We start from the raw sequence: 57109 nt of genomic DNA, 5'->3' as shown, positions 1-57109 counted from the left end.
CCTGCAGGTTCTGGTCCGAGGTGTAAGCGTGCACCGTGGTGATGTAGCCCTTCTCAATACCGAAAGCTTCGTCGAGCACCTTCGCCATCGGAGCCAGGCAGTTGGTGGTGCAGCTGGCGTTGCTGATGATGGTTTCGTCGCCGGTCAGGATGTCCTCGTTCACACCCAACACCACAGTTGGAATGTTGCCCGTAGCCGGAGCCGAAATTACCACTTTCTTGGCGCCTGCGGTGATGTGCTGGCCTGCGCCGGCTTCATCCACGAAACGGCCGGTGGATTCCAGTACCACATCGATGCCCATGTCGCCCCAGGGCAACAGCTTCGGGTCGCGCTCCGCCAGAGCGTGAATGCGCTGGCCGTTTACGGTCAGGCTTTCCTCATCATACGCTACAGTGCCATCAAAGCGGCCGTGTATAGAGTCGTACTTCAGCAGGTGCGCCAGCGTCTTGTTGTCGGTCAGGTCATTGATGGCCACCACTTCTACGTTGTCGCGGCCCAGCAACGACTTGAACGTCAGGCGGCCGATGCGGCCGAAGCCGTTGATGGCGACTTTAATTTTTGCCATGGTATAAAAGGAATGGGGTTAACGGCCCCCACGTGGGGCCTGGTGCAAACGCGGAGCGAAGGTACAGGGCCGGGGTAACTTCGCCAAATCAATTCCTGCCGGAGCACTTTATATGCCGGCGAAAATTCGCCAGCAGTGTGGCTTTCGGCCTCATATCCGGCTTTCAACTGGCTCGGCGAAAAAATTCCGGGCTGAAAATCAGTTGCTTTTACCCTTTTCCAGCACTTTTCTCTCAACAGGGTATTGCGCTCAATGTTTCGCCTCCTATCTTTGCACCATCAAAACGGAAATGGCCTCAGTATCTGGTCCGTTCGTCTAGGGGTTAGGACAGTAGATTTTCATTCTACCAACAGGGGTTCGATTCCCCTACGGACTACTCGCCTTCTGCTTTGATATTTGGTTTATGAAAACCGCTCCGGTGTATCCCAGGGCGGTTTTTTTATCCAAGCCGAACCGGCAAACGCGCCCTCGGCACCCGCAGTACCCCATTTGGTCCGTTCGTCTAGGGGTTAGGACAGTAGATTTTCATTCTACCAACAGGGGTTCGATTCCCCTACGGACTACTCGCCTTCTGCTTGACTTTGGGTTGAAAAACCGCTCCGGTACCTCCCAGAGCGGTTTTTTTCTTTTACGCAATAGCACAAGCAACGAGCCGTTAGGTAACTACCAGAACATCCGACCTTCAAAACAGCGCATTCAAGATGGATTACGAAGTCAAGCTGATTGATATTGACCAGCCCGGTATGGATGTAGCTATTACCAATCTGGTCAATTTGTCCTTCCGGGAGGTTAATCCCAAGACGCACCGGGATTTTTCCTGGCATACTATCAAGTCAGGTACTTACCACAATAATTCCGTCGTTGGCTCACCTTCCAGCTTTTACGTAGGAGCTTTCATTGATAATGAGCTGATTGGATTTACGGCGTTTAAGTCCCACGATTTTATACGGAACGGCGAAGTTCTTAATTGTTTTCATAATTGTATTGCTGTTACCTCTGAACAGCATAAAGGAAAGCGAATATTTCCTAATATCTTAAGCTTCGGCAAATCAATCCTGGAAAAAGAGGATGTCGGCTTTCTTTATGGCATCCCTAATCATAATTCCAGACCGGTTATTGAAAAGATAGGGTACAAGTACCACGGTCCTTTCCTGAAAGTAAACGTGTTTAATTTACCCGGCCTCTTTGAGTCAGCTTTCTCTAAATGGAAAGAGCAAGATTACTTATACAACGAAAACGTCTATTTCCAGAATGATTTTCAGCTCATTGATGTCAAGACAAATGAATATGGGAAGGCTCTGGTGGTTTTCGAAGATCTAGGCAATGTAATCTGGGGTAAAATCGAAAACAAGGTAGTCAAAGGCATTACCATCCGCTACTTAAGCGTAGGAGGCATGATTGTCAATAAGCCGCATTTCTTTAAAGACTCGTGCAAGAAGCTTTTTAAAAAGCATAATATTCAATTCATTCAGTTTATATTCCATAGCACTAGTATCTTTAAATCCTTATTCAACAATCCAAAACCTGCTCCGTTCGTGGAGCCATTCATGGTCCTTGATCTTAAGACTAAGATAACCGAGCATGATCAGTTTAATTTTATGCCGGCAATAAAAAACAATTTTTAACTATCTTTTATAAACACCCTTAAAGTTCCTTCTGATGAAAACTGCAGTGAAGAGCCTTTTCTACAAAGTACGGCCATACAAAATCCCGCAGCAGTACAAATTTCATTTGGGATATATATTTCATACTGAAAACGTATTTGATCAGGCTTTATTCTCAAAGTTACTATCCTTTTGCAAGGAGTATTATAGTATTACGGGCAAACGGCCGATTTGCACAGTTATGGCCGGGACCAGCCCTAAAGTAGCAGCGGGCTGTGCAGAGCATAAATGCTCGGATGAAATGCTGGCGGCACGCTACCATCAGCTGGCGTCCGTAGCTACTCTGGGCTACCATGGCCACTTTTATTTAAACCCAGCTTTATATCATCGATTTGAATCAGAAATTAGAAGCAACAACTTTATAACATCCTCCTTAGAAGCCCAATTTAGCCGCGACTTAGATTGGTTTAAAAAACACAATATCAATCACAATGGCTTATACGCCGGCGGTTGGTGGTTTATGAACTCCCAGTTGATAGAATTATTGATGAATGCAGGCTTCAAATTTGACTTCAGCTTTTCCAAGTCTCCCTTCTTTCGAAATCAATATTCTCACAGATTGATCCAGGAAAACAATATAAATACTGGCCAGCCATTCAGGATAGTTAAAGGCAATACTATTTTATATGAAGTACAAAACCTCATAGGCGCCCATACAACGGCTTTCACCGATGATTTTTACCGTGTATTGAGTGGACTGCTCACGCCTTCGCAATCAGAGGTTGTTGGCGTTTTAAATTCACATGATTATGACCTGGACTACAAGAACACGTTAATGGTTATTCGTGATGCTGCCGCGCAGAAAAATGTTCGTTTTTTTGACGCTGATGATTTATTAAGCAAATCTTATTTTAATTTCACTAAAACAGTAACGTTATAGTATTTAAATAGCGCTATAAATCTTTCACTTTCACCCTTTGTCATGAGCGACCAGAAATCAACTTGCTTTGTAATCACTTCGCTGGTAACGGGTGGCGCCGAGTTGCAGACTATCAACCATATTAATGCTTTTTGTGAAAGTAATAGCAATATCTTCCTGATTATTTTATCTAACATAACTGACGACAAACTACTGTCATCCCTTAATATCAGCAAAAACAACATATTAATCCTGGACCAGCCTTATAATACCCCTACTACCAAGGCCCTCATCAACACTCATATTTATCTACACAAAGTATACTCGTTTATAAAAACGCATAAATGCGAAGTAATTGTTGCGAATCTTCCGCTGGCTCACTTTTTCATGAGAGCAACTAAGCTATACGCCAGAGTCCGAGGGCTGAGCTTTAAACTAATAAACTATCATCGGTCTTTACAGTTTACAGCCAGCCCAATTGACTCATTACCTAAACAGTTATTTCATAAGTACAACCAGAGCTTGGCAAACAAGACTGATGATGGAAATATTTTCATTTCCAAGGCGTCACTCGATGATATGCAGGATAATTTTTCTATTAAAAGACCAATTATCATTTATGATGGGATTCAATACAAAAACGGAGATTCTTCCTTGGCGTATAACTATTTGCGTTCTATTTCAATTACACCCGATTATCTAATTGTGCTACCGGGCAGGCTACACCCGGCAAAAGGGCACCTTTTCTTCCTCGATGCTATTCATAAATTTATAACCGACAACAAGTTAGAACCCAAAGATATATTCATCATTTTCGCCGGAGGTAAAAACTTAGAAGATACGATTCGGACTGAAATTAGCGCCCGGAAATTGGATAGCTATATACATATTACGGGTATTATTGAAAACGGCCTGCTCTTGTCGCTTTTGCAAGTTGCCGATTTGGTTGCGGTTCCGTCAATCCATGAGGGGCTTGGCAACACGGCTATTGAGGCGCTAATGCAGGGCAGCCTGGTGCTGGCTTCGGATGCTGGTGGCTTACCGGAAGTAATTCAGGATTCTCGAAATGGTTTTATGTTTGAAAGAAACAATCAGGAATCCTTTTTGAGCCAGCTTCATAAGATATATTTCAACAAGCTTACTATTGACAAATCTGTATTGATTGACGACTTTATGAAGCGGTTTTTATTTGAAAGTCATATCAAGCAGCTAAAGGAATATATTTATAGCCTTTAAGAGGCTTCCAAGTTGCATCAAAACCTTTTTATATTTCAGGCGACATTTAAGGGCCTTGCAGCTACTCCAGTTGCCAAGTTGCTTGTACTAACAGGCCCCCGTCCAAAAGCACTTTAGGCGCGAGTACCGCACCTCAACCTTCTTATTGGCAGACGCTTATTTCGCGTGCCAAGTCTGTTCGTCTGCGTTTTTTGCGAAAGGATGGATAGTTTCACCACTTCCTAGCCCGTTCTCGCGTACGTTCAAGGGTCCACCATCCCGCCATGGCGTATGTCCAGAACGATTATTGTTTCCAATCGACTACCTACTAAAGTTCTTCGCACTGAAGAAAGCCTCACCTTTCAAGCCAGCGAAGGCGGCCTGGCCACCGGCCTGGGCTCTATTTATCGCCAGGAAGGCAATGTTTGGGTAGGCTGGCCGGGACTGTTCGTGGAGGATGCCAATGAAGAGGAGTACGTACGCCAGCAGCTGCACGACGACAGCATGGTGCCCGTGTTTCTGACGGAGCCCGAAATCCGGGACTTCTATGAGGGCTTCAGCAACTCCACGCTCTGGCCCACCTTCCACTACTTCTCGCAGTATGCCACCTACGAGCAAAGCCACTGGGAAGCCTACGTGGCTGTGAACGAGAAATTCTGCCAGGCCGTGCTGGCCCTGGCCGGCCCGGAAGACACCATCTGGGTGCACGACTACCAGCTGCTGCTGCTGCCGGCCCTGTTGCGGCAGGCCCGGCCCGAGGCCACTATTGGCTTCTTCCTGCACATTCCCTTCCCTTCCTACGAGCTCATTCGCGTGCTGCCCTGGCGCAAAGAGCTGCTGGAAGGCATGCTGGGGGCCGATTTGCTGGGCTTCCACACTTTTGGCTATATGCGGCACTTCTTGAGTGCCGTGTCGCAGTTGCTAGGGTTTTCCTCGCAGAACGGGCAGATTGAAACCGGGGCCCGCACGGTGCTGGTGGATGCCTTCCCGATGGGCATCGATTACGAGCGGTATGTGCAGGCGGCGGCCTCCGAAGCGGCGGTGCACCATGAGGCGGTTTACCGGGAGGCCCTGCGCCAGGTGCGTGTGATTCTGAGCATTGACCGGCTCGACTACAGCAAGGGCATAGCCCAGCGGCTGCGGGCCTTTGAGCTACTACTACAGCGCTACCCGGAGTGGCGTGAGCAGGTAAGCCTGATCATGGTGGTGGTGCCCTCGCGCGACCAGGTGGCCCAGTATGCGTCCCTCAAGGAGGAAATTGACGAGCTGGTGGGCCGCATCAATGCTCAGTACCGCACCATCAGCTGGACGCCCATTCACTATTTCTACCGCTCCTTTCCGCTGGAGGAGCTGGCTTCGCTGTACCGCCTGGCGGAGGTGGCACTAGTGACGCCCATGCGTGACGGGATGAACCTGGTGGCCAAGGAATTTATTGCCAGCAAAGCCGACCAGCACGGGGTACTGATCCTGAGCGAGCGTGCCGGGGCCGCGCGGGAGCTGTCGGATGCCCTGATCATCAACCCCACCGATACCGGCCAGCTGGCCGAGGCCATGCATGACGCCCTGGTGATGCCAGAAGACGAGCAGCAACAACGCATGAGCGCCATGCAGGCCCTGGTAAGGCAGTACAACGTGTTTGCCTGGGCCAAGCTGTTCATGGCCCGGCTGACCTACAGCAAAATGAAGCAGCACACACTGGCAACCGAAACCTTGCAGCCTGCCGTAATCGAGCAGCTGCGCGCTCAGTACCAGGGCGCCCGTCAGCGCCTGCTGCTGCTGGATTATGATGGCACGCTGGCGCCCTTCAACGCCAACCCCCAGCGGGCCAAGCCCGACCAGGAACTGCTGCTGCTGTTGCGGGCGCTGGCCGATATGCCGCAGAACCGGGTTGTCATCATCAGTGGGCGCGACCGGCAGACGCTGGAAGCCTGGCTGGGGCATCTGCCCATCGATTTTATTGCCGAGCACGGCGTCTGGCTCCGCGCCCACGGCCAGGAGTGGCAGCTCTTTCAGACCCTGAACAACGAGTGGATGCGCGACATTCGGCCCATTCTGGAGCTGTATGTAGCGCGCACGGCGGGTGCTTTTATTGAGGAGAAAGAATACTCTTTGGTGTGGCATTACCGCCGCGCTGATGCCGAGCTGGGAGCTGAGCGTGCCCGCGACCTGCTCAACCACCTCACCTTCATGACCTCGAACAGCGACCTGCAGGTGATGGAGGGCAACAAAGTCATCGAAATTAAAACGTCGGGCCTCAACAAAGGCACGGCGGCGGCGCGCTGGCTGGCCACGTACCAACCCGATTTTGCCCTGGCCATCGGCGACGACCGCACGGATGAGGATACGTTCCGGGCCATGCCGCCGGAGGCGTACACGGTGAAGGTGGGCAGCACGCCTCGCTCCCTGGCGCGGTTCAGCGTGGCCTCTACGACTGATGTGCGCCGGCTGCTGCGGAGCCTGCTGTAGCGGGTTTCCCTCTGCTGATCTTCATAAATACATAGCACAGGCCCGGTATGCTTCATTCCGGGCCTGTGCTATGTGCTGACGGGCTTGCGAGGAGCCTGGCCGGCGGCGCAAGGGCTGCTGTCATCGGCGCAATACGCTTTGTCAGGGGCGCAATGCCTTCTGTCAGGGGCGCAATAGGCATTGTCAGAGGCGCGGAAGCTTCTGTCAGTTGCGCAGAAGGCTGTGTGAAGGGCGCAGAAGACATTGTCAGAGGCGCGGAAGACTTTGACAGGTGCGCAGTTGCCTTTGACTGTTGCGCGGTGGCAGCTGACGCGCGTGGGATTGAGACGTTCGGTTTCAGATGTGGCAGGCCTTATAGGAATAGAACAATGTTGAGACGCCTACTTGCATCTCGTCGTTGAACAACAGTCGTTGGGACTGCGCGGGCGACGAGACGCAAGTAGGCGTCTCAACATTGTACTACCGCTTCTTAGCGCGTGTCCGGGATTTTGCATAAGCGCTACTCCCGTCATGCTTAGCCTGTCGAAGCATGACAATTCCCAGACACGCTCTTACAGGAAGTTGGGCTTGCTGAGCTTTTGCGCGATGCGGTAAGCGGCGTTTACGAGCCCCACGTGGCTGTAGGCCTGGGGGAAGTTGCCCCACTGGGAACCGGTTTTGGCGTCTACGTCCTCGGAAAGCAAGCCCAGGTGGTTGGTGTAGGTGGTGAGCTTTTCGAACTCCCGGATGGCTTCCTCCACGCGGCCCACGCAAGCCAGGGCCTCCACGTACCAGAAAGAGCAGATGAGGAAAGTGGTTTCGGGGGTACCGAAGTCGTCGGCGTGGCGGTAGCGGTAGAACAGGCCTTCGGGGGTTTTCAGCTCCTTTTCCAGCTCTACAAGGTGGTGGGCGGCTTTTTCGGAAGCCGGGTCGAGGTAGCCCATCAGGATGAGCTGCATGGTACTGGCATCGAGGTGGGGCGAGCCGATGGCGTTGGTGTATACCCCGCGCTCCTGGTTGAAGCACTGCTCAATCCGGTCGGTAGCGGCCTGAATGAGGCGCTCGGCACGGGCTTCCATGTCGCGGTTACCAATGGAGCGGGCCACTTTGCGGGCAGCATGGCTGCCGGCCCAGTGGAACAGGTAGGTGTAGCAGTGGTACTGAGCCAGGTTGCGGAACTCCCAGAGGCCGGCATCGGGCTGATCCATGGTTGTCTCGATGAGGTTGAGAGCTTCCAGCACCAGCTTCTCGGGGTTGGGCCGCTCGGGGTCGAGAAAGCGGCAGTCCACGTAGAGCGGCAGCAGCGCCACCAGCACCTGCCCGTACACGTCGTTCTGGATGTGGGTGTAGGCGTCGTTGCCAATGCGCACGGGCTGGTTGCCGAGGTAGCCGGCCAGGGGCAGCTCTTCCTCAATGAGGTCAGACGCCCCGCTGATGCCGTAGAGCGGCTGGTACTTGTCTTTGATCTTGGTGGAAATATTAGCGATGTAGTGGAAATACCGCTCCATCTCCTCGAAGTGGCCGATGTTGTTGAAGGCCGTGAGGATGTAGTAGGTGTCGCGCATCCAGCAATAGCGGTAGTCCCAGTTGCGGGTGCTGCCGGGCGCTTCGGGCAGGGAGGTGGTGCTGGCCGCAATGATGGCGCCGGTGTCCTCGTACTGGTGGATTTTGAGGGCCAGGGCCGAGCGAATCACCTGATCCTGGTGGAAGGCGCTGATGCTGGTGCTTTTCACCCACTTGCGCCAGTAGTCGAGGGTGCTGAGCAGGAACCGCTCGGCGGTACTTTCCAGCGGGGCTTCCAGGGGTGCGCCGTAGGTGAGCACGAGGTACTTGGTGTCGTTGAGGGCAAAGTCTTCCTCGTCGAGCACGTAGGTGAGCGGGATGTTGGTGGTGAGGCGTATTTCCTCTTCCAGGCCCAGAAAAGCAATGTGGTTGGAGCTGCGGCGGCGGTTGAGGGCCAGCTGCCCGTACTGGCCTACCGGGCGGCAGGCCACCCGCACGCGGGGTGAGCCTTCCAGCGGCTCCACCTTCCGGATAAACATGAGGGGCTTGTAGTACCGCTCGTACTGGGAAAAGCGAGGGGCAAAGTCCGTGACGCGGTAACGGCCGTCGGCGGTGGTAATTTCGGTGCAGAGCACGTTGGTGTTGGGCCGGTAGTACTGCCGCGACTCCCAGGTGCCGGTGGCGGGCTTGATGCTGAACTCGCCGCCCTTGTCGTCGTCGAGCAGGGAGCCGAAGACGAAGCTGCTGTCGAAGCGGGGCCAGCAAAGCCAGCGCACGGCGGTGTCGGTGTCAATCAAGCCAAGGAAAGCACAGTTGCCAATCAGGCCCAGATTATAGGTGTGTTTCTGCATGTGGTAGCACGTTTGGTGGCGGCTGGCCGGAGAAGGCACAGGCGGATCTACTTATCGGTTGTACTACGGGAAGGCAGCTGAGGTTCCAAGCGGGCAGGCAGGAATAGTGGGGTGAGCGGGTTTTTGGGACGTCATGCTGAGCGCAGTCGAAGCATCTTGGTAGTGTGGTAAGCCTAACGGAGCGGTAGGGATGCTTCGACTGCGCTCAGCATGACGTTCTGGAGTCTTGTCGCAGCATAACAGCAAGCTTTGAGGCACTTATCTGGTTGGTTCCTGGCTTTCAGCCGCTACCTTGCTGGCCACCGAAAACTATTCCGCGGGCTCCCGGTATCTAACCAGGCCCGAACCGGCCCTTACCCTCCTCCATGAAACTACTGTACTCCTACCTCCGCAACTACTGGGGGCTTCTGGCGCTGGCCTTGCTGCTGGCCGCCATCAACCAGGTTTTCTCCCTGCTCGACCCGTATATCTTCCGGCAGATCATTGACCGGCACGTGGTGAAAGCTGGCTCTACGGCGTTTCACGACGGCTTCGGGGCGTTTTTGCGCAGCGGGGCGGGCCTGCTGATTCTGCAGGCCATGGGCGTGGCCATGGTGTCGCGCATTGCCAAGAACTTCCAGGATTACTACGTCAACGTCATCACCCAGCGCCTGGGCGCCCAGCTGTACTCCGACGGACTGCGTCACTCGCTCGATTTGCCCTACCAGGTGTTTGAGGACCAACGCTCCGGCGAGACCCTGGGCAAGCTCCAGAAAGTGCGCACCGACGTGGAGAAGCTGATTCAGAGCTTCGTGAACGTGCTGTTTATTTCCGTGGTGGGCATCGTGTTTGTGACGTGGTACGCCATCAGCGTGTACTGGCCCATTGCGGTGGTATACTTCCTGACGATTCCGCTGCTGGGCTCGTTGAGCTTGTTTTTGAGCAAGCGCATCAAGGTGATTCAGAAAACCATTGTGGCCGAAACCACGGCCCTGGCCGGCTCTACCACCGAGAGTCTGCGCAACATTGAGCTCATCAAAAGCCTGGGGCTGGCCCAGCAGGAGACTGAGCGGCTGAACACAACCACCGACAAGATTCTGAAGCTGGAACTGAAGAAGGTGCGCTACCTCCGCTCCTTATCGTTTGTGCAGGGCACGTTCGTGAACTTGATGCGCAACGTGATTCTGCTGATGCTGCTGTATCTGGTGGTGCAGCAGGTGATTACCGTGGGTGAGTTTTTCTCGTTCTTCATCTACTCCTTCGCCATCTTCGGGCCGCTGCAGGAAATGGGCACCATCATCAACGTGTACCGCGAAACGGAAGCGTCCTTGGCCAACTACCAGCAGATTCTGAACACGCCCCGGGAAGTAAAGCCCCTGCACCCGAAAGTCATTCAGAAGCTCGAAACCCTGGCCTTCGACAACGTGCACTTCCAGCACCTCTCGGCTAGCGCCCCGGCCCTGGATGGCATTTCCTTCCAAACCAAGCTGGGCGAAACCATAGCCTTCGTGGGGCCCTCGGGCTCAGGCAAAACCACGCTGGTGAAGCTGCTGGTAGGCCTGTACCCGCCCGCCCAGGGCCAAATTCTCTACAACAACATTCCAGGCCCGGAGCTGGACCTCGACGCGCTGCGGGAGCAAATCGGCTTCGTGACCCAGGATACCCAGCTGTTTGCGGGCACCATCCGGGAGAACCTGCGCTTCGTGGCCCCGCATGCCACCGACGAGCAGTGCCTGCAGGCCCTGCACCAAGCCGCCGCCGACTCCCTGCTGGCCCGCGCCCCGCAAGGCTTGGATACCGTCATTGGCGAGGGCGGCGTGAAGGTTTCCGGGGGTGAAAAGCAGCGCCTGAGCATTGCCCGGGCCCTGTTGCGCCACCCTACCCTGCTGGTGTTCGACGAAGCCACTTCGGCCCTGGACTCCCTCACGGAAGAGGAAATCAGCCAGACGGTGCGGGAGCTTTCGGGCTCGCGCCAGCACATCACCATCCTCATTGCCCATCGCCTGAGCACCATCCTGCACGCCGACCGAATCTTTGTACTGGAGCGTGGCCACGTAGCCGAGGCCGGTCGGCACGAGGAGCTGCTGCAAAGCAAAGGCTTGTACTACGCCATGTGGCGCCAGCAGATTGGCGAGCGGCCGGCCCCCAAGGCGGCGCTGCAGCGGCCGGTAGCGGTATAGAAATATTCGGATGTGACAGGCACGAAAACAGGGTAAAAACCGTTAAGATCTTGTGAACGGGCGCCGGGAAAGCCGGGCCGCGTTGGCAGGATTCTTGACATTTCCTTCATCCAGCTACAGGATATTTTCATGACTCACCTCCGCATTTTTCGCCGCATTGCTGGCTTGTGCCTGGCAGGCGGGCTTCTGATTTCTTCGGCCGCTTCGGCCCAAACCGTTGCGCCCACCAACCGCGACGTTATCCAGGAAATTACCGACGTGGTAGGCCTAAAGCCGCGCTTTGAGCTGCGGGCCACCTCGCAGGTTGAAAACGCCGCCGCCGTGGTGTACAATGGCCACCGCTACCTGCTCTACAACCCGCAGTTTCTGGCGGCCGTGAACCGGGCCGGCCACACCGACTGGGCCGGCATCAGCATTCTGGCCCACGAAATGGGCCACCATCTCAACGGCCACACCCTGCGCCCCGGCGGTTCCCAGCCCGCCGATGAGCTGGAAGCCGATGAGTTTTCGGGCTTTGTGCTGCGTAAGATGGGCGCCAGCCTGGCCGAAGCCCAGGCCGCTATGGCCGTAGCCAGCGACGATGCCGGCTCGGCTACCCACCCCGGCCGCCGCAACCGCCTCGGCTCTATTGGGGCGGGCTGGCAGCGGGCCGATGGGCAGATTGCCGCCAGCACCCGTGCCACAGCCCCTTCGGCCAAGCCCGTAGCCCTGAACCCCCAGCCGCAAGCCATGCCGGTACGCACCGTAGCCGCCGCAACACCGGTGAGCGTAGTGGGCCGCATCACCTTCCGCAGCAACCCCGATGAGCCGTACTACCTCACCAGCCGCCTGAACGTGGTACGACTTGGTGACGACCATACCGCGCAGGTGGTGGGCCGGCTTACCCGCTCCGACAGCCAATATTTTCCTTATGTGCTGGTAGATGGACAGGAGCGGCGTCTTTACGTGAGTGCCCAGGGCGGGGTATACAACGCCCGCGGCCAGCAGGTGGGCCTGGTTTCAGACCCTTCCTAAGCTTCGATTTTCTACGTTCCCAAACGCCCGCTGCCTCACGGTAGCGGGCGTTTTGCGTGTGTGGGCCGGCTGACTTTGCGTAAACGAGCGTAGTTTTCGGACTATTTTAGTTCTTCTTCGGCACCAAAATACGCCTGAGTCATGCTGAGCGGAGCCGAAGCATCTCTACCGCTTCGTTGCAGTATCAACATTACTTATTCAACTGATTGCATGAAACCATACCCTGACCCTGAGCCTCGGACACACCCAGAATGGTGTCAAGGCCTTGGGCTTTTTTGCGTGGGGACTGGGTGCAACACAGGTAAAATACTTACCTATGAAGAGTTTTGCTTTCTGCCCGAAACAAAACTTATTAAGGTTGAAGCAGGACCATTATATGGTTTCTGGAGGCGGTACGGCGACATCTATGGAGAACCTAGAACTGTAAGAGAGTGGCTAGAGTCTATGGATTTACATATCGTAGAGCCGTTGACAGAGCAAGATGCCCGCGACTTGAACCTTTTCCTTGGGTACGACGAATTCTGGACTTGGGGCAGCGGTAAAATGGAATTCAACGATTCAACCAATAGAAAGAATACTCCTAGTAACGTGTTAGCAAATTGGTTCCGATGGCTCTTCACTCAAAGTACTGCCAAACAGTAGGAAGATACTAACCTGTAGAGATGCTTCGGCTGCGCTCAGCATGACATTCTAAGTGTCCCAGGCAGCTTTTGGCTTCGCTTAGCTTTCCCACTATGCCCACGCTTCCTTTTCTTTTGATTGATGCCTTCACCCCAACCGCGCTGGGGGGCAACCCCTGTGCCGTGGTGCTGGATACCGCGGGCCTGACTGACGCGCAGATGCAGGGTTTGGCGCGCGAGTTCAATCAGTCGGAAACGGCGTTTGTGGTTGGGTCGGCGGAAGCAGGGTTTGGGGTGCGGTTCTTCACGCCGGCCGAGGAAATTCCGCTGGCGGGTCATCCTACTATTGCTACGGTTACGGCGCTGCTGCACACGGGGCGGCTGCCGCTGCCTTCCACTGGCACTAGTCTTTCCCTGGCTTTGACCGAGGGCCCTGTTCGTATCGACGTGGTGGCACCTACGATGGAAAACCCGCAGCCGCAGGTGCTCATGACGCAACGGCGGCCGGTATTTGGGCAGGTGCATAACCCGGCCATCATAGCCCCATTATTCGGCCTTACTGTGGAAGATCTGGTGCCCGGCGCTCTTATCCAGACGGTGAGCACGGGTACCCCGCAGCTGATGCTGTTCGTGCGCAGCCACGACGCCCTTCGGCGCGCCGGGCCACCAGAGTCAGCTGCCTATGGCCGCTACCGTGCGGGTTCCGACTTTTTTAGTCCGCACGTGTTTTGCCTGGGTGGAGCTACGCCCGCGGGCCACACGTTTGCCCGCCACTTTGGTACGCCGCCTGACATCCTGGAAGACCCGGTTACGGGCTCAGCCACCGGGGGCATGGCCGCTTACCTCTGGCACTACGGGCACCTGGAGCAGCCGCACTTTGTGGCCGAGCAGGGCCATTGGCTTGGTCGGCCCGGGAAAGTAAACGTGCAAATCAGCGGCCCCCGCCACGCAATTGAGTCCGTGCAGATTGGCGGCAGTGGCGTTGTGGTAGTAGAAGGCCAGCTCACCGTTTAAGACTTGCTTATAGCGCTTTCTTGAACGATGTATCTGGTGTATAGAGACGCGTACTCGCGTCTTGCCATCTGCGTCGTCTATTATTCAACGACGAGACGCAAATATGCGTCTCTACACCGTTCATGAAACTGCTGCAATGGCGGTTCAACGGGCAAAACTGTGCAAGCTAGGCAACTTCTACGAGCAGGCAGGTGTTAATTATTGCTGAGCTAAGGCCAGAATTTTTCTTCCTGACTGCTCTGTCTTATCCCATCTATACCTGCCTGCTCTGTGCCCGAATTACCCGAAGTAGAAACCTACCGCCGCCTGCTGGATGAGTTGCTGGTGCAGCAGCGCATCGTAGCCGTGGAAGTGTTGGATGCCCACGTCTTGGCTGTGCCCGAAGAAGAGTTGCGACGCGCCGTGGTAGGCGCCACCGTGGCTGCTACGCACCGCTTGGGCAAAAACTGCTTTCTGGAACTCTCCACCGGCCAGGTGCTGGCCCTGCACTTTGGCATGACCGGGGACGTGGGCGCTTACCGCGACGAGCACGACCGGCCGCGCTTTACCCGCGTAGCGTTCCATCTGGCCGAAGGTCTGCGCGTGGCCTTTATTGACCCACGTAAGTTCGGGCGCATCCGCCTGGCCGATAGCGTGGCCGATTACCAGCGCGCCAAGAAGATAGGACCGGATGCGCTGGCCATTACCACCGAAGAGCTGCAGAAAGGCCTGGGCGAGAAGAAAACCCTTATTAAACCCGCCCTGCTCGACCAGCGCCTCACCGCCGGCCTGGGTAACTGGATTGTAGATGAGGTGTTGTTCCAGGCGCAAATTCATCCGGAGCGGATTGCCAATACACTTACGCCCAAAGAATTCAAAGCTCTGCACGCGGCTATCCAAGCTGGTGCTACTCACGGCCATTGAGCACGAGGCCGTTTACCGCCACTTTCCGGCTTCCTTTCTTATTCACGCCCGCGAGTGGGACGAGTCGGCCACGCCGGGGACGGAGGCTCACCGCTTCTGCCCCCGCCACCCCGGCATAGAAATCGGCAAGCACTACGTGGGCGGACGGGCTACCTACCACTGCCCAAGCTGCCAAAGCTTACCCGCCTGATAAGCCGCACGCACGGTTTTGCTCCTTATTCTATAATTCCTACCTCCCAGAATTCGTCGGAGTACAGAACTTCCTTACGGCCTTTAGGCCCGGGCTGGTACTCGTTTTTGCGGGACAGGTATCCGAATGCCTGGTTGTGGTTCAGGCCGTCATCATAGAACAGGTATTTTCCGAATGAATATACTTTGTACGTTCCCCCCGTTACCTCCATGCGGGCCGTATGCTGAAAATCGGCGGGCGGATACTGCAGGAAGAAAAGAGCGTACACATAAGCCAGGGGCATACGGTCCGTAATGCGCACCTGCTGAACCGGCAACGTGGCGGCGGCGGCAAAGGCATCCTTCAGGCCGGCGTTAAACTGACTGCGAATGTCTCCGCTGGCATACGTGGAGAAATAATACTGAATACCAAAAAAGCTTTCCAGCACAAACCATCCGGCCAGCACGCCCCGAATAGCCTGCCGGGAAACGGGAGCCCGAAGGCTGCTAATGATTTCGCCCAGTGCCCAACCTGCCAGCACAATACACGGCAGAAAGAAATGATTGAACCGGTTGACGTTCAGGTCGAACGCAAATGCCAGCCCCGTTGACGCCAAAAGCCAGGCCCAGAATATTCCCAGGACGGTATCGGAGGCAGAGTAGCCGCCGTTCCGGCGAAACCGGATCAGCCGGTAGCCTACTGCCAGGAAGCCAATGGCGACGGCCGGACCGATCAGTACAAACAGCAGGTTGAAGCCCGGCAGCAGGTTGTAGGCGGTGCCATCATTGAAGCCGGAGAAGGCAAAGCTCACGTTACGGTGCAGGGTATCGAGCCAGCTGGCAGAAGTAACCTGGCTGAGCCGGTCGGCAGGCAGCAGCGGCGTGGCAAAAAACAGGTGGTCGGTCCAGGGCACGTTGCGCTTCAGCAGGTAGTTTTCGCCGAAAAACAGCAGAAAAGGAAAGACTGCCACCAAAAATAGCCCCAGGGCCAGCAGCCACGCGCCCCAGCGCTGGCGGATTTGGCGGGCAAACAGCAGCCCTAGTAACCCCAGCAATACCGGTAGGACAAGCACCGTTGTGCCATAGGCATACAAGGCAGCCGCAAACGGCAGCAGGGCGGGCAGAATCCAGCGGCGCCGGGCCGTGAGCAGGGCCTTGGCTACCAACGCGCAGCCTGCCAGCATACAGAAAGGCACCAGATTACTTTCCAGTGCCCAGCGCGACAACATGAAATGCCAGGGCACCACGGCCACTACAAACACGCTGAGCAGTGCCCCGTACCGGGGCAAGGAGCGCAGGGTGGCGTAGAGCAAAGGCAGCGTGAGAATCCCCAGACTAAGGGGAATCAGCCGGGCCGAGAAAATCGACAGGCCCAACAGCTTCACTACCGGAATCGATAGATAAGCCAACAGCACATTCTGGCCGCTGCCCCAGGCAGGAAAGTAGGCGGGCCAGGCATTTCCCCACTTGTCTTTACCCGTGAGGGCCAGGGCATAGGCTTCATACGCGCTGCCGGCCTCATCTTGGTTGAACCCCGGCGGGATTTTAGGATACTGAATGATTCGGACAGCTAAGCCAATACCTAGAATGACGGCTACGACCAGATACTCTAAGAACCGGTCATTTTTAAGCCATTGTTTCCAATTCATACGCACCAGGATAGCACCCATCAAGAAGAATGGGCCCCAAACCTAGCTACAATTGTATAGATATTTACCTCGTTATGCCCATATCCCGGCTTCCAGCAGCTTACGGCCGTCACTGCTTGAGCCAAGATTTCTGGGTACCAGCCGTAGACCAATTATCCGTTAAAGGGCAACTGAACTGATTTAATGAGTTGGCCTAGGGTCAATTTCGTTGTTGCGGCGGGCGGCTTGCTGGGTGAGGCCGGTTAGCCAAGAGCGCGTCAGTTCGGTTTCAGAATCGGAGCCGCGGCGCCGCTCGTTGCCTACCACGTCGGTGGGACTAGGCAGGGTGCGGTTAACCCAGCTGAGCAGGTCGGCGGTGGTGCCGGGCAGCAGGCCGTGGAACGCAGAAAGCAGCTTGGCCGGCAGGCTGAGAATAACTTCGGCATCGCCGCGGCGGCAGGCATTCCAGATTTCGCGGCCGGCCCGGTCGGCATCCATGGAGAGGGCGGGCATGGAATCGGCGAGGCTAAACCAGGCGTACTCCCGCTCGTGCTGGCCCTTCACAATGGCGTGTCCCTGGCTACCCGTGCGCAGCAGGCCCGGGCACACGGTGGTGACCTTCACGCCGTACTGCAGCAGCTCGGCCCGGAAGCTTTCCGACAAGCCAACCAGCGCGAACTTGCTGGCGCAGTAGGGCGCCAGGTGCGGCACGGCCACCTTGCCGCCCACCGAGGCTATATTCACGATGCGACCTTCGCCGCGACGGCGCATATTGGGCAATACTGCCTGCATGGTATGGAATGGGGCCCAGAAATGCACCTGCATCGACTCCTCGTAGTCGCGCTCATCCATGTGCTCCAGTGGCCCGGCTGTGATGATGCCGGCATTGTTAATGAGCACGTCGATGGGGCCGAGCTGGTTCTGGACTTCGGCTACCAGGGTGCGTACGTCCTCGGGGCTGGTGAGGTCGCGCACCAGCGTCATGACCCTAGTACCGCCAGCCGCCAGCTCCAGGCGCGCGCGCTCCAGCTCGTCGGCGTCGCGGGCGCAGATGGCTACGTTGGCCCCCTCGGCTACGGCCTGCCGGGCCAGGATAAGGCCCAGTCCGCGCGAGCCGCCCGTGATGAGCACCACGCGACCCCGCAAGTCGTAGGAGCCGCGCCGGTTGTTCCAGACAGTGGCGGCCGTTACCAGAGCGCCCACGCCCAGGGCCGTAAACCAATTGTTTCGGGTTTCTCGCTTCATATAGGGTTGTATGGAATGGACCCGGAAAGGTTGCGCCTGAGCCTGCAGATTTCCCGCTCCTCCGGCACGTTTCCGACTGCCGGTGGCGTTATAGCGCCGCCACTTTCCGTAATTGGCATCATATTTACAGGCCCAGCCGCGGCCGCTTCTACCAGCCGTCTTTTCTCTGCTATGAACAAATCCTGTCTGCTCGCCCTGGCTTTTCTGGCGGCTCCTTCCCTGAGCATGGCGCAAAGCGCCACCGTAAAAACGAAAACCAAAACGGCCACCGGCACTACCACCAAGGCCAAAACCACCGTGGAGGCCGCGCCAGCCCCCGCCCCTCGCCCGGCCCCCACGCCCCCGGCCGATAAGGTGGAAGCCCGCGCCAACGCCCTCACCGAAAACATGCAGAATGCGCTGGGCCTGAATCCGCAGCAGGTGGAGAAAGTGCGCCAGATCAACCTTACCAGCGTGCGGGCCGTGGAAACCGCCCGCCTGCAGTACCGCCAGGATGTGCGCAAAGTATCCGCCATTGTGGATGCGGTGGGCCGCTCCCGCCTCTCGTCCCTCAAAGACGTGCTGTCGCCCCAGCAGTTCGACCGGTACCAGCGCAAGCGGGAAGAGAAAATGGGCGTACCCAGCTCCCAGGGCATCCAAGGCAACCCCGCCCCCGGCCTGCCGGGTGGGGAGTAGGTAGCGGTTTGTAGGACCGGCGCGAGCTTGTAGCTCGTGCCTTGCTTATTTGGGAGGCTGCGTCTCCGCTGTCAGAACGATGCGGAGGGCTAGCCGCTGGTGCGGCAGTGGAGTTAGAACCTCTACCCTATAGTATGTCACGAGTTACGCTACGCTAAACTCGCGCAAGACAGGAATATAATCTACCCTAGGATTACGCATGCATCACATTGCACAATCTTTTGGCGTAGATTTATAATCATTTAAATTATCAAGCTCCGATTTAATAATTTCTTTCCATTTTATTTGTTTATTTTCTATAGCACCATGATCTGTTTCTTCATCATATAGAGAGTGAAGAGCCCTTCTTTCTTGAAAAATACAATCTATTTGCGAATTTAACTCCAGACTATACTTTGTATTTATTTTATAATAATCATCGGCACATTTCCTTATTTTTCTCCCCACCAACTCCTCTATATCAAAATGAAGTTGCTCATGAGCTAGCACTTCATTATTTATTCTAGAATCGGTTTTGCTTATTTCAAACCATGATTTTGACTTTATAAAATACACTCTTACATCACAAAAGTCATTACCATCTTTTTTAGACCTACGGATAACTGTGATACTACACTTACTCCAAGCTTGTGCTTTAAACACATATTCTGGCACAGGAGGATACAATGATTGAAAATCATTTACAGTTAATATAACATTCTCTTGCCAGCATATTTTATCATTATCCACCATATAGGTGGGGGACACTGACAATAAATATACAAGTCCATATATCAGTAGTATGCTTTTCATATCTCTCCAAGTTATTTAACCTCTTCTACATGCACACGGCGCACCCACTCAGGCTGCAAAGTAAGCCCGCAAAAGCCGGCCCGCCCCAACGGAGCGGGCCAACCCCGCTAGCTACTTCGGCTGCTCCGGGCTGCTGCTTTTCCCGCCGGTATCCACCAGTTTGCGGGCTTGCTGGTAGCCGTTGTAGAGGGGGCGGTTGAGCAGCTTAAAGGCTTTCATGTCGGCATCCAGCTGGCGCACCTCGTCCATCAGGTCGTCTACCAGGTCTTCGAGGGCAGCCCCGGCCACTACCCGCTCGTTGATGGTCTGGCGGGTGGCGGGCTGGGCCTGCTGGAAGGCCGTGAGGGCGTCGCGCAGGGGCTTAAGGGTGGCGGGCTTGAGGCCCTGCTTGCTCAGCTCGGCGGCTACGTCGGTGCGGGCGGCGCTGGTGAGTACCGAGTTTACCACCGCCACGAAGGCCAGGGGCCGGAGCTTGCGCAGCTGCTTGCTGCTGAGCGTGATGGAAGCCAGCAAATCGTGGTCCTGCAAACGGGTGGCAATGCGGCTCATGGGTCCCAGCAGGGCCGGCAGCAGCTCCAGCAGCTCTTTCTTGCGGGCTTTGGCATCGGCCGTGAGGTTGTTGGTGCGCCGGGCCGTGCCGCCCCGGGCCCCGGCCACCTAGGCATAGCGGGTAGTTACTTCGGTGGCCTGGGCGGCGGCCATTTCGCTCACGGCCAGGTTGGCGGCGTGCTCGGTCACGTAGGCGGCTACGTGCTTACACATAGCTAACTGGTCTTCTCTGGGCTTATCCATACACGTATATACTAACCGCGGAACCGCTCCGCGCAGCGTGGCAACCCCTTGCTTGCCAGCCCCAAAGTATCAGGATTCCAACCGAATAGCAACCCTCCCCGACCAATCGAAAACACCTCCCGACCTTTCACAAACACGTCCCGACTAAAGCAAAACACTCTCCGACCAATCGAAAACACCCTCCGACTAAAGCGAAACACCTCCTGACCAATCAGCAACACGTCCTGACTAATTGAAAACACCTCCCGACTAACGCGAAACACGTCCCGACTGAAACGAAATGCCTCCCGAGTAATCGAAAACACCTCCTGACCGAAACGAAACAGGTTCCGATGGAAGCGTATTCAAGGAAGCAGGTTGATGTAGGGCGCGGGGCTTGTCCCCGCCCGTCGTTGAACGACTCCGGCATCCATCGTTCAACGACGGGCGGGGACAAGCCCCGCGCCCTACCGCAGTCGGTCACTCCGCCCGCTACCCGCCAAACACCTGCATGCTCAGCTTGATGATGAAGGCGCTGACCACCACCAGAAACAGGGTGCGCACGAAGCCCGTACCGTGGCGCAAGGCCAGGTGGGCCCCCAGCATCGAGCCCAGAATGTTGCTCACGGCCATAGGCAGGGCCACGGCCCACAGAATCTGGCCGGTGTAGGCGAAGTAGGCCAGCGCCGCCAGGTTGGTGGCTACGTTCACCAGCTTGGCCGAGGCTGAGGACATAATGAAGTCGTAGCCGAACAGGCCCACGAAGGCAAACAGCAGAAACGAGCCCGTGCCCGGCCCGAAAAACCCGTCGTAGAACCCAATGACCAACCCCACCAACGCCCCGTACAGTGGCTCGCGTCCAGCCGACAGCCGGGGAGCGTGCAGGGAACCGAAATCCTTGCGCCAGAAAGTGTAGAGGGCAATAACCACCAGTAGCCCCAGCACCAGCGGCGGCAGCAGCGCCTGGGGCAGCATGCTCACCACCCGCGCCCCCAGAAACGAAAACACCCCCGCTACCCCGGCTGCCGTACCCACGGCCCGCCACCGCAGGGGCACCTGCCCCGCGTAGCGCCGCAGCGCCGCCGCCGTGCCCATCAGGGAAGACACCTTACCAGTGCCAAGGATGGTGGGCACGGGCGTGCCTTTCAGTAGCAGCAGCATAGCCGGCAGCTGAATCAGCCCGCCCCCGCCCACAATGGCATCTACCAGGCCGGCCAGAAAAGCGGCCCCGCACAAAAGGGCCAGCGTAAGCGTCGTAATCATATCGGCGGCGAAGGTAAAAAGCGAAAACCTAGTTCCCCTCCTTTTTGAAGGAGGGAGGCCGCAGGCCGGGGTGGTTGGCTAGAGCTAGTTGTCATTCAACGAATTTTACCACCCCGCCCTCCGGGCACCCCTCCTTCAAATAAGGAGGGGAAGTACAACTTCCAGCGCTGGTACCGGGCTAAACTTCCGGAGGATGGGCGCGGTTGTAGCAGCTATGAATCCTGACTTTCCGACTTCCACTTCTCCCCTGCGCCTGAGCGTGCTCGACCAGTCGCCGGTGCCGCTGGGGCGCACCCCGCGCGAGGCCCTGCAGCATACCATTGAGCTGGCACAACTGGCTGATAAACTGGGCTACACCCGCTTTTGGGTATCGGAGCACCATAACACCAACACGCTGGCCGGCTCGGCCCCCGAGGTGCTGCTGGCCCGCCTCGGCGCCGAAACCAAGCGCATCCGCCTGGGCTCGGGCGGGGTGATGCTGCCCCACTACGCTGCCCTCAAAGTGGCCGAGAACTTCCGTCTGCTCGAAACGCTCTACCCCGGCCGCATTGACCTGGGCATCGGGCGCGCCCCCGGCACCGACCGTATTACGGCCCACGCCCTTAACCCCCACAACCAGTTCCGCGACGAAGACTTTGCCGAGCAGCTGATGGACCTGCGGGCCTACCTGCGCGACGACATGGTGGCCGACACCATCCACGCCAAGGTGAAAGCCGCGCCCTTCACGGATACCGTGCCCGAAATGTGGCTGCTGAGCTCTAGTGGGCAAAGCGGCCTGTTTGCGGCGCACGTGGGCGCGGCGTTTTCGTTTGCCCACTTCATCAACCCCAACGGCGGCCCCAAAATGGTGCAGGTATATAAGGAGCGGTTCCGCCCCTCGCCGGAACTGGCCGCGCCCCAAGCCAACGTAGCCACCTTCGTAGTCTGCGCCGACACCGAAAGCCACGCCCGCGCCCTGGCCGATAATCTGGCCCTGCAGATGCTAAAGCTGGAAACCGGCCAGTTCACGCCCATCGGCCCGCTGGAAACGATGAACATAGCTTCGTTTTCGCCCGATCTGCAGTCCCGTCTGGCGTATCATCACACCCGCATTGTGAGCGGCACGCCCGATAAGGTGAAAGCGGAGCTTACCGCGCTGGCCGCCAGCTACGGCGTCGACGAAGTAGTGGCCGTGTCCATCATGCACGATTACGACGACCGGCTCCGCTCCTACCAGCTCCTGGCCGAAGCCTTTGCCCTGAACCCGGTGCAGCAAATGCTGGCCTAGCTTGTGTCATTATTGCCCTTACCCACCAGAAGCCGCCTGATAGGCGGCTTCTGTTTTTATGAATAGAGCTGAATCTCAGTTCACAATCTACTTGCCTCCAGACTTATTTAAAATAGTTCCAGATTCTATTTTGAATATATCTAAATAGCCCCGAGCTTTGCATTGTTTTGAAAGAGTCCAAATAAACTCTCCTGCTCCTGAGCTATGAACCGACCGTTTCCTCTTCTGCTGCTGGCGTCCCTTTCGATAGGTAATCTGGCTCACGCCTTACCAATGGCTGTACTGCCGGAGACGGCGCACCTCGATAAGCGGACGGGCAGCGAAGGCGACGAAACGGCCCAGCGCGGTCGGGTAGCCGGGCGGGTAACGGCTGCGGATGGCAAACCGCTGGAGGGCGTAACCGTGGCGCTGAAAGGCACCACCTACGGTGCTACTTCCGACGCGCAGGGTAACTTTCGCTTCTCGGCTCCTGCCGGATCGTATCAACTCGTTTTCAGCAACATCGGCTATGGCACCCAGGAGCAGGCCGTGCAGATTACCGCCGGCCAGGTGCTGACGGTGCCCGCCGTGGCCCTGCCCGTAACCGACCAGCAGTTGGCCGGTGTGACGGTAACCAGCGCCCGCAGCCAGAACGATAAGCCGACCAACGTAGGCAAGATGCCCATTCGGCCCATGGATTTGCCCCAGGCCGTGGTAACGGTAAGCCAGCAGACGCTGGAACAGCAGCAGGTGCTGCGCCTGAGCGACGCCATCGTGAACGTGTCGGGTATTTACGTGACCAGCACTACCGGCGGCACGCAGGAAGAGTTGGGCAGCCGCGGCTTTGCCTACGGCTCCAACAATACCTTTAAGAATGGGGTGCGCTTCAACAACGGCATCATGCCCGAAGCCAGCTCCCTGGAAAGCCTGGAAGTACTGAAAGGCAGCGCGGCCATTCTTTACGGCAACGTGGCGGCCGGCGGTGTGCTGAATCTGGTGACGAAGAAACCGAAGTTTGAGCGCGGCGGCTCCCTGGGCCTGCGCGTGGGCTCGTTTGGCTTTTGGAAGCCGATGGTGGACGTGTACGGCGCCGTAGGCCAGAGCGACAAAGTAGCTTACCGCCTGAATACCACGTATGAGCGCGGCAACAGCTACCGCGACGAAGTGAAGTCGGAGCGCGTGTACTTCAACCCTTCCCTGCTGTTCAAGCTCACGCCTAAAACCACCCTAGTGCTGGAAGGCGACTACCTCAACGACAGCCGCACCCCGGACTTTGGCATTGGAGCTATTAATTACGAGATTCAGGAGTCGCGCACACGCTTTTTGAACGTGCCAGGCGCCAACAACGCGACCAACCAAACTACCGCCACCGCCACGCTCAGCAGCCAGCTCACAGATGTATGGCAAGTGCGGGCCGTTGGGGGCTTTCAGCGCTACGACAATGAGCTGCGCAGCGCTAGTCGGCCGGTAGGCAGCGGTACGCCTGGCGCCACCTACGGCAACATTACCCGGGGTTTGCAACGCACCGAAACCACCGAAAACTACTACCTGGCGCAGCTGGACCTAACGGGTAACTTCCGCACCGGTTTCCTGGGCCATACGCTGCTCATGGGCGCCGATGCCGATCAGTACCAGACCGAAACGCTGGCCTATGGTAACCCCGCCTTGCCTTCTGACCCCAAAAAGGCTATTACTGCGTATGACATCATCAACATACTGGACCCCAACAAAGAAATTGCGCAGCCTGCGGCACGACTCACGGACTTCAATGATTTGGTACGCAACCAGCTGACACTGGGTAACACCCGCCGGGCCGGTTTCTACGTGCAGGATCTGATCAGTATTTCGGAGAAGCTAAAGGTACTGGCGGGCCTGCGCTGGAGCTACCAGGAAACGCCTAGCGACATTTACTACTACTCAACAGTAGCTAACAATGATGCTAAAACGGCCGGAACACTCAAACAGAACCGGCGTTTTGACAACGCCTTCTCGCCCCGCCTGGGAATTGTGTACCAGCCTATTAAGTCGACAGCTGTTTTTGCTTCCTACTCGAACTCCTTCACGCCGCAGAGCAACACGGCTACGGACCTCAACGGCCAGCCTTTGCCTCCGTCCATTATTGACCAGTATGAGGTGGGAGTTAAAAATGATCTGTTCAATGGCGCACTCTCAGCCAACGTAACGGCTTACCACATCGTCAACAGCAACCAAGTGCAGAGCGTGCTACTGAACGATCCGCGCATCGAAACGGCTGTCAACAAGATAAACCCGCAGGAGTTAGCCGGTGAAGTGACCAGTAAAGGCATAGAGGTAGACGTGCAGAGCAAGCCTTATCTGGGCTGGTCGGTGGTGGCTGGCTACAGCTACAACAATACAGCTTATACCAACAGTAATATCTACAAAAACGGTAGCCGCCTACGCTATAACCCTGCTCATACGGCCAACCTGAGCTTGTTCTATACGCTGAATAGCAGCGCGCTGAAAGGCCTAACCGCTGGCGTAACGGCCTACTACGTGGGCGACAAGCTGGCGGGCCGCAACCCTCGGGAGGTTCAGCCAAACGGCCAACCCTGGCCTACCGGTTCGGATGTCAACAAGTTCATTGCCATTCCTAATTACACGCTCTTCGATGCCTCGCTGGGCTACACCTACGAGCGGGTTTCGCTGCGCGTGAAGATGGCCAACCTTCTCGATGAGCTGAGCTACAACCTGCACGACGACAACAGCGTGAACCCCATTGCTCCGCGCAACTTCTCGGCTACGCTGAGCTACAAGCTGTAAATCAACCCCTGAGTGAAAGGGTAAGAAACCCGGAAGAACGGCCGCTGCAACTGGTCGCCTTCCGGGTTTTCTGCCGCCCGCCAACTGTTTCTTTTCTGCTTCGATGAAAATTTTCTTCCGCAACATTCACCTCTACCTAAGCCTGGTTTCGGGGCTGGTTATTGCCGTGGTATGCCTTACGGGCGCCGTGCTGGTCTTCGAGAAGGACCTGGAGCAAGCCTGGCACCCGGAGCGCTACTTCGTCGCGGCCCCGGCGCAGGCAGTAACTCCGCTCCCGCTGGCCCGCCTCATGGACGCCGTGCGCACCTATAAGGCTGATGCTAAAATCACGGGCGTGAAAACGTACGCCGACCCCGCCCGCACCGTGGAGTTCAGCCTGGCCGGCACGCCCGGCGGCCCGGGCGGCGGCGAGCAGAAAGGAGAAGGCGCCCGCCCGGCGGAGGCCGCGCGCCGGGAAAATGCCGGGCCGGCCGGCCAATCGAAAGAGGGCCGAGGCGGCAAAGGTGAGCGGGGCGGCAAAGGCGGAGAAAAAGGTGGTGGCGGCGAAGGTGGCCGCGGCCCGGTGGTATTTGTGAACCCCTACACGGCCGCCGTAACGGGTGAGCTGAACTACCGCGAAACCATTTTCTTTACCATGATGGCCCTGCACCGCGGCATGGTGGGCGGCGAAATCGGGAAGCTCATTGTGGGCATCAGCACAGTTATGTTTCTGTTCATTATCGGGACGGGGCTGGTGCTGTGGTGGCCGGCTACGCGCAAGGCCCTCAAGCAGCGCCTGCGCGTGAAGTGGAGCAGTGGCTGGAAGCGCCTCAACCACGATTTGCACATCGTGCTGGGTTTCTACGCGGCCCTGTTCCTGTTCGTGTTTGCCTTTACGGGGCTGGCCTGGTCGTTTGAGTGGTTCAACAAGGGCATTTACGCCGTTACCAACTCGCCTATGCAGCGCCCCGAGCCGCCGGTTTCGGTAGCACCGCCTGCCGCCCAGGGCGTGCCGACTGCGCCAGTTGTTCTTTCGGCTGATGCTGCCCTGGCCCGCGCCCGGTCCCTGGCGCCCACGGCAGTTTCCTACGCCCTACAGCTACCCAAAGACTCTACTGGCAGCATTCGGGTGGCCACACTGCGCCCCGATGCCACCTACGAAAACGCCACCGATGAAGTGTACCTCGACCAGTATAGCGGCCAGGTACTGCGCCAGCAAACCTACGAGCAGCGCAACCTGGGCCAGCGCGTGCGGGGTATGTTCAAGCCGGTACACACGGGCTCCATCTTTGGGTGGCCTTCCAAAATCATCAGTCTGGTAGTGTGCGTGCTGGGCTTCACGTTTCCCATCACGGGCACCATTATGTGGCTGAACCGCCTGCGCAAGCAGCGCCGCAAAGAGCGGAAGCTGGTGGCGGCGTAGGGCGCGCCCTTTCTGCCTGGCAGCAACCTCTACCCTGCCTGGTATCGTACTTTTGAAAGCGCCGGGCGGCCAAAGCCCGGCGCTTTTCTTTTGCCATTTGCTATGCCCGAGCCCACTACTTCCGCTTCTGCCGCCGCCCCTGTCCGTGCCGTAAACAGCCTGGTGGCCCTTCTGCGCCGCGCCGGCCTGCTCGACTGGTTTCTGCTGGGGCTGATTGGAGTGGTAGTATTGGCGTACTTTATTCCCGAAGCCGGCAGCAAAAGCAGCCCGATTCCCTGGTTTATCATCACCAAGGGCGGCGTGGCGCTGATTTTCTTTTTCTACGGCCTGCGGCTCAGCCTCGACAAGCTGAAAGCGGGCCTGCGCAACTGGCGGCTGCACGTGGTGGTGCAAGTTATTACGTTTCTGGTGTTTCCGCTGCTGGCCCTGGCGGTGCGTCCGCTGTTCGAGGGGGCGAAAGGACCTCAGCTCTGGCAAAGCATCTTTTTTCTTTGTACGCTGCCCAGCACGGTTTCTACCTCGGTGGTAATGGTCAGCATTGCCCGGGGCAACCTGCCGGCGGCTATTTTCAATGCCAGCATCAGCAGCTTGCTGGGTATTGTGCTCACCCCGCTCTGGACCAGCTTTTTCCTGCACACCGCCGCCGACGGTGGCCACCTCTGGGGCATGGCCCTCAGCCTCACGTGGCAGGTAATTTTGCCCGTAGTGGCCGGGGTGTTGCTCAACCGCCGCTTCGGGGCCTTTGCCGAGCAGCATAAAAGCACCCTGCGCCTCTCCGACCAGGTGGTGATTCTGCTCATCGTTTTCACGGCCTTCTGCGAGTCGTTTGCCGAGGGCATTTTCCGCAGCTACGGGGCCCGGGATATTGTGCTGCTGGGTATGGGCATGGTGGCGCTGTATCTACTTATTTTCGGGGTAGTGTGGGGCCTGAGTTGGCTGTTGGGCTTCTCGCGCGAGGACCGGATTACGGCCCTGTTCTGCGGTTCCAAGAAGTCGTTGGTGCATGGCAGCGTCATGGCCAGCCTGCTGTTTCCGGCCGCGGCCGGCACGGGCCTGATCCTGCTGCCGCTCATGCTCTACCACGCCCTCCAGATCATTCTGGCCAGCATGATGGCCCAGCGCATGGGACGGCTGCCTTTGACCGGCCGGGCTGAGTTGCAGTAGCCTGGGCGGCGTCTGGTTATAATGCCATTTGACTTTAGAGCAGGCACTCGTCCGGCCTTCATTAATCAGCTCCATAACAGCGGGCCAAACAATCTTATTTCTACGTCGGAAGTGCAGTCTGCAAGCTGCTTCTGCGTATTTTTGAGGCTTGTTTCACCCTGATTTATTGATTTCCCGGCATGAGAAAAGTCTTTCTTCTTTTCGCCTTATTTCTGGGCCTTTCTACGCTTACCCAGGCGCAGTCCCATTTCAAAGAATTGTTCACGGCCGTTATCAAAAACAAGGCAGCCGATGCGGATGCCCTGCTAACCGCCGGCGCCGATGCCAACGCCCCCGTGGAGATGATGCCGGGCTTCCCCACCACCTTCCTCATCATGGCCGCCGGCAGCGGCCACCTGGAGGTGGTGAAAACGCTGGTCAAGCACAAAGCCCAGGTTGATAAGCCGGATTCCTTTCAGGCTACGGCGCTAATGGCCGCCGCGTCCAATGGTAGCCTGGAGGTAGTAACGTTTCTGCTAGCCAATGGTGCCAACCCCAAGGCTAAAGACAAAGACGGCAAGGACGTGCTGGCCAGCGCTAAGGAAGGTGGCAACGCCCAGGTTATTGCCCTTATCGAGCAGAAGCTGAAAGCCAGCTAAACCCTGTCTCCACCCCTGACACGGCCGCCAGGGCGGGGCTCCGCTGCCCGGCCCTGGCTTTTTTGTGCCCGGTGCCTGCCGTAGTATCCCGCTAAAAAATGTTACTTCAACTTTCTTTCCCGCCATTGCCTGCATGCCTGCGCAGGGCAGCCAGGGAGACCAAGTGTTAATCTTACTTCTGCCGTTTTCTTATGCTGGACTTAGTGATTGATGCGCGCCCGGCTGCTTTAAGCGCCGGCTTCGAAGTCCGGCGCATCCTCCCCTACCGGCTGCGGCGGATGCTGGGGCCGTTTATTTTCATGGACCACGCCGGGCCGGTGCACCTGGCGCCCGAGCAGCTGCCAAACTTGGATGTGCTGCCGCATCCGCACATTGGCCTGAGCACGGTGAGCTACCTCTTCGGGGGGCAGGTGACGCACCGCGACAGTCTGGGCGTGGAGCAGATCATCCGGCCGGGCGAAGTGAACTGGATGACGGCGGGCAGCGGTATCTCCCACTCCGAGCGGTTCGAAGACCCGGCAGCCCTGGCCGGGGGCGCCCTGGAAATGATTCAGACCTGGGTGGCTTTGCCCGAGGCCGATGAGGAAAGTGCCCCGTCCTTCGCCAACTACCAGCCCCAGGAGCTGCCCATCTTTACAGATAGCAAGGTGTGGATGCGGCTGATTGCCGGCGACGCCTTCGGCCTGCGCAACCAGGTGCGCACGCATTCCCCCTTGTTTTATCTGCACGTAGTGCTGCAGCCGGGGGCGCGGTTTGGCCTGCCCCGCGGCTACCCCGAGCGGGGAGCCTACGTGGCCAAAGGCAGCCTTGAGGTGAATGGCCGCACTTACACCGCCGGGCAGCTGCTGGTATTCACGCCAGGCATCGACCCGGTGCTGGTGGCCCCCGAAGCCTGCACGCTCATGCTGCTGGGCGGTGAGCCGCTGGGGGAGCGGTTTATCTGGTGGAACTTCGTTTCTTCCCGGCGCGAGCGTATCGAGCAAGCCAAAGCCGACTGGCAAGCCGGCCGCATTGCCCTGCCTCCCAACGACAACGCCACGTTTGTGCCCTTGCCCCAGGACCGCACCCGCCCGGCTGGCTCCACCCCGCCCCCGCAGCCGCTTTCCTGAGGTGGTTGGTGAAAGGACGGGCCTGGCCAGTATTTAGCGGCTCAGGTACCGGTCCAGCTCCGACAACGACCCAATACCCAGTTCCCGTGCCTGCCGCTGGCGCATCAGCAGGGCATACGTGTTGTTGAACCCCAGCGGCGGCAGCCACTCCAGCTTGTAGCGCCGCCGAAACTCCTGCTGCACGTAGTCAAACACGGCGGCCGGCTGTCCGTTCAGGGAGTCGAGCGTAGCCGGTGAGGGCTGCAGCAGCACCTGCAGGCCAGTGCCGGTGTATTCGGGGTACATATCGATGGCACCGCTGCGCAGGGCTTCAAAGCAGATGGTGGTGCCGCCCAGCCCGGTTTTGGTTTCAACCCCCAGGTCTGTGGCCCCGCGAATAAGGGCCGCGTACATTTCCACGAGAATGTACTGTTCGGCAAAAATCTTGGAACCCAGCCGAACCACGGCTGCCTCCGGCACGGCGGGACGAGGCGCCCGCCACAAACCCCGCTGGCGCAGAAAGGCTTCGGCTACGGCCCGAGGCTCCTGGTGCAGGTAATCTACCCGGTAGTTGAGCTCCGTCATGGCGGAGTCGGTAAGGAGGCCGGTGAGCTGAGCCAGGACGGGCCGCAGCTCGGGGTGCGCCTGCAACAGAGCCGGGCGCACCACCGGCGCAGCGTAGTACGGGGGAAACACGCGCTTGTCGTCACGCAATACCTGCAACCCGTAGGCCCGGATGCGGCCATCGGTGGAGTATCCGTCGATAACGTCCACATCGGCATTTCGGGCCGCTTCGTAAACCAGGGCCGGGGCCAGCACTAAGCTCGGCAGCCGCCGCAAACCATAGGCGTGGCGCAGGCCCGGCAGCCCATCGGCCCGGCCCACAAACTCGGGGCTGAAACCAGCCTGAAGCTTGCCTGAGGCCCAGGGCAGCAGGTAGAGGCCGCCCAGCAGCGGCAGCAGCACCAGCAGCACTTTGCCAACGCTTACCAAACGCCGTGACCCCAAGCGCTGCAGGCCGGCCAGCGCGGCATCAAACGCCAGTGCCAGCGCGGCGGCAGGCAGGGCGCCGGCCATAATCATGACGGGGTTGTTGAGGGCAATGCCGCCGAAGATGAACTCGCCCAGACCGCCGGCAGCCACGTAAGCCGCCAGCGTGGCCACGCCCACCCCGATAACGGCCGCCGTGCGGATGCCGGCAAACAGCACCGGCAAAGCCAAGGGCAGCTCCACCCTGCCCAGCACCTGCCAATCGGTAAAGCCCAGGCCCCGGGCGGCCTCTACCACCGCCGGACTTACGCCCTGTATGCCGGTGACCGTGTTGCGAATGATGGGCAGCAGGGAGTACAGCAGCAGCGCCAGAATAGCCGGCTTCGGCCCGATGCCGAGCCAGGGAATCAGGAAGCCAAGCAGGGCAATGCTGGGCACCGTTTGCAGGATGCCGGCCAGCCCCAGCACCACCGGGGCCCAGCGCGGCCGCCGCGTCAGCCAGAGGCCCAACGGCACGCCCAGCACTACGGCCAGCAGCAAAGCGGCAGCCGTGAGGCCGATGTGCTGCAGCGTCTGCTCGCCCAGCTTACCGGCCTGAGTTTGCCAGAAAGTCAGTAGTTCCGAGAGGGTTTTCATACGGGCTCGGCTTGCAGGGCTTGTTCGAAGGCGTGCATCAGGGCGCCCACGCCGGCCGACGACGGCGGCCGTTTCGGTCCGCTCGTGAGCTGCTCCAGCGCGTCGTGCACCGAGAGCTTGGCGGACAACTCCCGCAGCTGGCTTTCGGCGGGCAGAAACGGCTGCACATCGGCCAGGGTGAGGGTGCGGAGCTGCAGCGGCAGCCGCTCGGCGGCGAAAAACCGGCGCACGAAATCGTTGGCGGGCTGGAACAGCAGCTCCCGGGGCGTACCCAGCTGCTGCACCCGGCCGGCATCGAGCAGCAGAATCCGGTCGGCCAGCTCGAAGGCTTCCGTCACATCGTGGGTGACGAGCACCATGGTTTTGTCGCGCAGCTCCTCCAATTCCCGGAAGTCGCGGCGAATCTGGGTGCGGGTTACGGGGTCGAGGGCGCCGAATGGCTCATCAAGCAAGATGATGGGTGGGTCAGCCGCCAGGGCGCGGGCCAGCCCCACGCGCTGCTGTTGCCCGCCCGACAGCTCGTGCGGAAAGCGGGCGGCGTACTGCTCGGGGGGCAGGTGCAGGCGGCGGAGCAGGGCGGCGGTACGGGCTTCGATGGCGGCCGGGGCGTGGCCGAGCAGGCGCGGCACCACGGCCACGTTGTCGGCCACCGAGTAGTGCGGCAGCAAACCCACCTGCTGAATTACGTAGCCGATGCCCCGCCGCAGCTCTTCCGGCTGCTGCCGGCGTACGTCATGGCCGTTGATTTCCACCGTGCCGGCATCGGGCTCTACCAGGCGGTTGAGCAGGCGCAGCAGGGTGGTTTTACCGCAGCCGCTGGGGCCCAGCAGCACGAGTGTTTCGCCGGGATGCAACGCGAAGGATACATCCTGCACCACGGCGTGCGAGCCGTAGCGTTTGGTGAGGCCCGTGGCACGGATAATGGGAGCAGAAACAGAATGAGCCATAGCAGTGGCGGCAAGGTACACCGGCGCGGTTGGTCTTGCGCTATTGCGGCCGCAGGGCAGCTTCTCACCCGGTTATGTGATGGAAGCGTGGGCGGCTTTTTCGCAACTTGCGGCGCTGTTCTCTTCTACTACCTCGCTATAAAACATTGTATTGGGCTGCTTTTGGCAGCTTTAGCCGCCGCCCCGGCGCTGGCCCAAACTGCCGCGCCCAGTCCCTGCGACCAGCAGCTAGTTGGCTACGCCACTCCCCTGCCAGCCAAGCCCGTCTGGACGTACACGCGCACGTTGCCCGCCGGCTGCCGCGTGTATTACTTCGGGGCGGAGCACTACCAGGATGCCGCGCACGCGCAGTTCGCCCGGATCAGGCGGGCCTTTGCCGAGACGAAACCCACCGTCGTGCTATTCGAAGGCTCCAACCGCGGCACAGATTCCACCGAAACGGCCACCATCAGCCGGCTCGGCGAATCGGGGTACGTGCGCTTTCTGGCCAAGCAGCAGAATATTACGGTGGAGTCACTCGAAAACCCGGTGGCCGAGTACAACTTTCTCAAAACCCGGTTCGACCTGGAGCAGCTCAAGCTGTTTTACCTGCTGCGCGAAGCCCAGCGCCTGCGCACCCGCACCAAGGCCTCGCCCGAGCAGATTACCAAAGCTATGGAAGCCTTGCTGGCCAAAAGCGCCCAGATACTGCCCGGCTCCGACCAGGTTATTCGGACGGTGCCGGAGCTGGCGGCGGCCTACCGCAAGTACTGGCCCGATGGCGGCAACTGGTGGGAAGCACCCGCCGCCTGGTTCGATCCGGCGGCTTCTTCGGCTAGCACCGGCGGCAAGTTCACCAACGACATCAACCGCGCTTCCAGCGAATTTCGTAACCAATACATGTACCGCCTCATTGCCGACAAAGCCCGCGCCGGACAGCGGGTGTTTGCCGTGGTAGGCCGCAACCACGTGCCGGCTCAGGCCCCTGCCCTCGACTGCGCCCTCTCCGCGAACTAGTTTTCCTGAGCCAGTGCCCTGTTGGGGAATCAGGCGGCCCCTGGTTTTTGTGCGAAGAGCTGAGTGGCCAGAAACCTTTCTGGAGCCTCTGGAGCCAGATTTTACACCAATTAATTCGCGTAGAGCACGGCGTTGCAGATCAGCAAATTGCTTTCTAATGTCCCCGCTACATCCAACTTCATCTATTCTTAACCTATAAAATATGCGTATCCGGAACTATCCACCAGACCTTTGGCTTTTGCAGCCAAACATTTACATACATCTATATGCTTGACGTGCAGTTGGCTAATGCGGGGTTTTACCGAATAGCCTGGCCTAATGCTGATGAAAAGCCGGGCACTACCTACGTGCGGGCCGGCTCCCGCGAAGTAGTGCGGGTATTTGTCACCCCGTGCGCCTCCGAAGTAGAAGTTTACGCCGGGGGCCTCAAGAACGGGCAGCTCGTGTTTCGCGGCTCTCCCGAGTTGGCCGCTAGTCTCCGCTACCTGGCAGAGCACCAGAATTAACCCAGCCGGTATGTAGCTACTCCTACTCTGCCCGGGCTGAACTAACGGCCCATTTTACCCCACAAAAAGCCCAGCAGCTCGCGCCGCCGGGCTTTTTTGTAGCATTGAGCAGACTGTAGCAGGCACTTATATGCTGCAATTGCCTGCCTACTCATACGTCCGCAGTTGCAGGAGGCGCACGATAAGGCCGGTCCAGCCGGTTTGGTGGTTGGCGCCGAGACCGTGGCCATCGTCGCCGTGGAAGTACTCGTGGAAAAGCAGATAGTCCTTGAAATTGGGGTCCGTCTGCAGGAGCTCATCCTGGCCGAAAGCGGGGCGGCGGCCATTTTTGTCCTTCAGTAGCAGATTGGTAAGCCGCCCGGCCAGTTCCGTGGCTACTTCCTGCAGGTTGATATAGTTGCCCGAGCCCGTGGGGTACTCTACCTTGAACTTGTTGTCGTAGTAGAAGAAATACTTCTGCAACGACTCAATAATCAAGTAGTTGATAGGAAACCAGATGGGGCCGCGCCAGTTGCTGTTGCCGCCGAACATGCTGCTCTCGGCCTCGCCCGGCACGTACTGCACCGTAAAGTCGGCCTCGGGGGTGTTGAACACGTAAGGGTGCTCCAGGTGATGGCGCGATAGAGCCCGGATGCCATAGTCGGCCAGGAACTCGGTTTCGTCGAGCATGCGGGCCAGCAGGCGCTTGAGGCGGGAGCGGCGCAACAGCCCCAGCAGGTGGCGGGCTCCCTTGCCAGGCTCCTGCCAGCGGCTCACCAGCTGGGCCAGGTGTGGCCGGTTGTCGATAAGCCAGCGGGCCCGCGCTGTAAACTCCGGCATGGCGTTCAGCAGCTCCTCGTCAATCACCTCCACCGCAAAAAGTGGAATCAGGCCCACAATGGAGCGTACTTTCAGGCGGGTGCGCACGCCGTCGGGGGTGTGCAGCACGTCGTAGTAGAAGCCGTCTTCCTCGTCCCAGAGGTTGAAGCGCCCGTCGCCGCCGCGGGTCATGGCATCGGCAATGTAGAGGAAGTGCTCGAAGAACTTGCCAGCCATTTCCTGGTAAACGGGGTTGGTTTTGGCCAGCTCCAGGGCCATGCGCATCATGTTCAGCGCAAACATGGCCATCCAGCTGGTACCGTCGCTCTGCTCGATCTTGCCGCCGGTGGGCAAGGGGGCCGAGCGGTCGAACACGCCAATGTTGTCGAGCCCCAGGAAGCCGCCCTCGAAGATGTTGCGCTCGTCGCGGTCCTTGCGGTTTACCCACCAGGTAAAGTTCAGGGCCAGCTTATGAAACACCGATTCCAGAAAGGCCCGGTCGCCCCGGCCATCGTTCAGCTTGCGGTCCATCTGATACACGCGCCAGGTGGCCCAGGCGTGTACCGGGGGGTTCACGTCGTTCAGGTTCCACTCGTAGGCCGGCAGCTGCCCGCTGGGGTGCATGTAGCGGTCCTGCACCAGCAGGCGCAGCTGGTTTTTGGCAAACTCCGCGTCTACCATAGCCAGCGGCACGCAATGGAAGGCCAGGTCCCAGGCCGCGTACCAGGGATATTCCCACTTGTCAGGCATGGAAATGATGTCGGCGTTGTAGAGGTGGCGCCAGTTGCTGTTGCGCCCCCGCCGCCGGTGGTCACCCGACACATTCTCCCCGGCCGGGTCGCCATCGAGCCACTTGCTTACGTCATAGTAGTAGTACTGCTTGCTCCAGAGCATACCCGCAAAGGCCTGACGCTGCACGTTGCGGGCATCGGGGCCGGCCTGGGCGGGCAGGGCTTCCTGCAGGCACTCGTAGAACTCGTTGGCTTCCTGCTCGCGCGTCCAAAACAGGTGGTCGAACCCATCGAAGGGCGCATCCTGCCAGGGCTGACTCAGGCGCAGGCGCACGGTGCGGGCCTCGCCCGAACCCACACTCAGCACATACTGAGCGGCAGCTTTAGTGCCTTCCTGGGCCGGGTTCACGGCGTCTTCGTCGCCCTCCACCACAAAGTCGTTGATGCCGTCCTTGAAGTAGCGGCCCGCGCCCTCGTCGGGCTGGCCGTGGATACGGGCGCCGTTGGTGTCGTTTTCGCAGAACAGTAGTCGGGGCGTGTTTTCGCAGTAGAGGTGATAGTGGCCCAACAGCGGGTGCTCGGCGTGCACCGCGCCCGGCTGCGACTGGTGCATATGCGGACGCGGGGCACCGTATTCCCAGCTCCAGGTGTTGCGAAACCACAGCTGCGGCAGCACCTGTACGGTGGCGCGCTTGGGCCCGCGGTTGTGCACCGTTATCTTAATGAGAAGGTCTTCGGGACCGGCTTTGGCGTAATCCACGAACACGTCGAAGTAGCGGCTCTTGTCGAACACGCCGGTATCCAGCAGCTCATACTCCGGCTCCTGGCGGGTACGGCGGGCGTTGGCCTCCACCAGCTTCCGGTACGGGAATTTCCGCTGCGGATACTTGTAGAGCATCTTCATGTAGGAATGCGTGGGCGTGCTGTCGAGGTAGTAGTACAGCTCCTTCACGTCCTCGCCATGGTTGCCCTCCCCGTTGGTGAGGCCAAACAGGCGCTCCTTCAACTGGCCATCTACCCCGTTCCAGAGCGCCACCGAGAAGCACAGCAGCTGCTGGTCGTCGGAAATGCCGCCCAGGCCTTCCTCACCCCAGCGGTAGGCTTTGCTGCGGGCCAAGTCGTGGGGCACGTAGGTCCAGGCATTGCCGTCGGGGCTGTAGTCTTCGCGCACGGTGCCCCACTGACGCTCCGTGAGGTAGGGCCCGAATTTCTTCCAGGGAATCAGGTGTTCGGTGGTATCCTGTAAGCGTAGTTGTTCCTGCGTCATAAGCGTAGCGCTAACTTCAAGCGCCAAGGTACGCGGGAACAGGGCAGGGGTTTAGATGATGCTGTATTACCCTATTAGCTTAATCCAAGACCAAGTTTATCTTTAACCTATCCAAGGCTCTTATCCAACTTCATAAAAGCTTTATATTATCTGATTTCGAACATACTCCTTATCAAACCGGGTTACACACATTGATTGCTGAACGTATAAAGTATATCAATACAGCATCGATATTGACTAAATACCCATTACTAGAAACTTATGCAGCTCGATTTGGGCGCCTTGTGTGGATATGTCCTCCCGAAGTTTTGACCAATCCGTGTAGCAATGGAAGAGGCTCCGGCTTTCGCGTGTGTGAGTTGGACAATAATGACAGCCGATTCCACACTGAAAAAGGGCAAATGAAGCTTAGAGGTTAAATAGCCGGCCGCCGTCAACTCCAGGACATCCATCCTGCTTACCCTTAGGCAAAAGCCAGGTGTGCCCCGCTGTATAACCCACCAACAAAAAAGCCACTCAGCAATTAAGCTAAGTGACTGATAACGAACGTGGCCCCGATGTGATTCGAACACATGACCGGCTGCTTAGAAGGCAGCTGCTCTATCCAGCTGAGCTACGGGGTCAAAACGAAAAAACAAAAGCCGCCCACCCACCTGGAGGGCAAACGGCTTAAGCTCTGAACGTCGGGGTGGCAGGATTCGAACCTGCGGCCTCCTGCTCCCAAAGCAGGCGCGATACCGGGCTACGCTACACCCCGAAAACTAATTATGAATGTTGAATTATGAATTCTGAACGGCAAAAATCCATTTCAGAATTCATAATTCAACATTCATAATTCACTACATGCGGAGAGAGGGGGATTCGAACCCCCGGTAGCCTTTAGAGCTACGGCAGTTTAGCAAACTACTGGTTTCAGCCACTCACCCATCTCTCCAGATAAGGTACTCTTCCGGCCGAAGAGTGCGCAAATATACAACCAGCAGGCAGAAATCAACACTTCCGCGAAAAAATCTTTGCCGGCGCCGGCCCGCCCTGACTGTTATATTTGCCAGCATGACACAGCAGGGGCACGCATGAAAATCAGCTGGGCAACCCATTTTGGGTGGGCAGAAGCGGTGGCTGTCAGCCTCTTCGTGGTGCTTTACCTGGGCTACATTTTCCGCACCCGGCGGCTGGCCCGGCCTTTCGGACAGCGGGGCTGGCGCCTGGCCTGGAAGCTGCCGCTGCGCCTGTTTTATTTTACCCTCCTGCTGATTTCCCTGCTGGGCCCGGCCGTGGGCGTAACGCAGCAGGCCGTGCGCACCACCGGCAAGGACGTGTGGCTGCTGGTGGATTTGTCGCGCTCCATGGATGCCCCCGACGTTGCCCCTACCCGCCTGCAGAAAGCCCGCGCCGAGCTGACGCGGCTCGTCAGCCGGTTTCAGGCCGACCGCATCGGGCTGATTGTGTTTGGGGCCGAAGCTTACGTGCAGTGCCCGCTTACCTACGACCAAGGCGCCCTGGAGCTGTTTCTGAATTCCCTGCAGACTTCCCTCCTGCCGGCCGGGCCTACCAACCTTGCGCCCCCGCTGGAGCTGGCTCTGCGTCGCCTGGCCGCTACGCCAGCCCCAGCCGGCATGCCGCCCCGGGCCCTGGCCGTGGTGCTGGTCAGTGACGGCGAAGACTTCGGGGAAAACCTGGAGCCCGTGCTGCGCGAGGTGTCGCGGGCCGGGGTACGGCTGTTCACGGTGGGCGTAGGTACGGCCGAAGGCAGCCGGATTCCGCGCCCCCAGGGCGGCTACGTGCGCGACGCCAAAGGCCGTGACGCGGTGACGCGCCTGGAGCCCGCCACCCTGCGCCGCCTGGCCGAGCAAACCAATGGCCGCTATTTCGAGCTTACGGCCCAGCGCAACGAGTTTGCGCAGCTGGTAAACGCCCTCAACCGAGTGGAAGGCCAGGCCGAGCAGGTGCGCACCGTGGCCGTGGCCGACAACCGCTACCGCTACCCCCTGCTGCTGGGGCTGGCGCTATTGCTGCTGGATGTACTGGTAACTGTGCGCGTGATCCGGCCATGAGAAGCGTACTCGTCATATTATTGGTGATTTCCACCTGGGGCGGCCTCACGGGCATCCGCGTCCGCAATGAGGCGGTGCAGGCGGGCACCCGGGCCTATCGCGCCCACCGCTACGCCGCCGCCGTGCAGCACTACCAGCGCGCCCTGGCAGCTGTTCGTCGGCCCGATGAAGCGCTTGAGCTGAACCTGGCCCACGCCGCCTGGCAGGCCAATCAGCCCGTGCTGGCCCGCGCCTACTACAGCCGCCTCCTCAACAGCAGTAGCGGCCCACTGCGCAGCGTGGCCCAGCAGCAGCTGGGGGTGCTTCAGGCGCGGCGCGGCGACTACGCCCAGGCGGCCCGTCTGCTACGGCAGGCGCTGCTCACCAACCCCCGTAACGCCACGGCCCGCTACAACTACGAAGCCGTAATGCGCTATCTGGCCCGCCGGCCCGACCCCGAAACGCCTCCCCCGGCCAGCCCAACGCCCCCGACCAGGTCAGCAACTCCGACGAGCAGCAGCCCAAACCCCAGGCCGGCGACGAGCAGAGCGGGCAGCTAAACAACCCAGCGCGGAACGACGCCCGGCAACCGCCCCAAAGCCAACCCAACGCCCAGGGCCGCAGCACGCCCAACCAAACCGGCGGCGCAGGCAACGCGAATCAAAATAACTTCAACCCCGGCCAGGGTACAGAGCAGCCGGTGGCACAGGGCCGGCAGCCGGGCAACGTACGCGGCCTCGGCGACCCTACCGCCGACCAGCCGACCAGCGCCCCGAATGCCGCCAGCCGCCAGCCCGGGGCCGAAAACGCGGCCGCCGACGCCACCCAGCTGCAAACCCAGCGCGCCCGTCTCCAGCAGATGCAGCTCACAGCAGCTCAGGCTCAGCAGCTGCTGAATGCGTTGCGGGCCTCGGAGCAGCAGTATATTCAGCAGCTGCCCCGCCAGGGTCCCAAGCCCGCTCCCTCCTCGAAACCGGCCTGGTAATCATTTGGCCTGCGGATGGGTTGTAAGCAAACCGGCGTTGATGGTACGGCGCAGGTGCGTACTTTTAACCCCGGAAAGCCTCGTGGGCTTTTTGTTCTTTCCCCATCCCACCCAATCGTTTTATGCAAATCAAAGAAGTGGTAATCGTAGCGGCCGTGCGCACGCCCATCGGCTCGTTCGGCGGTAGCCTGGCGTCGCTGTCAGCTACGGAGCTGGGCGCAGTTGCGCTGAAAGGTGCCCTGGAAAAAGCCGGCGTCGATGGCCAGCAGGTGCAGCAGGTGATTATGGGCAACGTCATTTCGGCCAACCTGGGTCAGGCTCCGGCCCGCCAGGCGGCCAAGAAAGCCGGCCTGCCCGATACCGTGGAGTGCACCACCGTCAACAAAGTGTGCGCCTCGGGCACCAAGGCCATTATGATGGGCGCCCAGGCCATCATGCTGGGCCAAGCCGACGTGGTGCTGGCCGGCGGCATGGAAAGCATGTCGAACGTGCCTTATTACCTCGATAAAGCCCGTTTTGGCGCCAAATACGGCCACGGCCAGATGATTGACGGCCTAGTGCGGGACGGCCTTTGGGACCCGTACCACGACTACGCTATGGGCAACGCCGCCGACGCTACGGCCGCGCACTACGGCATCAGCCGCGAAGAGCAGGATGCCTTTGCCCGCCAGAGCTATGAGCGCAGCGCCGAGGCGGCCAAAGCGGGCAAGAAAGCGGATGAAATTGTGCCCGTGACCATCACCGTGCGCGGCAAGGAAACCGTCATCAGCGACGACGAGGAATATACCAAGGTGGACTTCGCCAAGTTTGCCGGCCTCAAGCCCGCTTTCACCAAGGAAGGCACCGTAACTGCGGCCAACGCCTCTACCCTCAACGACGGCGCTGCCGCCGTGCTGCTGATGAGCCGCGAGAAGGCCGAGGAGCTGGGCGTGCAGCCGCTGGCCCTGATCCGGGGCTTCGCCGATGCCGAACAGGCACCGGAGTGGTTTACGACCACGCCTTCGCTGGCCATTCCGAAGGCCCTGAAAAATGCCGGCGTAGAAGCTTCAGAAGTGGATTTCTACGAAATCAACGAGGCCTTCTCAGTGGTTTCTTTGGCCAACAACAAGCTCCTGAACCTGGAAGGCACCAAGGTGAACGTGTACGGCGGGGCCGTGAGCCTGGGCCACCCGCTGGGTGCTTCCGGCGCCCGCATTGTGACGACGCTGGTGAACGTGCTGCGCAACGAAGGCGGCAAAATCGGCGTGACGGGTATCTGCAACGGCGGCGGCGGAGCCAGCAGCATTGTAGTAGAGAAGCTCTAACGACAGAACCACGGATTCGCGCGGATTTTTCGGATTCCACGGATTTTGTGGACGGTTCGACCACGAATTAGCTTCGCTGAACTGCGTTTCGCGCGGTTTTTTTCGGATTCCGCAGATTTTGCGGACGATTCGCTTTGTTGAAGCCCTGCCGCACGTTGCGGCAGGGCTTTTGCGTGCCCGTAGGTTTCGGGCTTCTTACTGACTTGAGCCCGAAATTTCCTGAGGCCGCCCTTGTATTGAGTTTCGGCCCGAAATACTTTCTACTTTCTTGCGTTCTTCCCGCTATGAAGCATCTTTTTGTCTTGTTGCTCCTGCTCTCGGCCACCCTTGCCCAGGCCCAGCAGCTACGCCGTCTTACCTCGTATTTCGACTCTACCAGCACCCGCAAGCGCGAAATCTACTCGGCGCTGGTAGGGCGCGACACGGTGATGGAAGGCCCGTACAAGCGGTTTTACCGCTCCGGCAAGCTGGAAGCCCAGACGCGCTACGCGGCCGGCAAGCGCGACTCGGCCTACGTGGAGTTTCACCCTGATGGCGGCCGGCGGCTGGAGGTAACCTACCGCCAGGGCGTACGGCAGGGCGCGTTCAAAACGTACTACGCCAACGGCAAACCCGCTCAGGAAGGCAGTTACGACAACGACCAGCCCACCGGTACGCTGCGCTACTATCACCCCAACGGCGAAGTGAAGCTGGAAACCACCCTCACCAACGGGCAACCGGCCGGGGCCGTGCGCGAGCTGTACGCTTCGGGCAAGATCAAGGCAGAAATAACCTACCAGAACGGGCAGGCCAACGGCCCAATGAAGACCTACTACGAAAACGGACAGCTGCAAAGTGAGGCTACCCTGAACAAAGGCCTGCTGGCCGGCCCCTACAAAACCTACTACAACAACGGCCAGCTAGAAACTGATGTGGCCGCCGACCGTACCGGCCACGGCACCTACCGCAGCTACTACCGCTCGGGCAAGCTGCGCACCGAAGGCAACTACGCGCCGGCCACGCTCGTGGGCCGGGCCATCAAGAATCCGTTGGGTGACGACCTCACCGCTCAGGCCAAAAAGCTGGTGGGCGGCACCAGCAACCTCGACGGCCCGGTGAAAACCTACTACGAAAGCGGCGGCATCAAAAGCACCCAGCAGTACCGCCAAGGCGTGCTGCAGGGTACGCAGGAGGATTTTTATGAAACCGGGAAGCTGGAGCGCAAAACTGAATACAGCAACCAGGCCCGCGACCGAAAAATAACCATCTACACGCCCGCCGGCGCCGTACAGGCCGAGCAGCTCTACAAAAACGGCCAGCCAAACGGCCTCTGGCGCACATATTTTCCTGACACCAAACAAGTGCAGCTGCAGGAAACCTACCTCAACGGGCGCCTCGCCGGTGAGCAACTCACTTATTTTCCGTCCGGCACGGTCCAGCGCAAAAAGCTATTCGAGAACGGCAAAGTCACCGGCCTGAGCCCCGAGTACTACCCCTCGGGCAAGCTGAAAGCCGAAACCACCTATGTAAAAGGCTTGCGCACCGGGGCCTACCGCCAGCTGCGCGAAGATGGAACTCCCGAAGTTGCCGGCACTTTCCGCAACGACCGTGAAACCGGCACCTGGACGTATTTCGCCGCCGACGGCAAAACCATTCAGGAGAAGAAAACCTACCGCAACGGCCAGGTAGTGCCCGAAGGCAGCACCCCCGCCGCCAAACCCAGGGCCCCCGTGAAACGAAAGTAGCCTCTCCAGGAAAATGGGAGTCTGACAAACCAAAACGAAATAAGGCCTCGGCTGGTAAGCTGGGGCCTTATTGTGTATGAGCATCAGCGGGTAGCTGGCCTTCTTCGACGCGGCCACGCAGGGACCGGCAGCCTCAGCAGCCGGGTTACATGGTCCCGACTGTGAGAAGCAAGTAATTATCCGGGGGATGAGCCGGCTGTTTCACCGGGCGAGCGGGACCGGCCACACAGGCAGCTATCATGGCTTTCTGCCGGTTTAAACTTGTGGTGGGCGGCAAGGTTATGGTCACGGTCTTCGTGGGCTACTCCCTTCGGTGTCATGCTCCTTGCAAACCCAGACCTTCACATTTATCTTCTTTGCCAAAACCGATGAAATTTCCCCTTATGCTCACGGCCGCGCTGGCTGCTTTTGCGGTTCAGGCGCAGGCCCAAACCACCGCCGCCGCTGCCACGCCGCGCGTAGCGGCCGACCAGATTACCACTAAAAAAGGACCGCTCACGGTGCAGCCTATCACGCACGGCAGCGTAGTTTTCATGTGGAATGGTAAGAGCATTTACGTAGACCCCTACGGTGGAGCGGAGGCCTATGCCGGGCTGGCCGCGCCCGATGTTATCCTCATTACCGACATCCACGGTGACCACCTGGACCCTAAAACGCTGGCGGGCCTCTCCACGGGCAAGACCCTGATGGTAGTGCCCCAGGCGGTAGCCGCGCAGCTGCCGGCGGAGTACAAAGCGCAGGTACGCGTTCTGGCCAACGGCCAGCGGCTCGATACGCTGGGCCTGAGTATCTCGGCCATTCCCATGTACAACCTGCCCGAAGCGGCTGACGCAATGCACCCCAAGGGCCGGGGCAACGGCTACGTGCTGAGCCTTGGCGGTAAAAATGTGTATTTGTCCGGCGACACCGAAGACATTGCCGAAATGCGTGCCCTGAAAAACATTGACGTGGCGTTTGTGTGCATGAACCTGCCCTATACCATGGATGTGGCGCAGGCCGCGCAGGGAGTATTAGCTTTCAAGCCGGGCATCATTTATCCTTACCATTACCGTGGCCAGAACGGCCTGAGCGACGTGGACAGCTTCAGGAAAACGGTGAATGCGGCCAACAAGAAAATCGACGTGCGGCTGCGCAACTGGTATCCGGCTGCCCGGTAAATTGCCCCAACAAGGCAGAATGTTCTGTTGAGCATTGCGCTTGACAGAGCATTCTGCCTTGCACCGGCAACGCCCAATTCAGATTGCATATATCTGAATATCATTTATTTGACTTCACCCCAGGCGCTGTGACTTCAGGCGCCGGCCAAAGCAGAAGGCATCGGCACTGCCATGCAGGTGCGCCTCTACCTGGGTGAACGGACTCTCGGACTCTACCCAGGGCGGGCTTAGCATTCTGGCTTCGCAACAAGGTCGCCGAAACAAAAAAGCCCCTTCATTTACGAAGGGGCTTCCCGTGCGCTGGCGGCGTAGGCTACCAGCGTGGGCGACCGAAGTTAAGCCCCTGAAGTGGCTGCTGGGGCACTGGTGGAGTGTAAAGAAGCGGAAGATAGTCCTGATCCTGTTCGCTGGGTAGCAACAGATCATCTTCCTGGGTGTTAAGCACCGGCGAAGGATAGGTGCTCAGGGCAGAAACCCTGGGAAAGGTACCAGCAGCAGTCGGCTGGGAAGTAGCGGAGGTGGGAGAAGGCTGCATGACAGAACAGAGAAAAGAAGTGAGCCGGCGGATGCCGATCTGGTTTCTTTCTTAAACGAACTGTGCCGCTCCGCAGGGAACGAAAAAGGGCCTTGAAGGGCTAAAATACGTGCTTTTTGAGGGAATATAACGGAAAGCGCACAGCCCCTCCGGAAAAATACGGAGGCCATTGACGGCCGCCTTATCGGGCTTGTTCTTGCTCACGCAGGTAGCAGACGTCGGTCCAGCTCAGCTCGCCCGCTATGTAGCGGGCATGTAACTGCTCCAATGCTGGCGGGAGGTCTTTGTAGAGAACCGGGTTGGCGGCCTTCATCTGGACCAGAATACGGGCCCGCTGCTGCGGAGTCTGCGCCTGCGGGCCATATTTGGGTAGGTAGGTCATACCGAACTGGCTTTATTGAGAGGCTAGCCAGCAAAATTCGCCGCTGGGTAGTTGCCCGACAAGGAGAAAACTACGGAAATTGCCGCGCGGGAATAACGCATTTACCTATGGGGAAAATCCTATACCAGTTTTTGTTATTTTTGCCCCGCATGGCTTCGGTTGTGCTCCAAGCTGCCAACCACCTATTGCGTTTGCCTTTCGTCCATTTTCACGGCCAACGCCTGCTATGTCCGTTCCGCTTCACATTACTTCGTACGCCCAACAGGCTCTAAGGCGTTTGCAGGGGCTACCCATGGATTTGCTCTCCCAGGCCGATGAGCAGGAACTGCTGGCGCTCGTGGCCACTACATCCGGCACGCGGAACAGCTTGCCCAGCGACACCCATCTGATCAGCAACGGATGCGGGTATTGCAGCAGGTAAGCATGCTGCAGCAACAGGAGAAGAATATTCGGCAACAGCTGACTGCAGGGCAAGAGCTGGTCACTTGGTCATTTCTGCGAACCAGCCTGAAAGTTGCCCTGGACGAGCTGAGCACGTCTTAACCTACCCGGCCCGGGGGGCGCATGTTCGGGGCCGTAGGGTAGCCTAAAGCCGCTTTCCTCTACCAGGAGGCAGAAGCGCAGCCAGCGAAGTCCAGCACCTCAGGCACCTGGTCAGAGCTCTTGAGAACCACTCTTGGTACCGGAGTGCTGGACTCTCCATCGGGCCTTTCTACATCAGGCCCTGGCCCAGTCGTAGCGGCGCGCCTTCCACTCAATGGGACGCGGCCACGCCGTGTAAGCCAGCACGGCCAGCGACATGGCTACCAGGTAGAATTCGTACAGCAGCAAAACGCCCAGTGTTTCGCGCCGGCCGGCCTGCCGCAGCGTAACAACCAGAAACAGGGTTTGACACAGCACTTTGCCGGTATACAGGGCCCCAATGGCACCTAGCGGTAAAAGTCCGGGCCAGCCGAGCACCGTGTAGAACAAGGCGTAGGCCCCGAACAGCACACTCAGCTGCCAGGGCAGGCGTGCGGCGCCTTTCATCCAGCGCTTGCGTTGGCGCAGCAGATGCCGCACCGTGGGCTGCGGGGCCGAAATGCCCAGCACCTGCGGCGCAACCAGGTTGCGAAACTGCCAGCCCTGGCTTACCACCAGCTGAAATAACTGTAAGTCTTCGCTGATGCTGAAGACCAAGGTTTCGTAGCCGCCAATGGCCTCGTAGGCAGCCCGACGCACCAGCATGTTGTTGCCCACTGCCGTTACGGGCACGCCCCGGTCAGTGAGCAGGCGAATCAGGTTGAGCCCGAACAGCCAATCGAGCCCCTGCAAGCGGCCAAACAGCGAGCCATCGGCCGTGGTGATGCCGGTTACAACCCCCACTTCCGGGGTAGCGGCCGCCAGCATGGTCCGCACCCAGCCGGGGTCGAGGGCCATGTCGGCGTCGGTAATGAGAAAAAGTCGGTGGTGGCAGCCCGGCAGAGCTGAGCCAGCACGTTGCTTTTGCCCTGGGCCGTGCCCAGCCGGTGCCGGATGGGCAAGAGCCGGAACTGGGGCTTATCAGCAATAAAGCGCTGCACCACCGCCATTGTGTCGTCGGTCGAGGCATCGTCGCCGATAAGAATTTCGAGCAGTTCTACCGGATAATTCATTGCGGCGAGGCTACGGAGGCAACGCTCAATGGTAGATGCCTCGTTGCGGGCCGCCACCAAAATGCTCACGCGCGGCAGGTGCGTGAGCCGGGGCAGCGCCGGCCGGGGCAGTAGCACCAATACCAGCACCAGGGCGCAAAGCCCGAAAAACAAGCTGAAGAATACAAGCGAAAACGCCATGGAACTCATGCTTCCCGTTGAAAGAACTGCCACTACCCAGGCGGGAGAAGTGCGCAAGGGTACGCCTGCACCAGCCGGGCATTGGATTAAAAAATGTATTGCTGGCCCTGTTGCTGGCTGCGAAAAGCTTCCTCCGCTGATGGGTTATACGGCCCGCTTTCGCGCAGCTGATATCCGGTTAATCCGGAGTTTCGGTCGTGGAAAACGGTATTTTCCGCTCCGTGTTTTTATCAAAAAGCCACTGATTCAGGTATAGCGCTGATCTAGTTCGCCTGCTCGCAAATCCCCAATGGGCCACTGCGTACGGAGGATGTTTAGGGTGGACCCGGGGCCAAAACCACGTTGATCTGACCGGTCAGTTGGTGGCCGCAGGCATCAATGCGGCTCTTCTGGCTGAAGTGCTCCAAGTATATCAGGCGCCTGCTTGGTTTATGCTGCCAGCAGGGGCATTTGGTTCCTGCTGCCAGCCCCTTACATTCGGGGCACTTGTAACTACTTGTTGATGAACGTGCTCATGCGAACTATTCTGTACTTGGTGGTGCTGCTCGTGGCTGGGTGCCGGTCCGCCCCCCCTGCAGGCACGGCCCCGAAGCCAGGCTTTGCCATCATTGCCTACTATGCGGGCGACGCAACCGCTTTTCGGCCCTATCCGGCGGAAAAGCTTACGCACATTATCTACAGCTTTCTGCACCTGAAGGGCTCAAGCTTCGCCTTTGACAAGCCGCAGGATCAAGCCACAGTGGCCGCGCTGGTGGCCCTCAAGCGCCAGCACCCGCAGCTGAAAGTGCTGCTGTCGTTGGGTGGGTGGGGCGGCTGTGAAACCTGCTCGGAGGTATTTGCCACCGACCAGGGCCGCAGTGCCTTTGCGGCCTCCGTGAAGGAGGTGCTGACCGCCACCCACACCGACGGCATCGACCTGGACTGGGAATACCCCGCCGTTGCCGGTCCTCCTGGTCACCGCTTCACCCCCGAAGACCGCCACAATTTCACGCTGCTGGTGCAGGCGCTGCGCACTACGTTGGGCAACCGCTACGAAATTAGCTTTGCTGCCGGGGGCTTCCGCGAGTACCTGCAGCACGCCGTGGAGTGGCCGGCTGTAATGCCGCTGGTCGACCGCGTGCACCTGATGAGCTACGACCTGGTGAACGGCTACAGCACCACTACAGGGCACCACACACCGTTGTATTCCACCCCGCAGCAGGTCCCTTCGGTGGACGATGGGGTGCGTTTTCTGGACTCGGTGGGGGTGGCGCCGGGTAAGGTCGTCATTGGCGCGGCCTTTTACGCACGGGTGTTTGGCGGCGTGCCCAACCGTCAACAGGGCCTGCAGCAGGCAGGCACATTCAAGCAGGCCGTCAACTACAAGGACTTTGCCGACAGTCTATCGGCTGCCCGGGGCTTCGCTTTCTACTGGGATGAGGTAGCCCGGGCGCCGTACGCCTACAGTGCGCAACGGCAGGAGTTTGCCACGTTCGACGATGCACAGTCCCTTCGGCTGAAAACCCGGTATGCGCGGGAAAAGCAGCTCGGCGGCATCATGTTCTGGGAGCTGACCGGCGACAAGCCCCAGGGCAGCCTGCTGAAGAGTTTGTACCAGGCAGCTCAGTAGCGCGGCACCCGTAAGCACCAAGCGCATCAGCGGGCAAAAGGCCTTCCTTCTTTCGCTGATGGAGTTCGGTGGAAGAAACTCTTTTGCTGAACGGCCCTCTACCCGGCCCTCAGCGCCGGAAGTAGACCGTGAAAGTCGAGCCCACCCCCGGCGTACTGCGCACCTCTACCTTGCCACCCTGGTTTTCCACGCTGCGCTTGACCATAAACAGCCCGATGCCTGAGCCCTCTACATGGTTGTGCAGGCGCCGGAACATGATGAACAGTTCGGCATGGTAAGCTTGCTCAATGCCCAGGCCATTGTCCTGCACCTCCAGCACAACATATGCCGCTTCGCTTCGGCACCGAATCTGCACCTGCGGCACGCGGTCGGGGTGGCGGAACTTGAGCGCGTTGCTGAGCAGGTTGTAAACCACAGAGCGCAGGTACTTGGTGGAAAACGGCACGGTGGGGCAAGCAGCCACATCCACCTCTAGCGTGGCCCCGGTAGCGACAATAAGCGGCTTCAGGTCCTGGCATACATCCTCTACCACCGGCCACAGCGGCACATCGGTGGTGGGCGGCGCGTGTTCTTTCTGCAGCTTGGTCACGTCGCTCAGGTGCTCAATGGTGCGCTTGAACCGTTCCACCGACTCCTGCATCATGGCAAGCACGGGCTGCAGCTCCCCGGTCGGCCCCTGTTCTTCTGCCAGCTGCTCCCGCAGCAGCTGTACCAGACCTTCAATATTGGTAATGGGCAGCCTTAGATCGTGCGAGGCGGAGTAGATAAAGCTGTCCAGGTCCACGTTGGCGCGCCGCAGCTGCTCATTGCTCGTTTGCAGGGCCGCATTGGCCTGGGCCAGCTGCTCCCGCTGTTGCTCAGCCAGGTTCTTGGTTCGCAGCAGCTCCAGCTCGTACTGCCGCCGGTCGGTGATGTCAACGAGCATAATTCGCATCACCAGCGGTGAGCCGTCCCAGTCGCGCACCAAATCAGCGTTCAGCAGCACGGGCAGGCTGGTGCCATCCTTGCGGCGCAGCTGGTAGCTTAGCTCGCGTACATGCCCCTGCAGCAGCAGCAGCGGCATCCCGTGCATCTCAAAGTGGAGCGCCCCGCCAATGGTCAATAAGTGCTGCAAGGTGCGCTGCGCCACCACTTCCTCGCGGGCGTAGCCAAGCCAGGCAAGCAGGGTCTGGTTAAGCTTGACCAGCGTACCATCGGGCAGACAGGAACAGTAGCCGCAGGGCGCTTGCTCGTACAGGTCCTCGGCGCTTTCCTGAGTCAGGCGCAGGTCCAGGCCAGCGGGCCGCTCCGGCTCGTCACTGGGCGCGCTCATACGGAGAGCGGCCGTGTTTGCTGCAGGTAGGCCCGCATGGCCGCCACGGTGGCTTCAGGCGCGCTGACGTGGGGGCAATGGCCCGAGGTGTTCAGCACCACTAACTCGCTGCCGGCCAGTTGCTGGTGTACGTAGGCCCCCACGGCCAGCGGCGCAATCAGGTCGCGGGCACTCTGCAGAATCAGGGCTGGGGTACGCACACCAGGCAGGTCGTCGCGGTTGTCCCCCAGAAACGTTACCCGGGCAAAATGCCGGGCAATGGCCGGGTCGGTGCGGCAAAAGCTGTTGGTAAGCTCGGCCGTCAGCGCCGGCTGTTCGGGCGTATCCATTACCACAGGGGCAAACGCGGCCGACCAGCCGAGGTAGTTGCTGTCCATAGCCTCCAAGAGCTCCTCAATATCTTCCGGTTCGAAGCCGCCGGGGTAGCCGGCCTTGTTGAGGTAGTGCGGCGAGGGGCTCACAAGAATGAGCCGGGAAAACCGCGTGGGCTCCTGCGCGGCCGCCAGTACCCCAATCATGGCACTCACGGAGTGTCCCACGAATATCACCTCGCGCGCATCCAGCGCCTGTAGTACTTCGCGCACGTCTTCGGCGTGCGCGGCCAGGGTGCTGTAGCGGGCGGGGGTGTAGGCTGTTAAGTCAGAGTTGCCGGCGCCCACCAAGTCGAGCAGCACCACGCGGTACTCCGCCTCAAAGGCCGGGGCTACCAGGCGCCACATCTGCTGGTCGCAGCCAAAGCCGTGTACAAATACCATGACCTGCTGCCCGGTCCCGGACACGCGGACATGGTGCCGTTGTAATACATTCATACGATTCTCGATAGGCGTGCACCGTGAAGGACTGCGTTGCTATATACGAAGTTCGGCGGCCTAACAGCTGAGTGCCCCCAGACCAGGGAGGCAAGCGGCCAGGCAGAACCCAGAGAATTGCTTGCTCAAAGCGAAGGACAGGGCATTTTCAGTAACAGCCGGGAGCAAAAAGAGCCATCTGTCCGGCTGCGGGCGCACGTATCCGAACCGGCGGATATCCGCGGCGAGCAGGCACTGTTTATGGCGCATAACCGGGGATGGTGGGAGGATGTAGCCGATTGTTAAGGCCGGGCAGCATGAAAGACAGTATTTCCGAAGCAGGCGGCGCAACCGGCTGCAAACAACTGCTCGATATTGGTAGAGCCCCAACGGCTACGGCCACCCGGAAACCATACCCCCTGTCGCGCTGAGAGACACTGAACCGCTGGTCGTCAGCGTGGAGCAGCTACATCAGCTTTTTGCCCAGTCATACGACTGGAAACGGCATAGCTTCACGGGGGCCTGTTGCCTCCTACCCAGGCCGCAAGGCTCTTTTGCTCCGCCTCATCCGGGCCCAGACCTCTTTAAGGGGACTATACCCTAAGATATGAGGGTAGTGGGGGTGCTAAGCGGCTGGACTTTGCTTAACAGCAAGGAGATAATGGCCTCCCCGTCGGGCAGCCCCTGCTGGCGCCAAAGCTCGACCCCATGCTGCACCAGTACCATGGCCGGCAGCTCATCAGGCTGAAAGCTGCGCACCACGGCGGGGTGGCTGGCTTCCTGAATGCGTAGCAGTCGGATGACGGGCTCCAGCTTGTGCTGCACGGTGTTCAGAAACGTATTCGTGGCCGTCTGCGACGAATGCGTAGCGGCCGTGGCCACCGGCAGCAATACCAGTAGCACTGCCGCCTCAGCTGGCCCGGTAAATGGGGAAGCTGGGGGTTGTCATCGGGACCTGAAACAAGCGTGGAGCGACAAACTTACCGCCCTGCCCCGGCCTGAAGCATGATGGCCATCAGCTGGCCGGCTGACTTTTATCAGCTTCCAGGAATGCTTTCAGGTGGGCTCCCCTGCGTACCTTAGGGGCAGCATTGGTATTTAGCTTTGCTACCTGTGTCCGCTTCATCCCCTATGTTGCCCACTGCTCACGCCACTGCCCTGCTGGAACTACTTTATGCCCGCGCCCCGGAATTTGTGGGGATGTATGATTTGAGCACGGGCTGGTTTACGCAGGTGAATCCGGCGGGTGTGAAGCTGCTGGGCTACCCATCGGAAGAGGCCCTGCTGGCCGCCCCGCTCCGCACGCTGCGCGTAACGCCCTGGACCGAGGAGCAGTGGCAGGGCCTGTGCGAGCAAACCCGCCGCAACGGCCGCCACGAGCTGGAAGCGGAGCTTCGGGGCTATGCTGGCAACTCCTTCTGGAGCCGTATTGAGCTGACGTATTTTGAAGCCGAGGGGCAGCCATTTCTCCTGGTTCGCCTCGCCAAACAAAGCCGTCTGCAGCAGGCTGAGCGGGACCTGGCCCACAGCGTGCGGCGCTTCGAGGCCGTGTTTGCCAATGCTACCATCGGCATCATCGTGTGCGACCGGCCCGGCATCATTGTCTCAGCCAATGAGCTTTCGGGTAAGCTGTTTGGGTACGACGTGCAGGAGCTGGTGGGCTACAGCATCGATGTGCTGGTGCCCAACGCCGCCGGTCGCAACCACCAAAAGCTACGCGAGTCCTTCAACGAGCAGCCCGCCGTGCGCGGCATGGGCCACAACCGCGACCTGCTGGGCCAGCGCAAGGACGGCTCCGTGTTTCCGGTGGAAGTCAGCCTGAGCTACTTTTACCTCGACCAGGAGCTGTACGTAGTGGCCTACGTGCTTGATATCACCTTTAAAAAGGAAGCCGAGCGGGAGCTGATTGCCCAGCGCCAGCACGTGGAGCGCCTCAACGCCGACCTGGAGCAGAAAGTGGCCGACCGCACCCATGCCCTGCTCAGCACCCTGGAGCAGCTGGAGCAGCGCAGCCAGGAGCTGACCCAGGCCCTGGCCGCGGAGCAGGAGCTGGGGGAGCTGAAGTCGCGCTTCGTGAGTATGGCCTCGCACGAGTTTCGCACCCCGCTCACGGCCGTGCTCACCTCAGCCACCCTCATCGAGAAATACCCCGCCTCCGAGCAGCAGGACAAGCGCCTCAAGCACCTGCACCGCATCCGCGCCTCCGTAAACCACCTGAACGATATCCTGGAGGAATTCCTGTCGGTGGGCCGCATCGAGGAAGGCCGTATCGTAGCCCACCCTACCGATCTGGACCTGGCGGCTCTGCTGCTGGAAACGGCCACCAGCGTGCAGGGCATGCTCAAGACCGGGCAGCGCATCGAGCAGCACCTGGCCTGCCCCGGCTCGGTACGCCTCGACGCGTCGCTGCTGCGCAAAATTCTGGTGAACTTGCTTTCCAACGCCATCAAGTACTCGGGGGAGAATTCCGTCGTTTCGCTGCAGGCCGACTGCCAGCCCGGCCTGCTGACGTTGCGCGTGCAGGACCAGGGCGTGGGCATTTCTAAAGAAGACCAGGAGCACTTATTCGAGCGGTTTTTCCGGGCCCGCAGCGCGGCCAACGTGCCCGGCACGGGCCTGGGCCTCTACATCATTGCCAAGTACCTGGAGCTGATGCGCGGCACCATTTCCCTGCAGAGCGAGCTGAACGCGGGCACCACTGTGACCATTACCATTCCTTATGAAGACCACCATCCTGCTGATTGAGGACAACGAGCTGATTCGCGAAAACACCGCCGAGCTGCTGGAGCTGGCCGGCTACAACGTCCTGACCGCCGAAAACGGAAAAATAGGCGTGGAGCAGGCGCTGGCCACCAGGCCCGACCTGGTGGTGTGCGACATCATGATGCCGGTGCTCGACGGCTACGGCGTGCTGCACATCTTCACCCAGAACCCGCAGCTCTCGGGCGTGCCCTTCATCTTCCTGACCGCCAAAACCGAGCGCACGGACCTGCGCCGCGGTATGGAGCTGGGTGCCGATGATTACCTGACCAAACCCTTCGACGAAGCCGAGCTGCTGAGCGCCATTACCGGGCGGCTCAACCGCTTCCGCCACCTCAAAGCTGAGTACGACCTGCAGGCACCGAACGGGCTAAGTGAGTTCTTGGATGACGCACGCGCCGTGGGCAACCTCCAAAGCCTCTCAGCCGACCGTAAAGTGCACAGCATCCGCAAAAAGCAGGATATCTACCTGGAAGGTGATGAGCCCACGCGGGTGTATTTCGTAAAGGCGGGCCGGGTGAAAACGCTTAAAGCCACGGCCGGCGGCAAGGAGCTGATAACGGGCGTCTACGGGCCCGGCGAGTTTTTCGGCTACCTGCCATTGCTTGAGCAAACACCCCACAACGACTCGGCCGTGGCCCTGGACGACTCGGAGCTGGTTTACATTCCGCGCGACGACTTCTCCCAGCTGCTGCGCAACCCGGCGGTGGGTCAGCAGTTTATCCGGCTGCTGGCGGGCCGGGTAACCGAGCGGGAAGAGCAGCTGCTGGGCATGGCATACAACTCCATCCGGCGCCGCGTGGCCGACACGCTGCTGCGCATGCACGAGCAGGCCGCCACGGCCCCCGACGCGGCCATCTACCTCTCCCGCGACGACATGGCGGCCTTGGTCGGCACGGCCCCTGAGTCGCTGATTCGTACCCTGAGCGAGTTCAAAAACGACGGCCTGATCGAGCTGACACCCAAAAACATCCGGGTACTGCAGCCCGACAAGCTGCGCCGGGCACATTGGTAAGCCACTTATTTGAAAAGCTTTCAGCAAAGCCGTCGAGCCCCGACGGCTTTTCCTGTGTTAGGCCCAGGCAAGTCCTGGCTGCTGCCTGGAAAGCCTGCCACTACTCAGCGGAGTTCGTGATTTTCGTCATGGGTAAGCCGGGGCAAATGCTCGTGCTTTAAGCCAGCAAACCGGGCCAGACCCGTCCACCTCATCCCCATTCCTCATGTACCCACCTCTGAAAAGCGGTAGCCTGCTAAGCGGCGGCCATATGCCCGTCGGCGAGCAGAAAGCCCTGGTGTTGCTCGATAAAAGCGGCCAGAAAGTTATTTACAAGTCCTTCCGCGCCGGCGAGGTTATGTCCACTCACCACGCGCCCGTCGACGTATTCGTGACGGTGCTGGCCGGCCGCCTTATCATTACGCAGGAAGACCAGCCAACCGAAGTTACGGCCGGCGACTACGTCATTATTTCCGCCGGGGCGCCTCACTCCCTTTCCTGCCTGGAAGAAGCCCGTATTCTGATTTTCCGGTAGAGGCTACTACCACCAAAAAGGGGCTGCCAACCTGTATGTTGACAGCCCCTTTTTGGCAGTACTTATTTTCTACAGCAAGGACAGCGGGTCGCGCTTGCGCAGGCGATACTCAAACATCGTGGCAATGTTCAGGGCCCGTACTTTGGCGGTGTCGGCTACGGGGCCGGCGAAGAGCTCATCTACCGTCGCCTCGAAAAGCTGCAGCCAGCGGCTAAAGTGCGTGGCATTCACGGGCAGTGGCATGTGCTTGGGGAAGGGCCGCCCGCTATAGCGCGAGGTGCCCAGCAGCAGGCTGCTCCAGAAATCGTACATAATGGGCAGGTGCCGGGCCCAGTCGACGTGGGCAAAGCCGTTGAATACGGGGCTAAGCAAATCGTCCTGGTTGACTTTCAGGTAGAACGCATCGACCAGGCGCTGCACGTCGGCTTCGGTTTGAATATCGGGGCGGGAATCAGTCATGGCAGAAACAAACAGGTATTATTCAGGCGGCCAGCTGCCCGGCGCGCCGGTTGAGGCTCTGTTCGCGGGCGGCCTGTAACGTCCACCGAAACGCCCAGCTACCAGTGAGCAGCAGGGTAAGCAGCTTCACGACTTCCAGCCCAATATAAACCATGTGCAGGGAGCTGGGCGGGGCCGGGCGGCCGGCCAGCAGCGCCAGGGCCCGCACGTCGAGGGCCGGCAGCAGCCAGAAGGTCTGGAGCAGCAGAATACTGCTGAGCAAACCCAGCGCGCCCGCCAGGTGAGCCGGCACACGCACGTAAACTGCGCTGCCTACGGCCACAGCGGCCAGCAGCAGCTCCGCTTTATTCAGGGCGGCAAACACGATGCGGCCAATGCCCAGGCCCAGCGGCACGGTAATATGGGGAGCGGTAAACTTAAGCGGGGCTTCGAGAAAGGAAATACCGCCAACCATACCGGCCCACACGAACAGGGCCAGTACCAGCAGCAACGAACCAGTGGCAAGGGAGCGGGACATAAAAACAGGCAAAAACGGCCGGACCGAAAGCAGCTTCCGCCCGACCGTCCTGGAACAACAGCACAAAGATGCGGGTTCGGTCCCAGCTTGGGGGCTGAGATGAATCAGCCTGGGGACTGACGTTCGTCAGCTTTTTGGCGGGCAGCGTGCCGGAGCTTTGGGTTTCCACTAGTCTGCCTGCCTGTGCCTACTGCCACTGCCCCGCCCCTCACTTACCTGGCCTGCTCCCACTGCGGCGACGACTGCCCCGCGGAACCTGTCCGGCTGGCAGCCCGGCCCACGCTGCACTTCTGCTGCCAGGGCTGCAAGGCCGTGTATGAGCTGCTTGACGCCAGCAACCTATGCAGCACCTACTACCGCCTCGACGAGAAGCCCGGCCAGAAAGTAAAGGAAGCTGGAGCTACCCGGCCGCTTCGACTACCTCGACCTGGAATCGGTGCAAAGCCAGCTGCTGGCGTTTCGCTCGCCCACACTCAGCCGGCTCACCTTCGCTATTCCGCAGATGCACTGCGCCTCCTGCATCTGGCTGCTCGAAAACCTGTTCAGGCTCAACCCCGGTATCTCGGCCTCGCGGGTCAACTTCCTGCGCAAAGAGCTGACGGTTACCTACCAGCCCCAGACGACCAGCCTGCGGGAAGTGGTGCAGCTGCTGGCCTCGGTAGGCTATGAGCCCCAGATAACCCTGGCCGAGCTGGGCGCCCAGCCCCACCACGGCAGCCGCCGCCTTACCTACCAGCTGGGTTTGGCCGCCTTTGCCTTCGGCAATGTGATGCTCATGGCCTTTCCCGATTACTTCTCCTTCACCGAGCAGCTGCAGACGCTGTTTGGGCGCTTTTTTGGCGGGTTGAGCCTGTTGCTGGCTTTGCCCGTGCTGCTGATCAGTGCCCGCGACTTTTACCGCTCGGCCTGGCAGGGCCTGCGCCAGCACCACATCAACCTCGACTTTCCCATCAGCCTGGGGCTGACGGCGCTTTTTGCCACCAGCGTCTTTGACATTGCCACCGGGCGCGGCCCCGGCTACTTCGACTCGTTTACGGGGCTGGTTTTTTTCATGCTCATCGGCAAGTGGGTGCAGCAGCGCACCTACGACGCGCTGCGCTTCGACCGGGACTTCACCTCTTACTTCCCGGTGGCCGTGACCTTGCTGACCAAGGACGGGGAGCAGTCGGTGCCCGTGCGGGAGCTCAGGACCGGGCAGCGCATCCGGGTGCGGCACCAGGAAATTATTCCGGCCGACGCGGTGCTGCTGCGCGGTGCGGGGCAGATTGACTACAGCTTTGTATCGGGCGAAAGTGTGCCGGTACCCAAGGAACCCGGGGAGGTGGTGTACGCCGGCGGCCGGCAGGTGGGCGAAGCCCTGGAGCTGGAAGTGGTGCGCGAAGTGTCGCAGGGCTACCTTACCCAGCTTTGGAACAACCCCGCATTCCAGAAGGAAACCAAGCCCACGCTGGAAACCTACGCCAACAAAGTGGGCCGCTACTTCGTGGGCGTGACCCTGGCTCTGGCCCTGGGCGCGGCGCTGTACTGGTACCCGCAGGACCCACAAATGGCCCTGCGGGCCTGCACCTCGGTGCTCGTCATTGCCTGCCCCTGCGCCCTGTCGCTGGCCACGCCCTTTGCGCTGGGAGCCGCTCTGCGGTGGCTGGGCCGGCGCCGG

The 57109-nt window shown here is 59.3% G+C and carries 48 protein-coding genes, 5 tRNA genes and 1 pseudogene (2 of these 54 only partly in view); 33 read left to right on the top strand and 21 right to left on the bottom strand.

The window, feature by feature from the left end; genetic code table 11:
- Positions 1-565, bottom strand: the 5' portion of a protein-coding gene (gene gap, locus LRS06_RS18735; protein ID WP_257872899.1) for a type I glyceraldehyde-3-phosphate dehydrogenase. 443 nt of this gene lie to the left of the window's left edge; 565 of the gene's 1008 nt are visible here — the first part of the coding sequence; its start codon is at positions 563-565; its stop codon lies beyond the left edge, outside the window.
- Positions 566-869: 304 nt separating this feature from the next.
- Between gap and LRS06_RS18730 the strand changes: the two genes are divergently transcribed.
- The 6 genes from LRS06_RS18730 (at position 870) to LRS06_RS18705 (ending at position 6769) form a co-directional block, all read left to right on the top strand.
- Positions 870-941, top strand: a tRNA-Glu gene (locus LRS06_RS18730).
- A 115-nt stretch (positions 942-1056) separates the two neighbouring features.
- Positions 1057-1128: transfer RNA gene (locus tag LRS06_RS18725), tRNA-Glu, on the top strand.
- A 138-nt stretch (positions 1129-1266) separates the two neighbouring features.
- A complete protein-coding gene (locus tag LRS06_RS18720; protein ID WP_257872898.1) occupies positions 1267-2190 on the top strand; it encodes a hypothetical protein in 924 nt (307 codons plus the stop codon).
- A 34-nt stretch (positions 2191-2224) separates the two neighbouring features.
- On the top strand, positions 2225-3109 hold the full coding sequence (locus tag LRS06_RS18715) for a hypothetical protein (RefSeq protein WP_257872897.1): 885 nt from the start codon (positions 2225-2227) through the stop codon (positions 3107-3109).
- Positions 3110-3151: 42 nt separating this feature from the next.
- A complete protein-coding gene (locus LRS06_RS18710) occupies positions 3152-4324 on the top strand; it encodes a glycosyltransferase (protein WP_257872896.1) in 1173 nt (390 codons plus the stop codon).
- A gap of 270 nt (positions 4325-4594) precedes the next feature.
- Entirely contained in the window at positions 4595-6769 is a 2175-nt protein-coding gene (locus LRS06_RS18705; RefSeq protein ID WP_257872895.1) for a bifunctional alpha,alpha-trehalose-phosphate synthase (UDP-forming)/trehalose-phosphatase, read from the top strand.
- A 551-nt stretch (positions 6770-7320) separates the two neighbouring features.
- Here the strand turns inward: LRS06_RS18705 and LRS06_RS18700 are convergent.
- Positions 7321-9102 (bottom strand): glycoside hydrolase family 15 protein, encoded by a 1782-nt coding sequence (locus LRS06_RS18700; protein ID WP_257872894.1) that lies wholly within the window; start codon positions 9100-9102, stop codon positions 7321-7323.
- A gap of 365 nt (positions 9103-9467) precedes the next feature.
- Here LRS06_RS18700 and LRS06_RS18695 point away from each other — a divergent pair, with 365 nt between their 5' ends.
- From LRS06_RS18695 to LRS06_RS18675, 5 genes are all read left to right on the top strand, one after another.
- Positions 9468-11261: an ABC transporter ATP-binding protein gene (locus LRS06_RS18695; RefSeq protein ID WP_257872893.1), complete on the top strand. Its 1794-nt coding sequence runs from the start codon at positions 9468-9470 to the stop codon at positions 11259-11261.
- A 129-nt stretch (positions 11262-11390) separates the two neighbouring features.
- The gene (locus LRS06_RS18690) at positions 11391-12275 is read left to right on the top strand and encodes a membrane-binding protein (protein ID WP_257872892.1); all 885 of its coding nucleotides are present in this window, start codon (positions 11391-11393) and stop codon (positions 12273-12275) included.
- Positions 12276-13009: 734 nt separating this feature from the next.
- The gene (locus LRS06_RS18685; RefSeq protein ID WP_257872891.1) at positions 13010-13909 is read left to right on the top strand and encodes a PhzF family phenazine biosynthesis protein; all 900 of its coding nucleotides are present in this window, start codon (positions 13010-13012) and stop codon (positions 13907-13909) included.
- A 270-nt stretch (positions 13910-14179) separates the two neighbouring features.
- Positions 14180-14812 carry an Fpg/Nei family DNA glycosylase gene (locus LRS06_RS18680; RefSeq protein ID WP_257872890.1) on the top strand — a complete coding sequence of 211 codons (633 nt, stop codon included), beginning with the start codon at positions 14180-14182 and terminating at the stop codon, positions 14810-14812.
- Positions 14793-15002: a hypothetical protein gene (locus LRS06_RS18675; RefSeq protein ID WP_257872889.1), complete on the top strand. Its 210-nt coding sequence runs from the start codon at positions 14793-14795 to the stop codon at positions 15000-15002. Before LRS06_RS18680 ends, LRS06_RS18675 begins: the two co-directional genes overlap by 20 nt.
- A 25-nt stretch (positions 15003-15027) precedes the next feature.
- Here the strand turns inward: LRS06_RS18675 and LRS06_RS18670 are convergent, their stop codons facing one another.
- Together LRS06_RS18670 and LRS06_RS18665 are read right to left on the bottom strand one after the other, a co-directional pair.
- A complete protein-coding gene (locus tag LRS06_RS18670; protein ID WP_257872888.1) occupies positions 15028-16629 on the bottom strand; it encodes a glycosyltransferase family 39 protein in 1602 nt (533 codons plus the stop codon).
- Positions 16630-16809: 180 nt separating this feature from the next.
- Entirely contained in the window at positions 16810-17853 is a 1044-nt protein-coding gene (locus LRS06_RS18665) for an SDR family oxidoreductase (RefSeq protein ID WP_257872887.1), read from the bottom strand.
- A gap of 171 nt (positions 17854-18024) precedes the next feature.
- Here LRS06_RS18665 and LRS06_RS18660 point away from each other — a divergent pair, with 171 nt between their 5' ends.
- Entirely contained in the window at positions 18025-18528 is a 504-nt protein-coding gene (locus LRS06_RS18660; RefSeq protein WP_257872886.1) for a hypothetical protein, read from the top strand.
- A gap of 204 nt (positions 18529-18732) precedes the next feature.
- On the opposite strand, the gene LRS06_RS18655 is transcribed toward LRS06_RS18660, so the two are convergent.
- The 3 genes from LRS06_RS18655 to LRS06_RS18645 form a co-directional block, all read right to left on the bottom strand.
- Positions 18733-19320 (bottom strand): hypothetical protein, encoded by a 588-nt coding sequence (locus LRS06_RS18655; protein WP_257872885.1) that lies wholly within the window; start codon positions 19318-19320, stop codon positions 18733-18735.
- A gap of 111 nt (positions 19321-19431) precedes the next feature.
- The gene (locus LRS06_RS18650; protein ID WP_257872884.1) at positions 19432-19977 is read right to left on the bottom strand and encodes a hypothetical protein; all 546 of its coding nucleotides are present in this window, start codon (positions 19975-19977) and stop codon (positions 19432-19434) included.
- A 606-nt stretch (positions 19978-20583) separates the two neighbouring features.
- Positions 20584-21354 (bottom strand): TSUP family transporter, encoded by a 771-nt coding sequence (locus LRS06_RS18645; RefSeq protein ID WP_257872883.1) that lies wholly within the window; start codon positions 21352-21354, stop codon positions 20584-20586.
- Positions 21355-21568: 214 nt separating this feature from the next.
- Here LRS06_RS18645 and LRS06_RS18640 point away from each other — a divergent pair, with 214 nt between their 5' ends.
- The 6 genes from LRS06_RS18640 to LRS06_RS18615 all read left to right on the top strand — a co-directional run bounded on the left by LRS06_RS18640 (position 21569) and on the right by LRS06_RS18615 (position 29694).
- A complete protein-coding gene (locus tag LRS06_RS18640; protein ID WP_257872882.1) occupies positions 21569-22621 on the top strand; it encodes an LLM class flavin-dependent oxidoreductase in 1053 nt (350 codons plus the stop codon).
- Between the two features lie 273 nt (positions 22622-22894).
- The gene (locus LRS06_RS18635; protein WP_257872881.1) at positions 22895-25381 is read left to right on the top strand and encodes a TonB-dependent receptor; all 2487 of its coding nucleotides are present in this window, start codon (positions 22895-22897) and stop codon (positions 25379-25381) included.
- Between the two features lie 103 nt (positions 25382-25484).
- Positions 25485-26783, top strand: a complete 1299-nt coding sequence (locus tag LRS06_RS18630; RefSeq protein ID WP_257872880.1) for a PepSY domain-containing protein — start codon at positions 25485-25487, stop codon at positions 26781-26783.
- Between the two features lie 102 nt (positions 26784-26885).
- Entirely contained in the window at positions 26886-27947 is a 1062-nt protein-coding gene (locus LRS06_RS18625) for a bile acid:sodium symporter family protein (protein WP_257872879.1), read from the top strand.
- 179 nt (positions 27948-28126) lie between these two features.
- A complete protein-coding gene (locus LRS06_RS18620) occupies positions 28127-28585 on the top strand; it encodes an ankyrin repeat domain-containing protein (RefSeq protein WP_257872878.1) in 459 nt (152 codons plus the stop codon).
- Between the two features lie 191 nt (positions 28586-28776).
- Entirely contained in the window at positions 28777-29694 is a 918-nt protein-coding gene (locus LRS06_RS18615) for a pirin family protein (protein ID WP_257872877.1), read from the top strand.
- A gap of 33 nt (positions 29695-29727) precedes the next feature.
- On the opposite strand, the gene LRS06_RS18610 is transcribed toward LRS06_RS18615, so the two are convergent.
- Positions 29728-31299, bottom strand: coding sequence for an ABC transporter permease/substrate-binding protein (locus tag LRS06_RS18610; RefSeq protein WP_257872876.1), 1572 nt, complete (start codon positions 31297-31299; stop codon positions 29728-29730).
- Complete coding sequence (locus tag LRS06_RS18605) at positions 31296-32246, bottom strand: ABC transporter ATP-binding protein (protein ID WP_257872875.1); 951 nt, start codon at positions 32244-32246, stop codon at positions 31296-31298. The genes LRS06_RS18610 and LRS06_RS18605 overlap by 4 nt, the downstream gene beginning before the upstream one ends.
- Positions 32247-32408: 162 nt before the next feature.
- Here LRS06_RS18605 and LRS06_RS18600 point away from each other — a divergent pair, with 162 nt between their 5' ends.
- A complete protein-coding gene (locus LRS06_RS18600) occupies positions 32409-33242 on the top strand; it encodes a hypothetical protein (RefSeq protein ID WP_257872874.1) in 834 nt (277 codons plus the stop codon).
- 266 nt (positions 33243-33508) lie between these two features.
- Complete coding sequence (locus LRS06_RS18595; protein ID WP_257872873.1) at positions 33509-33748, top strand: hypothetical protein; 240 nt, start codon at positions 33509-33511, stop codon at positions 33746-33748.
- 147 nt (positions 33749-33895) lie between these two features.
- Here LRS06_RS18595 and LRS06_RS18590 read toward each other — a convergent pair whose 3' ends face one another.
- From LRS06_RS18590 to LRS06_RS18575, 4 genes are all read right to left on the bottom strand, one after another.
- Positions 33896-36544, bottom strand: coding sequence for a glucosidase (locus LRS06_RS18590; protein WP_257872872.1), 2649 nt, complete (start codon positions 36542-36544; stop codon positions 33896-33898).
- A 549-nt stretch (positions 36545-37093) separates the two neighbouring features.
- Positions 37094-37167 (bottom strand) — tRNA-Arg (locus LRS06_RS18585).
- Positions 37168-37227: 60 nt separating this feature from the next.
- Positions 37228-37301: transfer RNA gene (locus LRS06_RS18580), tRNA-Pro, on the bottom strand.
- Between the two features lie 89 nt (positions 37302-37390).
- Positions 37391-37478, bottom strand: a tRNA-Ser gene (locus LRS06_RS18575).
- Between the two features lie 139 nt (positions 37479-37617).
- Between LRS06_RS18575 and LRS06_RS18570 the strand changes: the two genes are divergently transcribed.
- From LRS06_RS18570 to LRS06_RS18545, 6 genes are all read left to right on the top strand, one after another.
- Entirely contained in the window at positions 37618-38598 is a 981-nt protein-coding gene (locus tag LRS06_RS18570) for a VWA domain-containing protein (RefSeq protein WP_257872871.1), read from the top strand.
- Positions 38595-39137 (top strand): tetratricopeptide repeat protein, encoded by a 543-nt coding sequence (locus tag LRS06_RS18565; protein ID WP_257872870.1) that lies wholly within the window; start codon positions 38595-38597, stop codon positions 39135-39137. Before LRS06_RS18570 ends, LRS06_RS18565 begins: the two co-directional genes overlap by 4 nt.
- Before the next feature lie 140 nt (positions 39138-39277).
- Positions 39278-39562: a hypothetical protein gene (locus LRS06_RS18560; protein ID WP_257872869.1), complete on the top strand. Its 285-nt coding sequence runs from the start codon at positions 39278-39280 to the stop codon at positions 39560-39562.
- Positions 39563-39684: 122 nt separating this feature from the next.
- Positions 39685-40866, top strand: coding sequence for an acetyl-CoA C-acyltransferase (locus LRS06_RS18555; protein WP_257872868.1), 1182 nt, complete (start codon positions 39685-39687; stop codon positions 40864-40866).
- A 284-nt stretch (positions 40867-41150) separates the two neighbouring features.
- Positions 41151-42590, top strand: coding sequence for a toxin-antitoxin system YwqK family antitoxin (locus LRS06_RS18550; protein ID WP_257872867.1), 1440 nt, complete (start codon positions 41151-41153; stop codon positions 42588-42590).
- 368 nt (positions 42591-42958) lie between these two features.
- A complete protein-coding gene (locus LRS06_RS18545) occupies positions 42959-43747 on the top strand; it encodes an MBL fold metallo-hydrolase (protein WP_257872866.1) in 789 nt (262 codons plus the stop codon).
- 716 nt (positions 43748-44463) lie between these two features.
- On the opposite strand, the gene LRS06_RS18540 is transcribed toward LRS06_RS18545, so the two are convergent.
- The 3 genes from LRS06_RS18540 to LRS06_RS18530 all read right to left on the bottom strand — a co-directional run bounded on the left by LRS06_RS18540 (position 44464) and on the right by LRS06_RS18530 (position 46478).
- Entirely contained in the window at positions 44464-44664 is a 201-nt protein-coding gene (locus tag LRS06_RS18540) for a hypothetical protein (RefSeq protein ID WP_257872865.1), read from the bottom strand.
- Positions 44665-45381: 717 nt separating this feature from the next.
- Positions 45382-46083: a glycosyltransferase gene (locus LRS06_RS18535; protein WP_257872864.1), complete on the bottom strand. Its 702-nt coding sequence runs from the start codon at positions 46081-46083 to the stop codon at positions 45382-45384.
- Entirely contained in the window at positions 46017-46478 is a 462-nt protein-coding gene (locus LRS06_RS18530) for a glycosyltransferase family 2 protein (protein ID WP_257872863.1), read from the bottom strand. Before LRS06_RS18530 ends, LRS06_RS18535 begins: the two co-directional genes overlap by 67 nt.
- On the opposite strand from LRS06_RS18530, the gene LRS06_RS18525 reads away from it, so the two are divergent.
- The gene (locus tag LRS06_RS18525) at positions 46477-46734 is read left to right on the top strand and encodes a hypothetical protein (protein ID WP_257872862.1); all 258 of its coding nucleotides are present in this window, start codon (positions 46477-46479) and stop codon (positions 46732-46734) included. The genes LRS06_RS18530 and LRS06_RS18525 overlap by 2 nt on opposite strands.
- Before the next feature lie 258 nt (positions 46735-46992).
- Positions 46993-48087 (top strand): glycoside hydrolase family 18 protein, encoded by a 1095-nt coding sequence (locus LRS06_RS18520; protein WP_257872861.1) that lies wholly within the window; start codon positions 46993-46995, stop codon positions 48085-48087.
- A 109-nt stretch (positions 48088-48196) separates the two neighbouring features.
- On the opposite strand, the gene LRS06_RS18515 is transcribed toward LRS06_RS18520, so the two are convergent.
- The 3 genes from LRS06_RS18515 to LRS06_RS18505 all read right to left on the bottom strand — a co-directional run bounded on the left by LRS06_RS18515 (position 48197) and on the right by LRS06_RS18505 (position 51090).
- On the bottom strand, positions 48197-49399 hold the full coding sequence (locus LRS06_RS18515; protein ID WP_257872860.1) for an ATP-binding protein: 1203 nt from the start codon (positions 49397-49399) through the stop codon (positions 48197-48199).
- Entirely contained in the window at positions 49396-50208 is an 813-nt protein-coding gene (locus LRS06_RS18510) for an alpha/beta fold hydrolase (RefSeq protein WP_257872859.1), read from the bottom strand. The genes LRS06_RS18515 and LRS06_RS18510 overlap by 4 nt, the downstream gene beginning before the upstream one ends.
- Positions 50209-50787: 579 nt before the next feature.
- Positions 50788-51090, bottom strand: a complete 303-nt coding sequence (locus LRS06_RS18505) for a hypothetical protein (protein ID WP_257872858.1) — start codon at positions 51088-51090, stop codon at positions 50788-50790.
- 228 nt (positions 51091-51318) lie between these two features.
- Here LRS06_RS18505 and LRS06_RS18500 point away from each other — a divergent pair, with 228 nt between their 5' ends.
- From LRS06_RS18500 to LRS06_RS18490, 3 genes are all read left to right on the top strand, one after another.
- Positions 51319-52932 carry an ATP-binding protein gene (locus tag LRS06_RS18500; RefSeq protein ID WP_257872857.1) on the top strand — a complete coding sequence of 538 codons (1614 nt, stop codon included), beginning with the start codon at positions 51319-51321 and terminating at the stop codon, positions 52930-52932.
- Entirely contained in the window at positions 52907-53962 is a 1056-nt protein-coding gene (locus LRS06_RS18495; protein WP_257872856.1) for a response regulator, read from the top strand. The genes LRS06_RS18500 and LRS06_RS18495 overlap by 26 nt, the downstream gene beginning before the upstream one ends.
- A gap of 205 nt (positions 53963-54167) precedes the next feature.
- Positions 54168-54476 carry a cupin domain-containing protein gene (locus LRS06_RS18490; RefSeq protein WP_257872855.1) on the top strand — a complete coding sequence of 103 codons (309 nt, stop codon included), beginning with the start codon at positions 54168-54170 and terminating at the stop codon, positions 54474-54476.
- Positions 54477-54545: 69 nt separating this feature from the next.
- Here the strand turns inward: LRS06_RS18490 and LRS06_RS18485 are convergent, their stop codons facing one another.
- Positions 54546-54935 carry a group III truncated hemoglobin gene (locus LRS06_RS18485; protein ID WP_257872854.1) on the bottom strand — a complete coding sequence of 130 codons (390 nt, stop codon included), beginning with the start codon at positions 54933-54935 and terminating at the stop codon, positions 54546-54548.
- Positions 54936-54957: 22 nt separating this feature from the next.
- Positions 54958-55452 carry a hypothetical protein gene (locus LRS06_RS18480; protein ID WP_257872853.1) on the bottom strand — a complete coding sequence of 165 codons (495 nt, stop codon included), beginning with the start codon at positions 55450-55452 and terminating at the stop codon, positions 54958-54960.
- A gap of 183 nt (positions 55453-55635) precedes the next feature.
- On the opposite strand from LRS06_RS18480, the pseudogene LRS06_RS18475 reads away from it, so the two are divergent.
- Together LRS06_RS18475 and LRS06_RS18470 are read left to right on the top strand one after the other, a co-directional pair.
- A pseudogene (locus LRS06_RS18475) lies at positions 55636-55785 on the top strand (heavy metal translocating P-type ATPase metal-binding domain-containing protein); the annotation flags it as partial.
- A gap of 103 nt (positions 55786-55888) precedes the next feature.
- Positions 55889-57109 carry the 5' portion of a cation-translocating P-type ATPase gene (locus LRS06_RS18470; RefSeq protein WP_257872852.1) on the top strand. The gene runs 945 nt beyond the window's last position, so only the first 1221 of its 2166 coding nucleotides appear in the window; the start codon lies at positions 55889-55891; its stop codon lies beyond the right edge, outside the window.

The organism is Hymenobacter sp. J193 (assembly GCF_024700075.1).
Lineage (GTDB): Bacteria > Bacteroidota > Bacteroidia > Cytophagales > Hymenobacteraceae > Hymenobacter.
The sequence above is the reverse complement of the archived record's forward strand: the minus strand, read 5'-3'. Positions and strand labels throughout refer to the sequence as shown.

Excerpts from the sequence above, each read along its gene's own strand:
- LRS06_RS18510 (WP_257872859.1), bottom strand. The coding sequence starts at position 50,208 with ATGAATGTATTACAACGGCACCATGTCCGCGTGTCCGGGACCGGGCAG.
- LRS06_RS18590 (WP_257872872.1), bottom strand. The coding sequence starts at position 36,544 with ATGACGCAGGAACAACTACGCTTACAGGATACCACCGAACACCTGATT.
- LRS06_RS18535 (WP_257872864.1), bottom strand. The coding sequence starts at position 46,083 with ATGGCCCTCGACCCCGGCTGGGTGCGGACCATGCTGGCGGCCGCTACC.
- LRS06_RS18655 (WP_257872885.1), bottom strand. The coding sequence starts at position 19,320 with ATGAAAAGCATACTACTGATATATGGACTTGTATATTTATTGTCAGTG.
- LRS06_RS18705 (WP_257872895.1), top strand. The coding sequence starts at position 4,595 with ATGTCCAGAACGATTATTGTTTCCAATCGACTACCTACTAAAGTTCTT.
- LRS06_RS18710 (WP_257872896.1), top strand. The coding sequence starts at position 3,152 with ATGAGCGACCAGAAATCAACTTGCTTTGTAATCACTTCGCTGGTAACG.
- LRS06_RS18480 (WP_257872853.1), bottom strand. The coding sequence starts at position 55,452 with ATGTCCCGCTCCCTTGCCACTGGTTCGTTGCTGCTGGTACTGGCCCTG.
- LRS06_RS18490 (WP_257872855.1), top strand. The coding sequence starts at position 54,168 with ATGTACCCACCTCTGAAAAGCGGTAGCCTGCTAAGCGGCGGCCATATG.
- LRS06_RS18615 (WP_257872877.1), top strand. The coding sequence starts at position 28,777 with ATGCTGGACTTAGTGATTGATGCGCGCCCGGCTGCTTTAAGCGCCGGC.
- LRS06_RS18700 (WP_257872894.1), bottom strand. The coding sequence starts at position 9,102 with ATGCAGAAACACACCTATAATCTGGGCCTGATTGGCAACTGTGCTTTC.
- LRS06_RS18720 (WP_257872898.1), top strand. The coding sequence starts at position 1,267 with ATGGATTACGAAGTCAAGCTGATTGATATTGACCAGCCCGGTATGGAT.
- LRS06_RS18515 (WP_257872860.1), bottom strand. The coding sequence starts at position 49,399 with ATGAGCGCGCCCAGTGACGAGCCGGAGCGGCCCGCTGGCCTGGACCTG.
- LRS06_RS18520 (WP_257872861.1), top strand. The coding sequence starts at position 46,993 with ATGCGAACTATTCTGTACTTGGTGGTGCTGCTCGTGGCTGGGTGCCGG.
- LRS06_RS18550 (WP_257872867.1), top strand. The coding sequence starts at position 41,151 with ATGAAGCATCTTTTTGTCTTGTTGCTCCTGCTCTCGGCCACCCTTGCC.
- LRS06_RS18605 (WP_257872875.1), bottom strand. The coding sequence starts at position 32,246 with ATGGCTCATTCTGTTTCTGCTCCCATTATCCGTGCCACGGGCCTCACC.
- LRS06_RS18660 (WP_257872886.1), top strand. The coding sequence starts at position 18,025 with ATGAACAAATCCTGTCTGCTCGCCCTGGCTTTTCTGGCGGCTCCTTCC.
- LRS06_RS18500 (WP_257872857.1), top strand. The coding sequence starts at position 51,319 with ATGTTGCCCACTGCTCACGCCACTGCCCTGCTGGAACTACTTTATGCC.
- LRS06_RS18565 (WP_257872870.1), top strand. The coding sequence starts at position 38,595 with ATGAGAAGCGTACTCGTCATATTATTGGTGATTTCCACCTGGGGCGGC.
- LRS06_RS18530 (WP_257872863.1), bottom strand. The coding sequence starts at position 46,478 with ATGGCGTTTTCGCTTGTATTCTTCAGCTTGTTTTTCGGGCTTTGCGCC.
- LRS06_RS18620 (WP_257872878.1), top strand. The coding sequence starts at position 28,127 with ATGAGAAAAGTCTTTCTTCTTTTCGCCTTATTTCTGGGCCTTTCTACG.
- LRS06_RS18570 (WP_257872871.1), top strand. The coding sequence starts at position 37,618 with ATGAAAATCAGCTGGGCAACCCATTTTGGGTGGGCAGAAGCGGTGGCT.
- LRS06_RS18640 (WP_257872882.1), top strand. The coding sequence starts at position 21,569 with ATGAATCCTGACTTTCCGACTTCCACTTCTCCCCTGCGCCTGAGCGTG.
- LRS06_RS18545 (WP_257872866.1), top strand. The coding sequence starts at position 42,959 with ATGAAATTTCCCCTTATGCTCACGGCCGCGCTGGCTGCTTTTGCGGTT.
- LRS06_RS18625 (WP_257872879.1), top strand. The coding sequence starts at position 26,886 with ATGCCCGAGCCCACTACTTCCGCTTCTGCCGCCGCCCCTGTCCGTGCC.
- LRS06_RS18685 (WP_257872891.1), top strand. The coding sequence starts at position 13,010 with ATGCCCACGCTTCCTTTTCTTTTGATTGATGCCTTCACCCCAACCGCG.
- LRS06_RS18695 (WP_257872893.1), top strand. The coding sequence starts at position 9,468 with ATGAAACTACTGTACTCCTACCTCCGCAACTACTGGGGGCTTCTGGCG.
- LRS06_RS18610 (WP_257872876.1), bottom strand. The coding sequence starts at position 31,299 with ATGAAAACCCTCTCGGAACTACTGACTTTCTGGCAAACTCAGGCCGGT.
- LRS06_RS18495 (WP_257872856.1), top strand. The coding sequence starts at position 52,907 with ATGAAGACCACCATCCTGCTGATTGAGGACAACGAGCTGATTCGCGAA.
- LRS06_RS18525 (WP_257872862.1), top strand. The coding sequence starts at position 46,477 with ATGGAACTCATGCTTCCCGTTGAAAGAACTGCCACTACCCAGGCGGGA.
- LRS06_RS18645 (WP_257872883.1), bottom strand. The coding sequence starts at position 21,354 with ATGATTACGACGCTTACGCTGGCCCTTTTGTGCGGGGCCGCTTTTCTG.
- LRS06_RS18665 (WP_257872887.1), bottom strand. The coding sequence starts at position 17,853 with ATGAAGCGAGAAACCCGAAACAATTGGTTTACGGCCCTGGGCGTGGGC.
- LRS06_RS18630 (WP_257872880.1), top strand. The coding sequence starts at position 25,485 with ATGAAAATTTTCTTCCGCAACATTCACCTCTACCTAAGCCTGGTTTCG.
- LRS06_RS18485 (WP_257872854.1), bottom strand. The coding sequence starts at position 54,935 with ATGACTGATTCCCGCCCCGATATTCAAACCGAAGCCGACGTGCAGCGC.
- LRS06_RS18690 (WP_257872892.1), top strand. The coding sequence starts at position 11,391 with ATGACTCACCTCCGCATTTTTCGCCGCATTGCTGGCTTGTGCCTGGCA.
- LRS06_RS18635 (WP_257872881.1), top strand. The coding sequence starts at position 22,895 with ATGGCTGTACTGCCGGAGACGGCGCACCTCGATAAGCGGACGGGCAGC.
- LRS06_RS18715 (WP_257872897.1), top strand. The coding sequence starts at position 2,225 with ATGAAAACTGCAGTGAAGAGCCTTTTCTACAAAGTACGGCCATACAAA.
- LRS06_RS18670 (WP_257872888.1), bottom strand. The coding sequence starts at position 16,629 with ATGAATTGGAAACAATGGCTTAAAAATGACCGGTTCTTAGAGTATCTG.
- LRS06_RS18555 (WP_257872868.1), top strand. The coding sequence starts at position 39,685 with ATGCAAATCAAAGAAGTGGTAATCGTAGCGGCCGTGCGCACGCCCATC.
- LRS06_RS18595 (WP_257872873.1), top strand. The coding sequence starts at position 33,509 with ATGCTTGACGTGCAGTTGGCTAATGCGGGGTTTTACCGAATAGCCTGG.
- LRS06_RS18540 (WP_257872865.1), bottom strand. The coding sequence starts at position 44,664 with ATGACCTACCTACCCAAATATGGCCCGCAGGCGCAGACTCCGCAGCAG.